The sequence below is a fragment of the Mesorhizobium sp. BR1-1-15 genome (genome assembly GCF_020165475.1).
Classification (GTDB): Bacteria; Pseudomonadota; Alphaproteobacteria; order Rhizobiales; family Rhizobiaceae; genus Mesorhizobium.
In genome coordinates this window covers 115,344-171,995 of sequence record NZ_JAIUIF010000011.1, presented here as the reverse complement: position 1 = coordinate 171,995, position 56,652 = coordinate 115,344, and the positions used below count along the sequence as shown (strand labels likewise).

Below are 56,652 nucleotides of genomic sequence, written 5' to 3'. Positions count from 1 at the left end.
GTTCGAATGCAAACAAGACAGCGATGGTGAGCGCCGACAGCAGTGGGGCGATCGGCCCCTTGATGAGGATGGCTGCCCCTTGCGCCAGCCAGAATATCCACCACAGATGGCCGGCGACGGGCTCGTTACGGCGCGATGCCAGGTAAATCTGCGCCAGTGCGCCCTGCGCCGCCACGCAGCAGGCCAGCAGCATCGCATCGGTCTTGGCGTCGCGGCCCTCGAAGGCGGTGGCGAAGATCGCCGCCATCACCAGGCCGGCGGCGATGCCGGCGCTCGCTCCGAAAAGCCGGGTGCCAGTCCAGGCGATGCCGAGAACGGCCAGGGCGATGCCCAGCATCGACACCAGGCGGTAGACCCATATTGGTGCGGCGGCGCCCTTGCCGCTCAGAGCCACGGCCGCGGATTGCAGCCAATAGATGCCGATCGGCTTCTGGTAGCGCGAAGCGTCCTGAAAGCGGATGTCGACATAATCGCCGCTCTCGACCATCTGCTTGGTGGCCTGGACGAAGCGCGGCTCGTCACGGTCCAGCGGCGGCATGGACGCAAGTCCCGACACCGTCATCACCAGGCTGAACAGGAAAAGAAGGATGTAGTTCCTGTTCAGCGCCATATTCCAGCCTCTCCGACCATTCTTCCCTGATGCGCAAAGCCGCTCAATCGACCTTCGTCATCGCCGCCTTGCGTTCATTGGCGATCAGCCAGAGATTTCTGATGTAGATGAACAAGCCCATGCCCTGGCCGGCGATGAACACCGGGTCCTGCCGCTTGATCGCATAAATCAGCAACAGACCTCCGCCGAACAGCGAGAAGAACCAGAAGGCGATCGGCACGACGCTTCGCTTGGCCTTTTCCGATGCGAGCCACTGCACGACGAAGCGCATAGTGAAAAAGAACTGGGCGACGAAGCCGAGCAGGATCCACGCGTTGAACTGTTCGATGAAGACCCGGTGGATCCAGGTCACCAGTTCCTGAAGCACGTTAACCATGCGTGATTTCCTCTACTTTTGGCATCCGGCGACGCCTGCGGCGCAGCCACCAGACGCCGCAGAGATCGAGCACGCCCTGCAGGCCACGGTCGAAAATTCCGTAGTTCGACTTGCCGTGGCGGCGGGAGCGGTCGACGACGTCGCAATGCACGACATGGTATCCTTCCTGGATGACCAGCGCCGGAACGAAACGATGGGTGCCGTCGAAGAACGGCAGCTTGCGCAGGATCTCGGTGTGGACCGCCTTCAGGCCGCAGCCTGTGTCGCGCGTCTCGTCATGCAGGATGGCGTTTCTCAGCCAGTTGGCGAACCGCGATGCCAGTTGCTTGACCTTGCTGTCGCGGCGCTTCAGGCGTTGCCCTTGCGCGGCGCCGTAGTCGGGCCCGGCCCGCCGCAAGGCGTCGACCAGCATGGGAATGTACTGAGGATCGTTCTGGCCATCGCCGTCGATCGTGGCGACGATGCTTCCGCGCGCCGCCCAGGCGCCGGAGCGTACCGAGAGGCTCTGGCCGGCGGATTTCTCGTGCCGCAATTCCCTGACTGGAAACGGGCGAAGTGCTGCCTGCCTGGCGAGAACGGCTGTGGTTTCGTCGGTCGAGCCGTCGTTGACGATGATCAGTTCGAAGTCGCGCCCGGTCATCGCCGCCTCGATCTCATCGATCAGCAGCGGCAGGTTTGCCGCCTCGTTCCTGCAAGGAATGACAATGGATATCAATGCGTCCGGCATGTCGCGTGGGGCTCTGTCGTCGGATATGGCATTGGGTGGATGCCGTGCGGTGCCGCTTGAGGTCGTGGGCTGCAAGGACCTTTTGGCGCGCGCCTCATTACGCCAGCACAAACAATGAAGCAAGCATCCGCGCCGAGAGGCGGCTTGCGGCGTTTCAACAACAAGTGATTGCCAAGCCCCTGGTCGAAGCGCGATCGGGCGCAAAACCGGAATCCACTTTTGCTGATCGCGCTTGGGTGCTAAACGCGCGCTTTCACATACGCCCGCGCCGGACGGGCGGACGCTTTCGGGAAAGAAAAGATGCCTGCCTTCAAATCCGATTTCCTGCGCACGATGAGCGAGCGCGGCTTCATCCACCAGACCTCGGATGATGCCGGGCTGGACGATCTCTTCGCCAAGGAGACGGTGACGGCCTATATCGGCTTCGACGCGACCGCCAAGAGCCTGCACGCCGGCTCGCTGATCCAGATCATGATGTTGCACTGGCTGCAGCAGACCGGCCATCGGCCGATCGCCCTGATGGGCGGCGGCACCTCGATGATCGGCGACCCTTCCTTCAAGGACGAGGCGCGCAAGCTTCTGACACCGCGCGACATCGATGACAATCTCGCCGGCATCCGCCGCAATTTCATGCCGTATCTCAAATTCGGCAGCGGCCCGAATGACGCGATCATGGTCAACAACGCCGACTGGCTGATGGAGATCAACTACGTCAATTTCCTGCGCGACGTCGGCCGTCACTTTTCGGTCAACCGCATGCTGGCGTTCGATTCCGTCAAGCTGCGGCTCGACCGCGAGCAGTCGTTGTCCTTCCTCGAATTCAACTACATGCTCCTGCAGGCCTACGACTTCGTCGAGCTCTACAAGCGCCTCGGCTGCCGTCTGCAGATGGGCGGCTCCGACCAGTGGGGCAACATCATCAACGGCATCGATCTCGGTCGCCGCATGGAGGACGCGCAGCTTTATGCGCTGACGACGCCGCTGCTCACCACCTCGTCGGGCGCCAAGATGGGCAAGTCCGCCACGGGCGCGGTCTGGCTCGATGCCGAGATGCTCTCGCCTTACGAATTCTGGCAGTATTGGCGCAACACCGAGGACGCCGATGTCGGCCGTTTCCTGAAGCTCTACACGACGCTGCCGTTGGACGAGGTGGCGCGCCTGGAGAAGCTCGGTGGGTCCGAGATCAACGAGGCGAAAAAGATCCTCGCCACGGAGATCACCGCGTTGCTCCATGGTCGCGGCGCCGCCGAACAGGCCAGCGAAACCGCACGCAAGACCTTCGAGGAAGGTGCCCTCGCCGAGACGCTGCCGAGCGTCGAGGTTGAAAACGCCAAGCTCGAAGCCGGCGTCGGCATCCTGGCGCTGCTGGTGACCGCCGGGCTGGCGGCGTCCAACGGCGAAGCGCGGCGGCATGTGCAAGGCGGTGCGGTGCGGCTCAACGACCAGCCGGTCAGCGATGACCGCCGCACGGTGACGCTTCAGGATTTGAGTCCGGAAAACGTCGTAAAGCTTTCACTCGGCAGGAAAAAACACATTCTGGTGCGGCCGGTTTGAGGCCCCTTCACCGGTACTCGAAGATCGACCTGAATATCCCCGGCGCGATCACCGAGAGCGGGTTGATGTCGAGCAGCGGCTTGTTGGCGTTGCCCTTGAGCCGGTAGGTCACGCCGATCAGGCCGCGGTCGCGGCCATTGCCCAAAAGCGCGCCGACGATGGGCAGTTCGCCGAAGATGCGGTTGAGGCCGTAGACCGGCATGAAGGTGCCGGTCATGTCCATGTTGTTGTTCTGGTCATAGAGCGTGCCCTGGAACGTCGTGCCGATGCGGGGACCGCGCAGCACGCCATTGGCCAGCCTGAGATAGCCGCTGCCCTTCTCTATCTCGGCGTAGCCGCGTTCGAACTGTACCCGCGAGGTATCGAGCTTGCCCTTGACCGCCTGATTGAGGCTGCGGCTATCGCCTGCCGGGGTGGTCGAGACGATGGACGCGAGCTTCGGTTCGTTGACGACGAAGAAGTTCGTCGTGTCCACCTTGCCCTTCATCGGCCCGTCGCCCGCTCCCGACAAGGCCAGGGCAATCGCCCCACCTTCCATGTGCTCGTAGATGTTGAGGAATCTCAGTATCGCACCGGCGTCCGCCGACTGTACGTTGAGCGAGCGTCGGCCGGCGCTGCTCGTGTTGCTGATGGCTATGGCGGCTCCCGAACTTGCAGTGGCGCTGACCTTCAGCCCGTTCACCTTCGAACCGGCCGCGCTGTAGTCGAGCTTGAGGTTGGACAGTTGCTCGTCGTGGAAACCGGTCAGCCGATCGACGTCGGCGCTGACGGAAATCGCGTCGGCGCCCGTCGTCTTGGTCGCGGTGTCGACGTCGGAGGTGAACTGCTTGATCAGCGAGCGGGCATCCAGGGCGTTGCCGCTGATGTTGACTGCATAGCCCCTGCCCGATCGCTTGACGGATACCGCCACGTCGTCGCCCCGGTTCAGCGCGACTTTGCTGAACTTTGCCGACGACAGGGCCCCGTTGACCAGCACGATGTTGCCGTCGACGGAAAATGTCTTGCCGCCGAGGTCGAAGTCGGACAGCGTCGTGGTATCGCCGGACGTGGTCATGACGAATGTAGCACTTGCGGGAATCCCTGCCCCCTTGCTCCATCCGGCCCAGGGGATGTCGAGCCTGGCATTGGTCAGGTCGGCCGAGACGTTCTGGTTGCCGTCGCCGCTTTTGTCGATCGCGACTTTCACGGTTCCGCCCAGCAACGGGGCCAGCCCCGGCATGGCGGCGGCGCGGATCTTGTCGTCGAGCACCAGGGCCACCTTGCGGCTGCGTGCCGGTCCGCCATTCTCCAGCGGCTCGATCAGGTCGAGTTCGGCCGGAATGCCGTTCAGGGATGCCTTGGCGGAAATCACAGCCTTTTCAGGGTCGACCGTGACGGAACCGTCGGCATCCGTGACGCTCTGGCCTTCGAACGGCTTGGCCAGTGAAAGCCCGCTGTAGTCGAGCGATACCAGCCAATCGAGCTTCGAGCTGTCGACGCCGGATTGCAGCGGAATATCGGCCCTGACATGGCCGGTGACGCTGCCGGACAGGTCTTCGGGCAGGAAGCCGACATGGCGCATGGCATTGATCGGCTCGTAGGAGGCAAGTTCAGCGACCGCGGACGCTTCGCCGGCAACGTCGATGTCGAGCGCGCCGACGACCGGCGGGCGGTTGGCCGCCTTGACCGTCAGCGTGCCGTTGCTGGCCGCCACCGTGCGGCCGCTGGGCATGAAGACAGTACCGGAAGACAGGGAGATATCGACGTCATTGCCGTGGAAGGCGACGACGCCGACGGCATCGCGTATCGGCGGGATGCGGCCAGCCGTGTCGAAACGCGATCCTTCGATCTGGAAGCGGCCGAACACCTCGTCGGCGGAAAGCGGCACGCCATTGCCGAGGCGATCAGGCACCACCTGGAATTGAAGATTGGCATCGACGACGCGGCCGCCGAACAGATTGTCCAATACCCAGAGCCGCGCGTTGCGCGCCGAAAACCATGGCCAAAGCTGCTTGACGTGCGAGACCGGCATGTCGTGCACGTTGAGCGCCAGATTGATGCCGGGAGCCTTGCCGTCAACGAACTCCACGGCCGCGGTTCCAAGGACCTCGCTGGAAGCGGCCGACCGGACTGCGATCTGATCGGCTACCAATTTATGGCTTTTTGTCTGGTAGACGCCGGCGATGCGGGCAAGGAAGGTGAGCGCTGGCTCCGGCGATTCCGAAGGCGCCAGCGTCGAGCCGTCACTGGTCAGATCGTATCGGTAGGCCGGCTCCTCTCCGGCGGCGCCGGTCGCGGGCCTGGGCCCGATCGAGCCGGCGAAATCGAAGGTCGAGCGGCCGGTCTTCAGCAACAGCCTGTCCACCTGGATCTTGTTGCTGCCGCGGACGAGCGTGGCGCCGAGATCGACATCGGCCGACAGCAGGCCACGCGTGCCGAGATCAAGCACCGATCCCCTGGACGACAGGGCAGCCGTCAGCCGCGACGCGGTGTCGTCGGCCCCCTGCGACCCTTTGAGCGTCATGCTGAGCGCCCCCAACTTGCCGCCGGACGCCATTGCGCCGCTTTCGCCGCCGTCTTCGGCGATGCCGACGGTGGCATCCAGCGACATCACGCGCCGGGTCTCGGCATCGCGGCTGGCGGATGCGGCGACGGTCACCGCCTTGCCGTCGACATTTGCCTGCGAGGAGAACTCCATGCCGCCTGTCCCCGACTGCAGGACGACCGCGTCGGCGACGGTGATCAACCTGACCGCCTCGGTGTCGGGCAAGACGAATGCCACATTGTGAAGATCGATACGGTGCAGCGATTCCTCGCGCACCGCATCGAGAGCGTGATTGATATTGGCAAAGAGCGCATCGGACAATTTTTCGGGATCGATCAGCCCGTCCCGATTGCGCAGCTCGGCCGTCCAGTCGCCGCCCGACGGCATCGCCGCGGTAACGATGCGCGCATCGGAAATCCTGGCGCTGGTCAGCCGCACCTCGCCTCGAAGCAGCGGCAGCAGGCGGATGCCGAAACGCACCCTGCCCGCATCGGCCATGGGTTTACCGTCGCTGGCCTTCAGGCTGACGTCGCTCACCTGGAGCGCGACGAAGCTCGAACTGTCGAGGGTGATGCGGGCCGGCCCGACCGCAACATCGACATCGACACCCGCTAGCTTCTCGATGGCGGCCTCCGCCTCGACGCGCAGCCGGTCGGCCCCTATTCCGGAGACACCGATGAGATAGACAGCCACCCCCGCCAGCAGCACCAGCGCAACGGCGCCGGCAAACAGCCGCGATAGGATACGAAAGCCGCGGCCGATCGCCGCCTGGCCGAGCGGCGGAACGCGGCAAGCCGATGGCAAGGCGCCCAGGTCGGTGATTTCATCCCGCCTGAACCTGATCTTCTCGTGCTGCGGTTGCTCCTGATCCACGCAATTTTCCGTTCTACGAACTCGCTCGTGGACGAATCCCCGCTCGACACTATATCGGTGTGGCTTCGCGCGTAACCTCAAACAAGGGCATGGATATGGCTGACCTCAATGTGGGCGATCCCGCGCCGCAATTCGAGTTGCCGCGGGACGGCGGTGGTTCGCTCAGCCTGGCCGGCTTTGCCGGCAGACCTGTCGTCCTCTACTTCTACCCACAGGACGACACCACCGGCTGCACCGCCGAAGCGATCAGCTTTTCGCAGCTGAAGCCGGAGTTCGAGAAGGCCGGCGCCGTCGTCATCGGCCTGTCGCCCGACAGCGCCAGGAAGCACGACAAGTTCAAGTCGAAATACGATCTTACCATCGACCTTGCCTCCGACGAGGAGCGCAAGGTGATCGAGGCCTACCACCTTTGGGTCGAAAAATCGATGTATGGCCGCAAATACATGGGTGTCGAGCGCGCGACGTTCCTGATCGGCCGCGACGGGCGCATCGCCAGGATCTGGCGCAAGGTGCGCGTCAAGGGCCATGCCGAGGAGGTGCTGGAAGCTGTGCGGGCGATTTGAGGGGCGCCTCCGCGCCCTTGTTTTCAGAAAGCGACGCGAAGCAACCCCATGCTCGCTTTGCGGGCAATTCTTGCCGGCGTCTTGCTTCGGCAAAGCTTTGTTAACCTTAATAATGTGTAGTCGGGCTGTCGTGGTGTCGTAAACGAAAGCTTGGTCCCGTGAACGCAACCGGTCAGTCCGCGATCTTTGGCAGGCGCAAGGAACCGCATACAGTCATCATCGCCCGCGGCAGCGAGATCAGGCACTTCACGATCCGGCCCTGGCTGGTTGTATTTCTCGGTTCGGCGCTGGCGGCGATCGCCATCGGTTACCTGCTGGCCACCTCCTATCTCGTGCTGCGCGACGACCTGATCGGCGCCACGACCGCGCGCCAGGCGCGCATGCAGCAGGCTTACGAAGACCGCATCTCGGCGCTTCGCGCCCAGGTCGACCGCATCACCAGCCGGCAGTTGCTTGACCAGCAATTGATGGAAACCAAGGTGAGCGAGCTTTTGGAGCGCCAGACGCAGCTCAGCCAGCGCCACGGCCGCCTCGGCCCGCTGCTCGATCGCGCCGAAAATGAAGTCGGCGCAGCGACGGCCGAAGATCCGGCGGTGCCGGCAAAGCCTGACAAACACGCCGAAGTGACCGGCAGCATCGCCCAGCCTGCTCAAAGCTACGCGCTGGCCAGCCTCGGCGCCGCCCCGGGCGCCGCCGACACCAGGCCGTTCTCCCTGTGGGCGACCCGCTCCGATCCGCTGCCGAACGATTCAGCAGCCGATCGTGCCGACAAGCTGTTCATTTCGATCAACAAGTCGTTGAAATCCATCGAGAACGAACAGCTCACGCGCATCAGCATACTTGCTGACAACGCCTACAAGAATGCCGACGCCATAACCCAGGCGCTCGAGGCGGCCGGGCTGCCGGTCGACAGCGACTTCGGCAAGAACGAAAGCGATGTCGGCGGACCGCTGATCCCGCTCGACAGCTCGATGTTTTTCGACAGCAAGGTCAAGGAACTGGACGAGGCGCTGGACACGCTCGACCAACTCAAGAAGGAAGCACGCCGACTGCCGCTCGCGAATCCCGCACCCGGTCATTCCGTCACCAGCCCGTTCGGGGTGCGCACCGACCCGATCCTCGGCACGGCCGCCCTGCATTCAGGAATGGACTTCAGGGCGCCGATCGGCATGGCGGCCAAGGTCACCGCGCCAGGCGTGGTCACCAAGGCCGGCTGGAATGGCGGCTATGGCCGCATGGTCGAAGTCGATCACGGCAATGGGTTTGCCACGCGCTATGGACATCTCAGCGAAATCGACGTGACCGTGGGCGAAAAAGTGGATGCCGGCGCTGTCATCGGCAAGACCGGCAGCAGCGGTCGCTCGACCGGCCCGCATCTGCATTACGAAGTCCGCCACAATGGCGAAGCGATCGATCCTTTGCGTTTCCTCACGGTCGGCAAGAAGGTCGCGCAGTATCTCTAACGAACGGGCCCAGGCCGCCGCCATCCCGCGCCGTCCTCATCGCTTTTTCGCATCCTTGTCGCCGTTCAGGGCTTTTCCCTTTCGGGGCGACCGCAAATTGTCGAAGCCCATATAGTGGTCGGTATCAGATGTGTTCCATCTGCCGCCCAGGCAGATGATGGCAATGGCCGCGGCAAAGATCAGCAAGACATAAATCTTATCCATGTCCCGCTATCTAGGGCGCGGTGATCAGCCGGACACCGGCCGGCTTTTCCGCCGTAGCGGGCGCGTCCCTCAAATGCGGTGCATTTTTGAATTCCATTTGACTGAATAAATATTTGGTGCCAACCTTGCCTCAACCGGGGACGCAAGGCATGGCATTGCGAGGGACCAATCAGGAGTTCGGGCGGCCGTACAACCGACGCATCGTGCTCGAATCGATCCGCCGGTACGGCCCCATCGCCAGGGGCGATATCGCCAGGCATGTCGGCCTCACCGTTCAAACCGTATCGACCATCGTTCGCGAACTGGAGGAGCAGGGTTACGTCCTGTCCGTACGCGAGGAGCCGAAGGGCCGTGGCCTGCCACCGGCGACGCTGCGCATCAATCCCGAGGGCGGCTATGCCGTCGGCATCCACCTGACGCCGCTGGGGATCGACGCGGCGCTGATCAATCTCAGCGGTGACGTGATCGACAGCTTGCACCGCGAGGCCCCCAACGCGACGCCCGATCATGCGTTCGACCAGGTCGGCGCCATGGTCCGCGACCTGACCGGAACGCGCGCCGCGGGCCGCGTCATCGGCATCGGCATGGCGCTTCCCGGCCCGTTCGGCGTGGACACGATGAGCTTCATCGGGCCGACCACAATGGCCGGCTGGAAGGACGTGGCGCTGCGCGAGCGGCTGACGGCGGCGACAGGATTGCCGGCCTTTTTCGACGGCGACATGGCTGCGGCCGCCATGGGCGAGCGCCTCTACGGCATCGGCGCCCAGCATTCCGAATATTACTATCTCTATTTCGGCGTCGGACTTGGCAGCGCCATGATGCATGACGGCAGCGTGCTGCGCGGCGCCTGGGGCAATGCCGGCGAGATCGGCCATATTCCCGTCGTTCCCAATGGCGAGCTTTGCCCGTGCGGCAATCGCGGTTGCCTCGAACGTTATGTCTCGCTCGAAGCGCGAGGGCGCTGGAAGGGCAGCGATGCCGATTGGGTCGCCGAGGTCGGCCCGATCTTCCGCAACGCCATTGCCATCATCGAGAACCTTTTCGACCCCGAGACGGTCGTGCTCGGCGGGCTGGCGGCGCCGGACCTGCTCGAACGCCTGGCGAGGTCGGCTGCGCCTCTGCACAATTCGGTTTCGGCCCGCAAGGACCGCAAGACGCCACGCATCGTCGTCGCCGGCGGCGGCCAGCAAGCCGTGCTGCGCGGCGCGGCCGCATTGGCCGTCTCTGGCGTGTTGTCGCCACGCTTCGGCCAGATGTTCACCGCCGAGCGCGAACGCGGCCGCGATATTCTGACAGCCAGGGAGGTTGCCTGATGAGCGAACCCCTGCTGGTGCTCGACAACGTCACCAAGAACTATGGCGCGATCCAGGCGCTGAAGGGCATCAGCTTCTCGATCGGCAAGGGCGAGGTGGTCGCGTTGCTGGGCGATAACGGCGCCGGGAAGTCGACGCTGGTCAAGATCATCGCCGGCGGCCTGGAGCCCACCTCCGGCCGCATGCTGTTCGAAGGCAAGGAGTTCCTTGCCAAATCCCCTGCCGAGGCCAAGGCGGCGGGAATCGAGACCGTCTATCAGGACCTGTCGCTGTGCACGAATGTCGACGTGGTGGCCAATTTCTTCATGGGCCGTGAGATCACGCGCAAGGTGCTCGGCATTCCAGTGCTCGACGAGCGGGCGATGGAGGCCGTGGTCGGCAAGGCGCTTGCCAGCGCCGGCACCCGCATTCCGTCTTTGCGCACCAATGTCGAGCATCTTTCGGGCGGCCAGCGGCAAGCCATCGAGCTCAACCGCTTCGTGCACTGGGGCGGCAAGCTGGTGCTGCTCGACGAGCCGTTTGCAGCGCTTGGCGTCGAACAGACGCGGCGCGGCCTCGACATGATCCGCCAGGTGGCGAACCAGGGCATCGGCGTCGTCATCATCACCCACATCATGCAGCAGGCCTTCCAGGTCGCAGACCGGATCGTAGTGATCCGGCAAGGCGTCGTGGCCGGCGATGTCGCACGCAACAAAACAAGTCCCGATGCGGTGATCAACATGATCACCGGGGAGACGCTTGCCGGTGCCGGACCGGCGGGCTGAGGGACAAAAGAGGGGTCCGGCACTAGAGGAGCCAACGACATGAAACGAATACTTCTTTCTGTCCTCGGTATCCTGGCACTGGCAGTTGCCACGCTCACGCCGGCATTCGCCCAGTCCAAGGGTACCGTCTACTACATGGTGCCGACCTTGCTCGATGAGTTCCAGACCGGCTCGGTGAGCGCGCTGGAACTGTTCCTGAAACAGGTCGGCTACGAGATGAAGACGCTGAACGCCGACAACAAGACCGACGCCCAGCAATCGCAGATGAACGACGTCATCGCGCTGAAACCGAAGGCGATCATCCTGGCCGCCGTCGACCTCAACGCGCTGAAGCCGTCGATCGAGGCCGCGCGCGCGGCCGGCATACCTGTCGTGGAATTCGATCGCCAGATCACCTCCACTCCGTCCGACTTCACCTCGGTAGCCGGCACTGTCGAGATCGGCCACGTCGCCGCCGAACAGGCCGAAGCGCTGCTGAAGGCCAAGAACGGCGCTGTGAAGGGCAAGATCCTGCAGGTGCTCGGCGACCCCGGCGATCCCTACACGCTGGACATCCAGAAAGGCTTTGAAGAGAAGATGAAGGCGTTCCCGGACGTCAAGATCATCTCGCTGCCGGCCATGCAATGGGAGGCCAGCAACGCCGGCACCATCGTCGCCGACCAGATGCTTGCCAACCCCGACATCGACTTGATCTTCAGCCACGCCGCGCATCTTTCGGTCGCCGCCGTCGCCTCGCTCGAGGCCGCCGGCAAGAAGCCGGGCGACGTCATGCTGATGAGTTCGAACGGCGCGCCGGTCGGCCTCGACCTGATCCGCAAGGGCTGGCTCAACGTCGAAGTCGAACAGCCGCTCTACGCGCAGGCCGCGGCGGTCGCCATGTTCATGGACAAGGTCGTCAACAAGCAGGAGATCAAGCCCGGCGACTATGACGTGCTTGGCCTGAAATCGGTGGTGACCAAGGAGGCCTGGGGCCCGAACATCAAGATCCCGGGTGCCGCGATCACCAAGGAGAACGTCGACAACCCGGCCTTCTGGGGCAACCAGAAGCCGCCGAAGGACACCGTGAAGTCCGTCGAATAAACCTTCCCCAGAACGGCTCCGGGCCACCCGCCCGGAGCCGCCCTGCCCGGCAGAATTGCCCGGCATAGAGCCGCCGCGGCATTCGAACCCAAACCGGATCAGCCCATGAGCCCCCGCACCCGTCAAATCCTCGAGTTCGTCCTCGATAATCTCGTCTGGTTCATGCTGGTCTTCGTGCTGGTGGTGTTCTCCCTTTTCATTCCCAACTATTTCCAGCTCGGTATTTTCGCCAACATCATCGAAGCCTCCAGCGTGCTAGGCGTGATGTCGATCGGCCTGGCGCTGGTCATCATCGCCGGGCACATGGACCTGTCGGTCGAATCGGTGGCTGCGCTCAGCGCCATGGTGGTCGGCATCCTGTTCTGCTCTTCGGGCATCGGCTTCGGCGTACAGTTGCATCCGGACTGGCTGATGGTGCCGGTCTCGCTGCTGCTGGCGCTTGCCGTCGGCGGCGTCATCGGCGCCTTCAACGGTGTCCTGGTCGTCAAGGTCAAGATGAGCGCCTTCATCATCACGCTGGCCTCCTACATCTGGGTGCGCGGCCTGGTGCTGGTCATTTCCGGCGGCCGTTCGGCGCAGGATCTGGCGCCTGCCATCCGCTGGTTCGGCATCCAGCGGCTGATCGGCCTGCCGCTCACCGCCTGGATCGCGATCGCCTGCTTCGTCGTCTTCTCGCTGATCATGGCCAAGACGCCTTTCGGCAGGCATCTGGTGATGATCGGCGGCAACGAGACGGCGACCTTCCGCGCCGGCATCCGCGTCAACCGCAACCTGATCATCGCCTTCGTGCTTGCCGGCGCCATAGCCGGCCTTGCCGGCTGGCTGCTCGCCATCCGCACATCGGGCGCCACCGCCAATCTCGGCGTTGGCCTGCTGTTCAACGCCTTCGCCGCCGTCGTCATCGGCGGCGTCAGCCTGAAAGGCGGCGTCGGCACCTTACCCGGCGTCTATGCCGGCGTGCTGCTTTTGTCGGCCATCAACACGGCGATCAATCTGATGGGCCTGCCCGCCAACTTCACCCAGGTCATTCACGGCTTGCTGGTGCTGGCGGCGGTCCTGCTCGACGCCTTCAAGCAAACCATTCGCCAGAGGCTCGCATGACCGTACGGCCAGAGACCGGAAGACTGTCGGGCAAAGTAGCGCTGATCGTCGGCGCCGCGCGCGGCATCGGCAAGGGCATCGCCCAACGTTTCGCCGAAGAAGGCGCCAGGCTTGTGCTTGCCGACACCGAGATCGAGGTGGGGCGAGCGACCGCCAGTGAACTTGACGCCGCCTTCATCGGCACGGACATCTCGCTTTTGGCCGATGTCGAGGCCGCCGTCGCGCTGGCGCTCGCGCACCATGGCCGCCTCGACATCATCGTCCAGAATGCCGGCATTTATCCCTGGCAATTGCTGGAGAACACCAGCCCGGACGACTGGGATCGCGTCATGGCGGTCAATCTGCGCGGCAGTTTCAATGCCGCCCGCGCCGCACTGGTGCCGATGAAGGCGCAGCGCCGCGGGCGCATGCTGTTCACCTCCTCGATCACCGGCCCGCACGTCACCAGTCCCGGCCACGGCCACTATTCTGCGACCAAGGCAGGCATAAACGGGCTGATCCGTTCGGCGGCGCTCGAATTCGCCGGCTACGGCATAACCGTCAACGGCGTCGAACCCGGCAACATTCTCACCGAGGGAATAGAGCTTCACCGGGGTGCTGCCTTCATCAAGAACATGGAAGACGCCATTCCGCTCGGCCGGCTGGGCAGCCCGCGCGACGTCGCCAATGCCTTCCTGTTCCTGGCCTCCGACGATGCCAGCTACATCACCGGCACCACGATTATCGTCGATGGCGGGCAATTGCTGCCAGAGGGGAGCGACTTCAGGCTGGCGCCGCCGTGAACAACGCGTGAGGGGAAACAAGAAGCCGGCGCACATCGTCACTGATGCCAAGCGCAGCCGCAGCGTTCCCGCTGGCGGTGATCGGCGGGGATTTGGCCCACCGGAACCTCATGGCGATACACCCGTTCTTCCATGTGTGATTCAGGAGATAGCCACAATGGATTGGAACCGCGTCGAAGGAAACTGGAAGCAGGTCAAGGGTAAAGTCAAGGAGCAGTGGGGGAAGCTCACTGATGATGATCTCGACCGCATCGCCGGCAAACGCGATCAGCTTGAGGGCATTATCCAGGAACGCTACGGCATCGAGAAGGATCGCGTACGCCGAGACGTCGACGACTGGTATAGTCGGCAGGGCTGGTAGATAGCAGAGCTGCCATAAAAGGCGTCTTCCCGAGAGCCGCTATGCCTACGGTCGACGGGCTCCCCGCCCCTCCCGGCCGTCCGCATGATGGCGCTCGGCGCGCAAAAAGGCACAACGTCTACACCTGCAAGATCTGCGGCCAGAAAGCCGATATGCGCTACCTACGCCGGTGGATGAGCAGCCGGATCATAGGCCCTTGAGATCGGCTGGAACTCGCTCATGTGGCGCAGATGTTCCGCTATCGCGGAATATCGAACCATAAGGTTTTCTGGCATCATACTTCCTGGCGGACCCCAACCCGCCTGGCCGGCGTCCTGCAAGTCGGGTTTACCCCACCCGCCCCCAAAAAAGGGCGCCGGCCACCTCCGCTCGGCACGGCGCCAAGTACATCGTTATTCAAGCAGCCCCACGCCATGATGTTGCAGGTCAAGGAGCGACGCAATCGACGCCCAAGCGGCAGCAACCGAGAAGCCGACCTCCCACTGATGCCAAACGTAATCGTGTTAACCCCCGGCGCCATCACTCATCGAACGGGCACGTGCCGGCGATATGGTAGAGCGGCAAATATGAGGACTATCGCCTTCACTTCGCCGACCCGCCGCGACGAAGGCGTTCGTTGACCATTTTGGCGGAGACATGTTCGATCGCAAAAATCCGAAATGTTTGGCGCCGCACAGCGACAGAGTGGCTCACTAGCGACACGCTGTCGCGGCCATTTCCGTCACCACAAGTTTCTCGAAGTGTGAAAGATTTGTGACAAATGTCTGGTCAAACGCGTTGGATCGCATTAAAGGCGCATTAAACAGCAACCGCGCGCAGAGCCGATGGGGAGTATGGGCCTTTGTACAAGATGAGACTGACAGCTTCACTTGGGATGCTATATTTATTGAGTCTGACGGTGTCGGCTCACGCATATCTCGACCCGGGCACCGGGAGCATGCTGCTGCAGGGCTTGATTGCAGGTGTCGCGGCGGGCACCACCGTGTTAACCATCTATTACAATCGCCTCAAACTGCTGTTGGCGCGCATTTTCGGTAAGAATCGTACAGACCGGAAATGAAAGGTTCAGGACTAGTTTTTGAGGATGGATCGTTCCGAGATCCTTCCGGGTCGGTCTTTGTTTCCGATGGCCGGGTTTTCCGCACAGTGACCGACCAGGGCAAAGCGAGCTATGAGGCCGCCCGGGATGCGGGCATCCTGCTACGTTACGCCGAGCTGGATAAAATAGTCCGGACCAGTGAGGTCGCCCCCGCAGATTGGCCCGAGGTCGTAGGAAAACCAGCTTACGTGTTGGAACACGGAGCGATACCATTCGTGAGCTATCCCTACGAATGGTCTTTCGGTGCGTTGAAGGCAGCAGCCCTGCATCATCTTGACCTGCAAATACAACTATTGACCGAGAATTTTGTCCTTTCTGACGCAAGCGCCTACAATGTGCAGTTCGTTGGCTCCAAGCCCATCTTCATCGATATCCTCTCTGTTAGGCCATATCGGGACGGGGAGTATTGGACGGGTCACAGACAATTCTGCGAGCAGTTTCTTAATCCGCTGCTTCTCCGAGCTGTGAAGGGAATCGCCCACAATTCATGGTTCAGGGGTGCGCTGGAGGGCATTTCCACCCGCGATTTTGCTCGCTTGCTGACATTTTCTGAGCGATTTTCGTGGAACATGTTGACCCACGTCACGCTGCAAAGTCGCCTTGAACAGAGCTCCGTGAATGATCCCAGCAACGCTGTCAAAAGGGTTAGCCGAAGCAGAAAGCTACCGCGGGCGGGGTATCACGGCATTTTATCCCAATTGCGCCGGTGGATCGCACGTCTAGAGCCGGCCGACACCGGCAAGACTGTGTGGGGCGCATACGCGAGTATGAACACCTACTCCAGTCAAGAGGCCTCGACAAAGCGGCAAATGATCCACGATTTCGCGGCATCCGGCCAAGTCGCCACCGCAATCGATCTGGGCTGCAATACTGGCGACTTTTCGGTCGCCGCTTTGGAGGGTGGCGCGAAAGCGGTAGTTGGCTTCGATTTCGATCAGACCGCAGTCGACATCGGATTTTTGCGGGCCGCGTCAGCTAAAATGAACTTTCTTCCGTTGTGGCTGGATGCTGCGAACCCCAGCCCTGATCAAGGATGGGCTCAGAAGGAACGAAAGGGTTTCTCGTCGAGATTCAGAGCTGATGCGGTTCTTGCTCTCGCTTTTGAGCACCATCTTGCCATTGGCAGAAACGTGCCTTTGCACCAGGCCGTCAAATGGATTGTTGACGTTGCTCCCACCGGCATAATCGAGTTCGTCCCCAAGGATGATCCAACAATTCGACAGATGCTTGCTCTTCGAGAGGATATCTTCCCCGATTATAGCCCTTCTTCGTTCGAATGCGCACTTACGTCCGTTTCCCGCATTGCGAAGAAACAAACAGTGTCGGCCACCGGCCGTACACTTTATCAATTCGATAGGCGATGAAATAAAAAGAGATGGTACTTTATCGGGTATTTTCGAATGAGTATTAACGCCAATCGCATTGTTAGAATTTCGACGGCATTTCTTGCCTTACTGTTTCCAATATTAGTCCTTTTCGTTTTTTTTCCGTTGGAGCTTTATGCGAAAAACGCCAAGGAATTGGGGTATGATATTTGGCTCCCCACTATTTTCTTTTATGGCGGCGCATTTATCTTGATATTTGTATGCGCTCTAACCTTGTTCGGAATTCGGGATTTCATAAAAAAGGCGTATTTGCTTCTAGGGGCCTTCGTATTACTCGCCGACGTTTTTGCCCCCGTTCAGCTGAGTCGCTTAGATGGCGCAGCATTCACAAGCCCGGAGCCCATCTCCATCACTGCGGTAGAAGTTGCTATCTTGGTCGCGCTGTTGGCGGTGGGTGCAGTTACGACTCTAGGCACGCTGGTTCGGGTTTTTGCCATCCTGTCGATCGCGTTAATTGCCGGATTGGCCACTGTCGCTGCGGGCCTGCCGGTGCCACCGGCTGAAACCGAAAACTCTCCTAAATCCGGCTTGTCTATAAATGGCCGCTCGGACCTTCCAAATATATATCACTTTCATCTCGATGAGATGCAGTCAGATTTTGCACTTGCCGCGATCGAAGAGATGAATGACCGGAGCATTTTTCGCGGGTTTACGTTTATGCGCCGGAATATTTCAAATTATCCTTATACGTTGTCGTCGGTTGCGAGCTATCTGACCGGCACCATATTTCGGAATGGAAGCTTTCCCGCCTGGAGGGCGGCCTTCGATCAAGGATTGCTGAAAGATCTTCGGACGGATGGTTACGCAGTTGATGTTGTGGGGCTTCCGGAGATATTGCAGACAAATGTTGCAGATGTATTTTTCACGCCAGAGCAGATCACCAAGTACCAATACTCGCTCAAACACCCGCAAATTGTCGAATTTTCTGGATTATTGTTTGCAAAATTGTTTCCAAATTTCTTGACAAATGAGGCCTTGGGGTGGGGACACTCGGCCGGCGAGCGGATTAGCGCAGTATTTGAGCGCAAAGCGGAAAGCTACATCCCGAAGACCGTAGAACAAGGCGTCCATCCATTTCAGGCTGTTGTGGGGATGAAATATCTGATCGCGAATGAACAGCGGTTTGCCGCACGCGGTAGATACACATTGTTCCAAGCGATCCTTCCTCATGGCCCCTACGTGCTCGATGCAAATTGCATGGTCGATCCCGAACGTGCGGCGGTCGGGGTCCAGGCTGCCTATAGGTCTCAGGCCAGTTGCGCCATGAAGCTTGTTGTGGAGTTCTTGCAAGAGCTCAAGCGACTGGACCGCTATGACGACGCCATTATCGTCATACAATCTGACCACGGGTCCGGGTGGGCAGGCTTTTTGAATGGACTCGGTGGCTCAGAGATGAGTCCGCCGTATCACTCCGGCATCACCGCATTTGGAGGCACCACCGCAGCATTTGAAAGCAGGTCGATGGCAACCCTCATGATTAAGCCCTCTCAATCGGACTCTGATTTTGCGGTATCTGACGGAGAATCGCAGTTGATCGACGTCTATCCCACAATAATGGACGCGATCGGGCACCAGCCTAACCGACCTCACGATGGTCTGAGTTTGTTGCCCTGCCTAACAGGATCCTGTGAAAGCATCCGCGTGCGCCCGCAAAAATTCTTTGTCTATCCGCACGATGGGGGCATTTCTCCGCTGCTAGCCAATACCGTAGTGTTCACGGCCGGACATGCAGTCTTCACACAAACCGAGACTATACCGGTGCCGTAGCGGTTGAACCGCTTGAATATCGCGATGCGTCCCCCCTCGGCCCGCCCGGTTCATGGACGTTGGGCGTTCCGGTGCGGTCGAGGCCAACGCCGCGCCAGCGGCGCTTCGATCGAGGCGATCTCGGCCAAGATGGCCAATTCAATCGACCAGAACAAGGCGCTCCAGAAGACGTACATGCCGGTCAATCTGGTAGCCGTCTGCGCAGCCCGACGTAGGGGCAGGAAACTGCTCGGCCAGGAACGGAATGAATACGAAAAGTTGAAACTCTCCGGAAAATGAGAGTTGAAACTTTTTCAAGGGGCGGTAGCTAACCCCTTGAAACTAATGGCGCGAGTGACGGGGCTCGAACCCGCGACCTCCGGCGTGACAGGCCGGCACTCTAACCAACTGAGCTACACCCGCGCATTGACGAGCACGTGTCAGCCGTGTTCGTCGTTGGGCGCTGGATAAGGGGTTCGCCACCGGGTGTCAAGCGCACGAAACCATCATAACATCAAACTGGAGAAGGTTTTTTGACAGCCGGCGTGTTGTTCGCAAATACGGCCCGCAACGACGGCGTCCCACGCTCATTTGGCCTTGCGAAGCTGGCCCCGACCGCTTAAAGGTCCGGCCCGGAGCGGGCGATTAGCTCAGTTGGTAGAGCGCTTCGTTTACACCGAAGATGTCGGCGGTTCGAGCCCGTCATCGCCCACCATTCAGGCGCCTTTCATTCAAACGCCTCAGCCCCTCGCCAGCAGCGCCTCGACCTCGTGCAAGTCCGGCATGGACGGCGCGGTGCCTGGCCTCGTCACCGAAATGCCCGCAACGGCGCAAGCAAAGCGCACGGCTTGCAGGGGCTCCATCCCACGCGACAGCGCGGCGGCCAGGCCGCCATTGAAGGCATCGCCGGCTCCCGTGGTCTCGACCACCGGGCCGGCGCTGACGGCGGCGACATGTTCGGACCGATCCCTCGTGTGCAGCAATGCGCCTTTCTCTCCCAACGTGACGATGACGGCGCCGGCGCCCTTTTCGAGCAGCTTGCCGGCGGCTGCGCGGGCGTCATCGACCGAGGCGACCTTCATGCCGGTCAACTCCTCCGTCTCGGTCTCGTTGGGCGTGAGGTAGTCGCAGAGCGAATAGATGCGGTCGGGGAGCCTGGCCGCCGGAGCCGGGTTGAGGATGGTCGTCACCCCTGCCCCGCGCGCGATCTCCAACGCCCGCAGCGCCGCCTCGATGGGCTGTTCGAGTTGCGTCACGAAGACGCCGGCACCACGAATCAGGGCGGCATTGGCCTCGATGTCGTCGGGCGAGATCAGCATCGCCGCGCCGGGGCTGACGATGATGGCGTTGTTGCCGGTGCCCTCCTCGACGAAAATATAGGCAGCGCCCGTATAGCTGTCGGGCGTGTCGATCACGGCATTCTTCACGCCGGCGTCCTTCCAGGTGCGCTTGGCCATGTCGGCGAAGGCATCGACGCCGAGGCGCGTGAGGAAGGTTGCATCGGCGCCGAGCTTACCGGCCGCAACCGCCTGGTTCGAACCCTTGCCGCCGGGACCGAGGGTGAAGGACGTTCCGAGGATCGTCTCGCCCATGCGCGGCTGCCGCGCGGCGCGATAGGCCGTGTCGGCGACAAAGACTCCGAGGATGACGATCGGCTTGCCGGCCAGCATGCCGCTACTCCGCATCCGGCGGGACCACGCCCTTGCGGAAGGCAAAACAGCCGTAGAAACGGCGCTCGCCGGTCTGGATGACGCAGTAAGCCTGCTTGGCGCGCTCGTAGAAAGCGTAGCGCTCGACCGGCAGCATCGGCCATGGCTTGCCCTCGGCGGCGTCGATCTCCTTTTGCACTTCCTGCTGGACGGGCGGGATCTCGTCCGGCTTGCCGACGATCTCCATGCGCGCGGCCGAATCGTCGACGAACGTATCCAGCGGGTAGAGCGACAGCACCGCCTTCACGACTTGCGCCGCCGGCGCGTCGATGCGCAGCAGCCGCCCGAGCGCCGTCTGGCGCGCCACCGAATCGGAGGGGAAGTTGGTGTCGGCGACAATCAGGTCGTCGCCGTGTCCCATCGCCCGCAATGCCTGGAGCACGTCGGCATTGAGGAGCGGATTGATCCCTTTGAGCATGATATTCCTCGTGAAATGAGTTTGAGATCAGAGACGCTTGCCGGTCTCGGCATCGAACAGATGGATGTGGTCGAGCCGCGGCCTGAGCTTGAGCGTATCGCCGGGCTTGAAGTCGTGGCGTTCGCGGAACAGCGCCACCATCTCGCCGTCCCCGAAACGCAGGAAGACCAGGGTTTCCGAGCCAGTCGGCTCGACCACCGAAATCTTGGCAGGCACGCCATCGGCATGAATCTCGAGATGCTCCGGCCGCACGCCATAGACGACGGCGCGCCCTTCCTCCGCAGCGCTGCCGGGCGCGACCGGGAACAGAGCGCCGGCGATGTCGACACCGCCCTTGCGCGCGACGCCCTTGAGCAGGTTCATCGACGGAGAGCCAATGAAGCCGGCGACAAACAAGTTGGCAGGCCGGTCGAACAGTTCCAGCGGTGCGCCGACCTGTTCAATGCGGCCGTCGCGCATCACCACGATCTTGTCGGCCATGGTCATGGCTTCGATCTGGTCATGCGTGACATAGATGGTGGTGGTCTTCAGCCGCTGGTGCAGTTCCTTGATCTCGGTGCGCATCTGCACGCGCAGCTTGGCGTCGAGATTTGAGAGCGGCTCGTCAAACAGGAACACCTGCGGGTTGCGCACGATGGCGCGGCCCATGGCGACGCGCTGGCGCTGGCCGCCGGAAAGCTGCCGGGGATAGCGTTTCAGATAAGGGTTGAGGTCGAGGATGTCGGCGGCGCGCTTGACCCGCTCGGCAACCACGGCCGGATCGGTTTTGCGCAGCTTGAGCGCAAAGGCCATGTTCTGCTCGACTGTCTTGTGCGGATAGAGCGCATAGTTCTGGAACACCATGGCGATGTCGCGCTTGGCCGGCGGCAAGTGGTTGACCACACGGTCGCCGATGGCGATCGTGCCGCCGGAGACGGTCTCCAGCCCCGCCACCATTCTCAGCAGCGTGGACTTGCCGCAACCCGAAGGACCGACCAGCACCACGAATTGGCCGTCAGATATATCGACGCTGACTTCGTGCAGAACCTTGACGGTTCCAAACGCCTTGGCCACTTTGCTGATCGCGACTTGAGCCATATCTCCCCCATCGGCTCCATTGCCGTATGCGCAGAAGCTAACCAACGCGACCTGCCAGGGCAAGCCGGTCTCTTCCCGACAAAACCCGGTCTCGTTGACACGGCGTTTGGTTGCGAGAATAGTGACGGGCGCTGGTCCGAATACCGGTTGCCCGAACCAAAAAAACGGAACCTCAATCGAGCAGGTGGGGTCCTGCATCGTTCGTTTCCGAACCGGGAGAATCGTTTGGCGCTCCAGCGCCTGAGAAATTTGGCCGCATTCACAACAGATATTCTGGGAGGAACATCGATGAAAACAGGTCTCTACGAAACGCTGGTCCGCGCGGGGGCAACCCGACGCGACATATTGAAGGGCGCGGCCTCGATGGCCGCGATCGCTGCCGCATCCGGCGCCGGGCTCGGCGCCCTCACGCGCCCGGCCTCCGCCGCCAGTGAGCTGCGCTCGAAAATCCTGCAGATCCCCGGCGTGGGCAAGGGTCAGCCGACCGACGCCGACTTCCAGAAGGTCGGCGAGCTCTGCCTCGAGGCGACCAAGGCCAATGTCAAGGAAGGCGAATTCGCCGGCGTCGAGCTTACCTTCATGGGTCTCAACAACCAGAACCTGCACAATGTGCTGTTCCGCGGCTTCCTGAAGCCTTGGGAAACCTATACCGGCGCCAAGATCAACTGGATCGATCTGGCGCAGGCCGACTACAATGCCCGTCTGCAGCAGTCGATCGCCACCGGCACGGTCGACTTCGACATCATCGAGATGGGCGCGCCGTTCGAGGGCGACGTCTGCGGCAAGGGCCTCACGTCCGAGATGCCCGACTGGGTCAAGACCCAGATCGATTTCGACGACCTCGTCAACTATCTGAAGCCGCCTGTCGGCACCTGGAACGGCAAGCAGTACCGCGTGACCGTCGACGGCGACGCTCATAATTTCAATTACCGCACCGATGTGTTTTCTGATGCCGACCTCGCCAAGGCCTGGAAGGACGGCGGCGGCGGCGGTGAATGGGGCGTGCCGAAGACCTGGCAGCAGGTCCAGGCGGTCACCAAGTTCCTCAAGGGCAAGCAGGTCAAGGGTCAGGACGTCTACGGCTATCTCGACGCGCCGAAACCCTGGGGCGGATTCGGCTTCTATTTCCTCGGCAGCCGCGCCACCGCCTACGCCAAGCACCCCGACGACAAGGCCTGGCTGTTCGACGCCGACACGATGAAGCCGCGCATCAACAATCCGGCCTGGGTGCGCGCCATACAGGACGTGATCGACGCGCTGCCTTCGGAGCCTGCCGACCAAATCAACGCCGATCCAAACACCACCGCCTTCCAGCAGTTCCTGGCCGGCACCGGCTCGATGGTCACCTGGTGGGGCGATGTCGGCTCGAACGTCAAGACCAACGACTCCTCCGTCGTGGGCGACGTCACCGGCTTCTCGATCCTGCCCGGCTCCGACGATGTCTACAACTCCAAGACCGGGCAGTGGGACAAACTCGCCAGCGGACCGAACTATGCGCCGAACTGCGCCTATCTCGGCTGGGGCGTATACGTCATGGCCCGCGTCGATAGCGACGAGAAGAAGAAGAAGGCGGCATGGTCCGCCGCCGCCCATCTCGGCGGCAAGGACCTGTCGATCTGGACGGCGATGTACCCGTCTGGCTTCCAGCCCTACCGCAACTCACATTTCGACATTCCGGAGTGGGTGGCGGCGGGCTATGACGAAGCCTTCATCACCTCCTATCTCAAGTCGGAATCGGACAGCTACAACCACCCGAACGCGGCGATCGAGCCACGCATTCCCGGCATCTTCCAATACTATTCAGCCGCCGAGGACATTCTGGCTAACACCTTCGCCGGCAAGATGAAGGCCCAGGAGGGCGCAGACGCCATTGCCGCGGCCTGGGAGAAGCTGACCGACCAGATCGGCCGTGACAACCAGATCAAGCTCTACAAGGCCTCGCTCGGTCTGTAGGCAGGCGTTATGGCCCGGCGGAACCTGTTCGCCGGGCCGTATCTCGGCCGGCTTCGGCCGGTCATTTGCGCAAAAGAGGCAAGAGGCGTGGCTGACCAGACTTCGACCACGAATGCGTGGCCGGCAAATTCCGTACCGACCGATCTGATCTCGCCCGGCCGCAAACGGCTTGGTTGGGCCCTGATGGCCGTCGCGACGCTCGGCCTTCTGGCAACGATCCTGGTGCAAATCCTCTACAAGAGCGAGGTCGACACGATCGGCTTCGAGACATGGCGGCCCGTGGTCTACGCCTATGTGCTGTGGGGCGTGGCGCTCGGCGTCGGCCAGGTGCTGACGCGCGGCGAAGACGGCCAGCGGGCGCTGTTCCTGCTGCCGGCGCTGCTGTTCACCATCGCCATGGTGATCTTCCCGACCCTGTTCGGCTTCTACATCGCGCTGACCGACTGGAACCTGAGTTCATTCTCGGGCCGCAAGTTCAACGGGCTCGACAATTTCTGGCAGATGCTCGGCGATCCCTATTATCGCAACGCGCTGTTCAACATGGTGCTCTATGTGCTGGCGGTGCTGGTCGAATATGTCATCGCCTTCGGCCTGGCGCTGCTGCTCAACGCGCAGATCCGGGCGCGCAAATTCTTTCGCGTCGTCTTCCTGATGCCGCTGATGCTGTCGCCGGTCGCGGTCTCGTGGATGATTGGCAAATCGCTGATGGAGTACCGGTTCGGGCCGGCGGCGACACTGGCCCGCCACCTCGGCTGGGACAACCCCGCCTTCTTCTCCAACCCGATCACCGCCCGTATCTCGATCATGATGCTCGACGCCTGGACCTTCATCCCCTTCATGATGATCATGCTGCTTGCCGGCTTGCAGGCGATGTCGCGCGAGGTGCTGGAGGCCGCGCGCGTCGACGGCGCCACGGCCTGGCAAACCTTCTGGCAGGTCACCTTCCCGCTGATGCTGCCGGTGTCGGTGACCGCCGTCGTGTTGCGCATCATCTTCAAGCTGAAACTGGCAGACATCATCATCACGGTCACCTCGGGTGGTCCGGGCGGCGCCACCGATTCCGTGTCGAGCTTTATTTATCGCGAGTACCGGGACCGTTCCAATGTCGGCTACGGCACGATGCTGGCGATGGCCTATCTCGTCATCATCGTGGTGTTCGTGACCTGGCTGCTGAAGGTCGCCAACCGCTTCGTGCGCAATGTGAACTAGTGCGGCAGGGATCATGAGCGTTCAGACCACCGACTATACCGTCTCCGAAATCCACTCGCCGGCGAGCTTCATCACCAGCCGCGTCTTCATCTATGGCGCGCTTGTGTTCTGGGCCTTCATCTGCCTCTTTCCGATCTACTGGACGATCACGACCTCGTTCAAGTCGGCGGTAGACGTGACCCAGGGGCATCTGATCCCCTTCGTCGACTTCCAGCCGGACTGGAAGGGCTGGCGATCGCTTGGCCTGTCGCCGGATTCGATCTTCCAGACGTCGACCGTCCGCGACGAATTCTTCAAGCGCTTCATGAATTCGGTCATCACTTCGGTCGGCGCGTCGAGCCTCGCCATCGTCATCGGCAGCCTCGCCGCCTACGGCCTCACGCGCTACCGCTATCACTTCGCCTGGTTCAAGAACGAGGACATTTCCTTCTTCTTCCTGTCGCAGCTCATCCTGCCGCCGGTCGTGCTCGCACTGCCGTTCCTGGTGCTTTACCGCGAAGTCGGACTGCTCGACACGCGCATCGGGCTGATCCTGCTCTACACGCTGATGGTGCTGCCGATCGTCATCTGGATCATGCGCGACCAGTTCAATTCCATCCCGGTCGAGCTCGAGGAAGCGGCCCTCGTCGACGGGTTGTCGATCTGGGGCGCGTTCTTTCGCATCGTCATGCCGATTGCCCTGCCCGGCATGGTCGCGGCTTTCATCCTGGCGATGGTGCTGTGCTGGAACGAGTATTTCTTCGCCGCCCTTTTGACCTCGACCGACGCCAAGACAATTCCGGTCATGGTGGCGAGCCAGACCGGTTCGCAAGGCATCAACTGGTGGTCGATGGCAGCGCTTGCCACGGCGGCAATCGCGCCCTTGGCCGTCATCGGCATCGCGCTGGAGCGCTACCTGATCATGGGCATGACCGCGGGAGCGGTGAAATAGGCGGCGCCGTTCTTACCTTCTCCACAAGGGAGAAGGAAGAACCGCGCTAGCCCCTCAGGATCGTGCGCAGGTGATCCATGATCATGGCAACGCCCTCTGTTCCGAGCGCAGCCGAGGCATCCGGAGCGCTGGCCGTATACCAGCTCGTATTGTCGGCGAAATGGCCGGCATCGACAGCCTCAGGGCATAGCGCCAGCATCAGCGAGGTCTCGCCGATGCCGGCATGGTCGAACGGGTACTTGCCGTTCATCTCGGCCGGCATCAGCGGATGCACCTGCACCCAGTTGAAAAAATTGCTGCCCTCGGCATGCTCGGCATAGTAGGCGGCCATCGCCTCGGAGCCCCACCAGCCTTCGCCTCGTTCCTTCTCAAGGAAGCGGAAGATCGCCTGACGTCCGGCGGCCTTGAAGGCGAGATCGGTCGGCATGCCGGCGGCGAAATTCTCGGTCTGGTGGTGGATTATGGCGTGGATGTTGCGAAAACCGATGCGCAGCAGGCTGTAGAACAGTTCCTCCGCGAAGGGCGCCAGTTGATTGCCGCCAACCTGCACCGAGCCTGTGCCCTCCGGCGGCGCCACGGCGTAGCTCGCTGCGCCGTAGTAGAAGGGCGGCAGGATGACGATCTCCCGCTCCTTCTCAAACAGCTCCAGCGTCTTGACGACCGCCAGCGTGTCCATGCCCACCGCCATGTGCTCGCCATGGTATTCGAGCACGCCGAGCGGCAGCGCGACCGGCCAGTTCTGGGCGATCGCCTTGCGGATCTGGTGCGGCAGCATCAGCTCATAGCGCATCGCACTACTCCATATTGGTGTGACGGGCCCGCATCGCTTCCGGCGAGGCCGCGGTCAACCCCCTGAGCTTCATCACCATGACCTCGAACAGCAGGAACAGCGCGCCTTCGAACACCGATCCCATCGGCAGGACCGATGTCTTTTGCGGACCCTGGTCGTCAGCCATGGTTTGCGCCGGCACGAGCAGCGTGAAGTCGGCCAAGCGCGCTGCACTGCCGCCCGGCTGGGCGGTCAGAAGCAGAACCGTCGCGCCGGCCTGGCGCGCCACCTGCATCAGGGTCAGCACGGTCGCGGTTTCTCCAGGCCCGGAACTGACCAGGAAGACATCGCCCTGCCCCACGGGCGGCGTGGTCATGTCGCCGACCACCGACACCGGGAGGCCCAGATGATGGAGGCGCATGGCGAAGCCCTTGACCTGCAAGGCCTCGCGGCCGCAGCCATAGACGACGATCTGGCGTGCTCCTGCAAGTATCTCGCAGGCGGCATCGATCCGGCCGTCGTCGACGCGCGCCAGCACAGTGCCGAGCTCGTCCAGAGCGGTCCTGAACATCTGCGAGCCCCCATCGCTCACGACGGTGCCGTCCAACGATCCGAGGTCGAAGAAGAGTGGAAATTCCCGGTCACGTCTCTCCCCGAACAGCTTGTTTTTATTCATGCTATCACCGCCAAAATCCGTGTCCAACGCCCCTGCGCGCTTTTGCTGTGCCACGAGCGTGATAGTGTCATGTCAGACAAATCAATGAGGCAAACGGCAGGATATGAAGACACGGCATTTCGACCGCATCGGCAATGGCGGCATCAGCTTCACCGAACTCGGCTTCGGCACGGCGCCGCTCGGCAACCTCTACCGCGCGGTCTCCGACGAGGACGCCAATGCGACGCTGGAGGCTGCATGGGCGACCGGCTGCCGCTATTACGACACCGCGCCGCTCTATGGGCTTGGCTTGTCGGAGACGCGGCTCAACCCCTTCCTGCGCGGCAAGAAGCGCGACGACTACGTGCTGTCGAGCAAGGTCGGCCGCATCATGCGCGCCTGTCCGCCGCAAGAGCGCACCGGCATCGGCAAGTTCTTCGACACGCCGTCGCGCAAGGAGGTCTACGACTACAGCTATGACGGCGTGATGCGCTCATTCGAAGCGTCCCTGGAACGGCTCGGCGTCGACCGCATCGACATTCTGTTCGTGCACGACGTCGACATCTTCACCCATGGCAGCAAGGAAGCGTCCGACCAGCGCATAGAGGAGTTTATGCGCTCCGGCTATTACGGGCTGCTTGCCTTGCGCGACCAGGGCGTCATCAAGGCCTTCGGTGGCGGCATCAACGAATGGCAGGTTGCCCAGACATTGGCCGAGCGCGGTGATTTCGATCTGTTCCTGCTCGCCGGCCGCTATACGCTGCTCGAGCAGGAGGCGCTGACATCCTTCCTGCCGCTCTGCCAGAAGCGCGGCATCGGCATCGTTTTGGGCGGCCCCTACAATTCCGGAATCCTGGCCACGGGGCCGAAGCCGGGTGCCTTCTACAACTACACCGAAGCGCCGCGGGACGTGCTCGACCGGGTGGCGCGCATCGAGGCGGTCTGCCGACGGCATGACGTGCGCTTGATCGAAGCAGCGCTGCAGTTCCCGTTGCTGCATCCGTCCGTCGTGTCGGTGATCCCCGGTGGCCAGCGGCCAAGCGAGGTCGAAAGCAATCGGTCACTGCTCGATGCGAGACTGCCGGCGGCACTCTGGGCCGACCTGAAGAAGGACGGCCTGATGCGGGCGGACGCGCCGACCGGGTAGCTCGCAATCGCGAACCTATCGACCAGTAGGAGCGCAAAAGAAAAGCCGGGGCTTGCCCGGCTTTTCTGATATTTTGAAATTTAAAAAAGGCGCTTAATTGACGGCGTCCTTGAGACCCTTGCCGGCCGAGAACTTCGGCACGGTGCGCGCCGGGATCTTTACTTCGGCGCCGGTCTGAGGGTTGCGGCCGGTCGAGGCTGCGCGCTTTGACACGGTGAAATTGCCAAAGCCGACAAGCCGGACATCGCCGCCCTTCTTCAGTTCGCCGGTGATGACGGAGAATACCGCATCGACAGCCGACTGCGCGTCACCCTTCGAAATGCTCGCGGCGTCGGCAACAGCGGACACCAGTTCGTTCTTGTTCATAAAAATTCCCTTCCATGAGAACACCGGAACTCACGACTCATCCGGCAGGAAACGGACTTTAGAAAGAAGCGCTCCCGCAACCAAGTCGAAAAGCCGGGAAAGGATGGAAAAAAGCCCGGAATTCCGGGGTTTTTCACATGAAAAAGCCGGGCGCGAGGCCCGGCTTTCTGTTTGTGCGCTGCAACTTTAGCAAGAACTAATGCGCAAGCGACTTTCCGGCGTCATCCGCAGTGTCCGTCGCGGCAGGAGGATTGACCGGTTCGACCCATTCGATTGGCTCCGGCATACGCACCAACGCGTGGCGCAACGCCTCGCCGACCCGCGAGACCGGGATGATTTCCATACCGTTCTTCACGTTGTCAGGAATATCCGCCAGATCCTTGGCGTTGTCTTCCGGGATCAGCACTTTCTTGATGCCGCCGCGCAGTGCGGCAAGCAACTTCTCCTTCAGACCGCCGATCGGCAGCACCCTGCCGCGCAGCGTGATCTCGCCGGTCATGGCGACATCGGCCCTGACCGGAATGCCGGTCAGCACGGAGACGATCGCGGTCGCCATCGCCACACCGGCCGACGGCCCATCCTTGGGCGTGGCACCCTCCGGCACGTGGACGTGGATGTCGCGCTTGTCGAACAGCGGCGGCTCGATGCCGAAATCGAGAGCGCGCGAGCGGACATAGGAGGCCGCCGCCGAAATCGATTCCTTCATCACGTCGCGCAGATTGCCGGTCACCGTCATGCGGCCCTTGCCGGGCATCATGACGCCTTCAACCGTCAGCAGCTCGCCGCCGACTTCCGTCCAGGCAAGTCCGGTGATGACGCCGACCTGGTCGTCTGCCTCGACCTGACCGAAGCGGAAGCGCGGAACACCGAGATAATCGGCGAGATTGTCCGCCGTGATGTTCACAGTCTTCTTCTTCGTCTTCAGGATCTCGGTCACCGCCTTGCGCCCGAGCTTCATCAGCTCGCGCTCCAGGCTCCTGACGCCCGCTTCACGGGTGTAGGTCTGGATGATGGCGCGGATCGCGTCCTCACTGACGGAGAACTCCTTCGGCTGCAGCGCGTGATCGCGCACCACCTTCGGCAGCAAATGCCGCTTGGCGATCTCGATCTTCTCGTCCTCGGTGTAGCCGGCGATACGGATGATTTCCATGCGGTCCATCAAGGGCGCAGGGATGTTCAGCGTGTTCGCCGTCGTCACGAACATCACACTCGACAGGTCGTACTCGACCTCCAGATAGTGGTCCATGAACGTCGAGTTCTGCTCGGGGTCGAGCACCTCCAGCAAAGCCGACGACGGATCGCCGCGGAAATCCTGGCCCATCTTGTCGATCTCGTCGAGCAGGAAGAGCGGATTGGATTTCTTCGCCTTCTTCATCGACTGGATGACCTTGCCGGGCATCGAGCCGATATAGGTGCGCCGGTGGCCGCGGATCTCGGCCTCGTCACGCACGCCGCCCAGCGCCATGCGGATGAACTCGCGGCCGGTCGCCTTGGCGATCGACTTGCCGAGCGAGGTCTTGCCGACGCCGGGAGGGCCGACGAGGCACAGGATGGGCCCCTTGAGCTTCTTCTGGCGGCTTTGCACGGCGAGATACTCGACGATACGGTCCTTGACCTTGTCGAGACCGAAATGGTCGGTGTCGAGCACGTTCTGCGCGAACGCCAGGTCCTGCTTGACCTTGGAGTTCTTGCCCCACGGAATCGACAGGATCCAGTCGAGATAATTACGCACCACGGTGGATTCCGCCGACATAGGCGACATCGTCCTCAGCTTCTTCAATTCGGCTTCCGCCTTTTCGCGGGCCTCCTTGGAGAGCTTGGTCTTCTTGATGCGGGCCTCGATCTCGGCGGCCTCGTCGCGGCCGTCCTCGCCTTCGCCGAGCTCCTTCTGGATCGCCTTCATCTGCTCGTTGAGGTAGTATTCGCGCTGCGTCTTCTCCATCTGGCGCTTGACGCGCGAGCGGATGCGCTTCTCCACCTGCAGGACGGATATCTCGGCTTCCATGAAGCCCATCGCCTTTTCCAGCCGCTCCTTGACCGAGAGCGTGGCCAGCATCTCCTGCTTCTCGGGGATCTTGATGGCGAGGTGCGAAGCGACCGTGTCGGCGAGCTTGGAATAGTCGTCGATCTGGCTGGCGGCACCAACCACCTCGGGCGAGATCTTCTTGTTGAGCTTGACGTAGTTCTCGAAGTCGGTGACGACCGAACGAGCCAGCGCCTCGACCTCAACCTCTTCCTCTTCCGGCTCGACCAGCGCGGTGGCGCGGGCCTCATGGAAGTCGGGACGGTCGGTGAACGCGGTGATTTTCGCGCGCGAGGCGCCTTCGACCAGTACCTTGACGGTGCCGTCGGGCAGCTTCAGCAATTGCAGCACGTTGGCGAGCGTGCCGATATCAAAGATGGCATCGGGCTCCGGATCGTCATCGGCGGCATTCATCTGGGTGGCGAGCAGGATCTGCTTTTCCTGACCCATCACCTCTTCCAGCGCCTTGATCGACTTTTCACGCCCGACAAAGAGCGGAACGATCATGTGCGGGAACACCACGATGTCGCGCAGTGGGAGGACTGCGAAGACGCCGTCGCTGGGAGCCTTGGTTATTTTGGCCATTGTCCAACCTTTCATGTCGCGGCCGCCAATCGGCCAACCGCGAATCTTATATTAACGACCGGGGATCGTTCCGCCTACCACCGTTGTGACGGGAGTTTTACAGCACAGAAATCGGGCACCTCGGCCTTCCCATGTTAGGTGGATGCAGGAGGGCCAAAGATCAAGAGTTAACATCGCCGGCTTTCCATTCCATCACGAAGGTCGCACGCCCCTCATGGCAAAACGGCGCCCCGAGGGCGCCGTTCCACAAAAATATGGGCTCAAGTGGCATGTCAGGCGCTGACATTGCCCTTCTTTTCCTTCTGTTCGGAATAGATGTAGAGCGGCCGGGCGCTGCCGGTCACCACTTCTTCCGAAATCACCACTTCGCGCACGCCTTCGAGCGCCGGCAGTTCGAACATGGTGTCGAGCAGGATCGCTTCCATGATGGAGCGCAGGCCACGCGCGCCGGTCTTGCGCTCGATGGCGCGCTTGGCGATCGCAGACAATGCGTTCTCGTGGAAGGTCAGGTCGACATTCTCCATCTCGAACAGCCGCTGGTATTGCTTGACCAGTGCGTTCTTCGGTTCGGTCAGGATCTGGATCAGCGCCGGCTCGTCGAGGTCTTCCAGCGTCGCCAGGACCGGCAGACGGCCGACAAACTCGGGAATGAGGCCGAACTTCAAGAGATCCTCTGGCTCCACAAGGCGGAAGACATCGCCGGTGCGGCGATCCTCGGGCGATGCCACGGTGGCGCCGAAGCCGATCGAGGTCTTGCGGCCACGATCCGATATGATCTTATCCAGCCCGGCGAAGGCGCCGCCGCAGATAAACAGGATGTTGGCGGTGTCGACCTGCAGGAACTCCTGCTGCGGATGTTTCCTGCCGCCCTGTGGCGGTACCGAGGCGACAGTGCCTTCCATGATCTTCAACAGCGCCTGCTGCACGCCCTCGCCCGACACGTCGCGGGTGATGGAGGGGTTATCGGACTTGCGCGAGATCTTGTCGATCTCGTCGATGTAGACGATGCCGCGCTGGGCGCGTTCGACATTGTAGTCGGCCGACTGCAACAGCTTCAGGATGATGTTCTCGACGTCCTCGCCGACATAGCCGGCCTCGGTCAGCGTCGTGGCATCGGCCATGGTGAAGGGCACGTCGATGATGCGGGCCAGCGTCTGCGCCAGCAGCGTCTTGCCGCAACCGGTCGGGCCGATCAACAGGATGTTGGACTTGGCCAGTTCGACATCGTTGTTCTTGCCGGCATGGGCGAGGCGCTTGTAGTGATTGTGGACGGCCACCGAAAGCACGCGCTTGGCGTACGGCTGGCCGATAACGTAGTCGTCGAGAACCTTGAGGATCTCCTGCGGGGTCGGCACACCCTCGCGCGACTTCACCATCGAGGTCTTGTTCTCCTCGCGGATGATGTCCATGCACAGCTCGACGCATTCGTCGCAGATGAAGACCGTCGGGCCGGCGATCAGCTTGCGCACCTCATGCTGGCTTTTGCCGCAAAACGAGCAATAAAGCGTGTTCTTGGAATCGCCGCTGTTGTTGCCGACTTTGCTCATTTTCATGTCCTTTCATGGCCGCCCGCCGATGGTCTGGCTGAAAGGGCGCATACTCTATTTATCGCGGGAATCCGCCGCCGCCAGTATCCCGGCTCCCGCAACGTATTCCGTACGAAACACAAATCAGAAAACGTGGCAATGATTCGCAGCAACCCCACACAAAGCTAAGCCGTCGAAAATCAACATAGCCTTAACGTAGGCAATCCCGATCGTCGAGGGAACAGCCAATTGTGGCCGAAATGCCGCAAGACGCGCCAAAAGCGCGTGATGCCGCCATCCAACTGCCAATATGCCGTTATGCCAGCGCCCCTTCGGCCGCTTCGCGCGACGAAATGACCTTGTCGATCAGGCCGAAGTCCTTGGCCTCGTCCGCGGTCATGAAATGGTCACGGTCGAGCGTCTTTTCAATCTCGTCGTAGCTCTTGCCGGTGTGCTTGACGTACACCTCGTTGAGGCGGCGCTTCAGTTTGATGATGTCCTGGGCATGACGCTCGATGTCGGACGCCTGGCCCTGGAAGCCGCCGGACGGCTGGTGAACCATGATGCGGGCGTTCGGCGTGGCGAAGCGCATGTCCTTGTGGCCGGCGGTCAGGAGCAGCGAGCCCATGGAGGCCGCCTGGCCGATGCACAGCGTCGACACGGCCGGCTTGATGAATTGCATGGTGTCGTAGATGGCCATGCCCGAGGTGACGACGCCACCGGGCGAATTGATGTAGAGGTTGATTTCCTTCTTCGGATTCTCGGCTTCCAGGAACAGAAGCTGCGCGCAGACCAGCGTCGCCATGCCGTCCTCGACCGGACCGGTGATGAAAATGATGCGCTCCTTGAGGAGGCGCGAGAAAATGTCGTAGGCCCGCTCGCCGCGATTGGTCTGTTCGACCACCATCGGAACGAGGTTCATGTAGGTTTCGACGGGGTTCTTCATTCGTTATCTCTTGTCTCGCGGTGGGATTCCGGCGCCGGACATGCTGGCAACTCGGGCAGAATCGGTTCTGGATCGTTATTGTGTAAATAGGATGCCGGCTCATCCTTGTGCAAGGCCGACCCCTCCTAGCCATCTGGGTAAGTCGAATCAAGCTTTCCAGGCGAGATTCGCAGCGGCGGGCGCTTCCGCAGGCTCGCGACGGCACCTGCGGCTGAAGACAGGTAGCAGTTTCTTAACCGCATCACTTAACGAAATGCGCCGAAACTGCTTTTCTCGCGGACCGCTTCCCCTACAATTCAACGTTGAACTTGTGTCCACGGTTCAACAGGGGGAATGTGATGTCCAGGAAAACCGCATGCTTCGCCATGGCCGGGCTGACCATGCTTGGCTCGATTTCGCAGACGGCCGCGGGCGGCCGCGCCGTCGAATGCTATGAGCCGGTCCGCACGCCTGATGTCTATGATACCGTGTATGAGGACGTGATGATCAGTCCGCCCAGCCAGCAGGTCGATTATGAAGCGCCGATCTACGGCACGCGCGAGCGCGTGGTGATGACGGTTCCGGCACAGGTGACCTATGAGGTGGTGCCCGCAATCACCCGCACCGTCTACCACACAGTCAAGGTCGACGATGGCGGCTATTCCTGGGAATGGCGCGTCATCCACGGCCGCAAGGTGCTGTGCAAGGTCCGGCACGGGGCGCGCTATGAACGCGTCGCCGAAACGGTGGTGATCCGGCCGGAGCGCACGAGGCGCACCGTCATCCCGGCGCAATATGACAGGATCGCCGAGGAGGTGCTGGTGCGACCGGAGCAAAGGCGCGTCGTCGACATTCCCGCCGCCTACCAGACCGTCGCGCGGCGCGTGCTGGTGCGCGAAGGCTCATCCGGCTGGCGGCGCGTGCATATTCCCAGGCATTGCCAGGACTGAATTCAGGCGATTTCGGCTCGCAACCAACGTTTCAGGCCGGCAATATCGCCATCATCGACAGCCGCCGCCACGCGCCGGCCGACCGCCGCGCCGAACTTGTAGCCATGGCCCGAGCAGGCCGAGACGATCAGGCATTTGCCCGTCTCATGCGCCAGGAATTTCTCATCGTCCGTGAATGTATAGGCGCAGGTGACCACTTCGGTCACCTCATACTCCTCGATGCGGGCGATCGGCGGCGAAAACAGGTTGCGAATCGCCTCGCCCTCGCCCGGCACCGGCTCCCGGTTCCAGTCGGCGTCGCTGGTCGGCACCCTGTGCAGGCCTGAACCGAATTTCATGCCGGCACCTCGGGTCAGCGGGATCATGTAACCGTCGGTCTTGCCACCTACATCGAGGACTACGGGCGCAACTTCCCAGACGGCCTTGAGGTCCGCCGGCGGTTCGACATAGGCGAGCGCGGTTCGGTACGTCTTCAGTTCGCCGCCGAGTTCGGGGAACAGTTTCAGCACCCAGGCGCCCGCAGCGACGACGATGCGGTCGGCCTGCATCGTCTCGCCGGACGCGAGCACGATATGCCCTGCCTCGGAGTCGACCGCCGTCACCTTGCTGTTCTCGTAGACGTTGGCGCCGTTGGCGCGCAGCCACTTGGCCAGGCCGGACGCGATCTTGCGGCAATGCAGCGCGCCGCCTTCCGGCGAAAAATAGGCGTAGCGGAACGAGCCCGGCTCCAGGAAAGGCCAGCGTTCGACCGCGGCATCAGGTTCCAGCAGGTCGAACGGATAGTTTCCCTCCTCCAGCCCTTCCCGGTATTCCTCGGCTTCGTCGCCCGGCTCGCGCGAGACGCAGAGGAAGCCCCTGGAATCGAGATGGTTCTCGCCGAGGTCGGCCCACATCTCGTCCCAGGCTTCATAGGCCTCGCCGATCAGCCGGCCGTAGCCGGTCCCGGCCCGGTAGGCACGGCGAATGATGCGGTGATGGTCGCCGGATGCCGCCAACGGATTGGGGATCGGCCCCTGCTCGACGATGGAAGCGCTATGGCCGGCCTTGACCAGCGACCATGCGGTGGAGAGACCGGCGATGCCCGCGCCGACAACGATCACATTCATCAAATCAGACTTTCCGCAGCCGTTGCGGCTGGCTCAACGCATTGGATTGCGGGCGCCAACATACGGTCTGGAACCAGGCTGGCAAGCCGCGCTATTGGTCTGGCATGACCAAATCGACGCCATCCTACCTAGCCTTTGATCCAGCGACCCGTCGCCTGAGGCTTGACCCGCACGAGTGGGCTTTCTTCCAGGATCCGTACGAGGCCTACACGTTCCTGCACGATGCATCGAACGTCTTTTTCTGGGAAGAATTCGGATTCTGGTGCTTTGGCGGCTTCGACGACGTCAACAAGCTGTTGCGCGACCGCCGCTTCGGCCGCCAGAACCCGGCGGGCATTCCCGACAGTCGTGGCATCGGCCGGGATAGAACACATCTCAAGGCATTCGACGGCATCGAAGCCAATTCCATGCTGGAACTGGAGCCGCCGGTACACACGCGGCTTCGAACACTGGTCAACCGCGCCTTCGTGTCGCGCCAGGTCGAGCGGCTGCGGCCGCGCGTGGAGGCACTCGCCAACGAACTGATCGATCGTTTCGAGCCGGGCAAGCAAGTCGACCTGCTGCCCGCCTTCGCTTCTCCCCTGCCCATCACCATCATTGCCGAGATGCTCGGCGTGCCGGTCGAAATGGGACCGCAACTGCTCGACTGGTCACATCGAATGGTCGCCATGTACGTGCATGGCCGCACTCGCGAGATCGAGGAGACGGCCAATCGCGCGACTCAGGATTTCGCCGATTTCCTGCGCGGCACCATCGCCGAACGGCGCAAAAATCCCGGCGACGACCTGCTGTCGCTGCTGATCTCGGCGCAGGAGGGCGGCCAAAAATTGTCGGAAGACGAAATGGTGTCCTCGGCGATCCTGCTGCTCAATGCCGGCCACGAAGCGACCGTGCACCAGACCGGCAATGCGGTGCGCTCGATCTTGGCGCAAGGCGGCGACCCGCGCCGTTTCTTCACCTCAGCCGAGGCAACGGCGGCCGCTGTCGAGGAATGCCTGCGTTTCGACGCGCCGCTGCACATGTTCACCCGCTACGCCTACCAGGAGATCGAAATCGCTCCCGGGATCGTCGTGCAGCCCGGCCAGACGATCGGCCTGCTGCTTGGCATGGCCAACCATGACCCTCATGCCTTTGCCGAGCCGCGAGCCTTCCGGCCGGATCGTGCCGACCAGAAGAACGTGTCGTTCGGCGCCGGCATCCATTTCTGCATCGGCGCGCCCCTGGCCAGGCTCGAATTGCAGGTGTCGCTGAAAACATTGTTCGAGCGGCACCCAAAGCTTCGTCTTGCCGAAAGCCCAAGCTTCCGCGACACGTATCACTTCCACGGGCTGGAAGCGCTCACCGTCGGCTTCTGAAGGAGCGCAGGCCTGAGCTGTGAGTTGCGCGCAGCAAAGTGATCACAGCCTGATCACATACTCCTTGCGGGTGGTTTCAAGCACTTCCCAGCTTCCCTTAAAGCCAGGCCGCAGCACGAAGCTGTCGCCGGCCCTGACGGTGCGCGCTTCGCCACCCTCCTCTTCGATCACCGAAACGCCGGAAAGGATGTGACAGAATTCCCATTCGTCGTAGACGATGCGCCACTTGCCCGGAGTCGATTCCCAGATACCGGCATAAAGACCGCCTTCGCGCTCCTCGACGTTCCAGGTGCGGAATTTCGGATCGCCCGAGATCAGGCGATCGGGCGCCGGCGCGCCTTCTTCGGCGTCGACAGAGTCCGTCGATATCGTCAGGTAATGCGCGGACAGGATTTGCCTCCATGAAAGAACCGGCCTCGGGCCGGCTCGCCCTACCCCGGCGCTTTGCGCCGACCCTCCAACGAGGGAGAGAATAGATCAAACTTTGGCGAGTGCCTGTTCGAGGTCGGCGACGATGTCGGTGACGTCCTCGATGCCGATGGACAGCCGCACCGTGTCCGGTCCCGCACCCGCCTTGACCTTCTGCTCGTCGGACAGCTGTCGGTGCGTGGTCGACGCCGGATGGATGACCAACGACTTGGTGTCGCCGACATTGGCCAAGTGCGAGAACAACTCCAACGCTTCGACGAATTTGACGCCGGCCTCGTAACCGCCCTTGAGGCCGAAGGTGAAGACCGCGCCGGCGCCTTGCGGCGAGTATTTCTTTTGCAGGGCGTTGTTCTTGTCGCTGGGAAGGCCGGGATAGTTGACCCAGGCCACCTTGGGATGGTTGGACAGCCAGCCCGCGACGGTGATCGCATTGTCGCAATGGCGCTGCATGCGCAGCGGCAAGGTTTCGAGGCCTGTCAGAATGAGAAAGGCGTTGAACGGCGAGATCGCCGGGCCAAGATCGCGCAGGCCAAGCACGCGCGCGGCGATGGCGAAGGCGAAATTGCCGAAGGTTTCGTGCAGCACCAGGCCGCCATATTCGGGGCGCGGTTCCGACAGCATCGGGTACTTCCCTGATTTCGACCAGTCGAACGTGCCGCCATCAACGATGGCGCCGCCGATCGAGTTGCCGTGACCGCCAATGAACTTGGTCAGCGAATGGACTACAATGTCGGCGCCGTGCTCGATCGGCCGGATCAGGTAGGGCGAGGCCAGGGTGTTGTCGACGATCAGCGGCAGGCCATGCTTGCGCGCGATGTCGCCGATCTTCTCTATGTCGACGAAGGTGCCGCCGGGATTGGCCAGACTCTCGATGAAGATCGCCTTGGTCTTGTCATCGATCTGGCTCTCGAAGGTTGACGGATCGTTCGCTTCGGCCCAGCGCACCTCCCAGCCAAAGTTCTTGAAGGCATGGCCGAACTGGTTGATCGAACCGCCATAGAGCTTGTTGGCGGCGACGAAATTGTCGCCCGGCTGCAACAGATTGTGGAACACGATTACCTGGGCGGCGTGGCCGGACGCGACCGCCAGGGCGGCCGTGCCGCCCTCGAGCGCCGCTATGCGTTCTTCGAGCACCGCCTGCGTCGGGTTCATGATGCGGGTGTAGATGTTGCCGAAGGCCTTTAGCCCGAACAGCGAGGCGGCATGATCGGCGTCGTCGAAAACAAAGGAGGTCGTCTGGTAGATCGGCGTGGCGCGTGCGCCGGTGGCCGGATCGGGTTTGGCGCCGGCATGGACGGCGAGCGTGTTGAAACCGGGCGTGCGGGTCACTGAAACCTCCCTCGAACAAAACTTCTGAAATTCGCCGGCCATTCTTGGCCAAGCTCGACCACGAATGCAAAGAAGAAAATACCCTTCGGCGTGTCATCTTCGACCAAATAGCAGGAAAATACGGCTCCTGCCGGAATAATTTTGCGCCTTCCCCTTGTCTATTTTTGCCGCACGCCGAAACTCTGGAACCCCGACCGCATCAGCGGCTTCTTCGACGACAGCACACCGGAATTGACCCCGGTCCAGCCGATCTCGCCGGACAGCTTGCCGTATTCGATCTTGGGGCAGCGGTTCATCACCACCTTGATGCCGGCGGCTTCGGCGCGCGCGGCGGCTTCGTCGTGGCGCACGCCGAGTTGCATCCAGATCACTTTCGGCAGGGGATCGAGCTTCAGTACCTGGTCGACAACGCCGGCCACCGCCGCCGAGGCGCGAAAGATGTCGACCATGTCGATGGGCTGGGCAATCTCGGCAAGGCTGCCATAGACCGTACGGCCGAGTATCTCCTTGCCAGCATGGCCCGGATTGATGGGGAACACCTCAAACCCCTTGGCCAGCAGGTATTTCAACACGAAATAGCTTGGACGAACGTCGTTGGCGGACGCGCCGACCATGGCGATGGTCTTCACCGAATTGAGGATGCCGGCGATGTAGGCGTTGTCATAGCTATCGTGATTCATGGCTCGTCCTCATACAACGCCTCGGCGAGAAAGCCATCAGGATCACTGCTGAAATCGCGCATCATGCGGAAGTGGTCCGTATCACGAAAATCGGTCGAATCTAGCCCGAACCGGCTGATGCGGAACAGCCGCGCGCCTGGACAGGCCATCAGCAGCGGCGAATGCGTCGCCATGATCACTTGCGCAGTGCCCGACCGATCCATGCGCCGCAGCATCTTGAGAAGTTCGATCTGGCGCGATGGAGACAGCGCACTTTCGGGCTCGTCGAGGATGTAGATGCCTTGCCTGCGGCAACGTTCCTCGAAGAAGCGGATGAACCCTTCGCCATGCGACCAGGACAGAAAGTCGGGCGGAGGTGGCTTGAACGGATCTTCCAGGGCCACCTGGTCAAGATAGCGAGCCACCGAGTAGAAGGATTCGGCGCGAAAGAACCAGCCGGCGGTGACTTTTGGCAACCAATGGCCACGGAAGGTATCTGCCAGCGCGGCACCACTCCTGTCGATGGCGCCGGAATGGTCGACAGGCCGGTAGCCCTTGCCGCCTCCGGCTTCGTCGTAACCGGCGAGCGCGCCGATCGCCTCGAGCAATGTCGATTTGCCGGTGCCGTTCTCACCGACGATGATGGTAATTGGTGTGGTGAATTCGAGTTCGAAGGCGTGACCGCGAAACAGCGGCAGGTTCCACGGGTATTTTTCCCAATCGGTCACCCGCTCGGAATCGAGCAGAATGCGCTTGAGATAGGGCGCCTTGAGCCGCGTCAACTGCCTGCGGTGAGCCATCAATCGGGCAGCGAGATCGTACCGTCTTCCGCGATCGGAAAGGCCGGGTTGTGCGCCACTTCCCAGACATGTCCGTCGGCATCGGCGAAATAGCCGTACCAGCCGCCCCAGAAGGCACGGCCTGCCGGCTTGACGATGCGGCCGCCGGCCTCTTCAGCCATCGCTAGCACCGCGTCGACTTCGGCATCGGAGCGGGTGTTGTAGGCGAGATAGACGGCGGAAGGCGCCTTGGCGAAGGTGATGCCGGAATCCTCCTCGGCGCTGACGCGCGGGAACAGGCCGAGTATAACACCACCCATCTGGAAGAAGGCGACGCCATCGGTGATGCCGGCATGACGCTTCAGGCCCATCGTCTCGTAGAAGCGCACCGCACGATCGAGATCGTCGGTGGCGATGGTGATGATGGAGATGCGCGGCTCCATGACTTTCGTCCCTATTCGTCGATCCATTCCGGCTTGCGTTTGCCGATGAAGGCGCCGATGCCCTCCTGGGCGTCACGCGCCAGCATGTTCTCGACCATGACCCGGCCGGTATAGGCATAGGCATCCGCCAGCCCCATCTCGGCCTGCGCATAAAACGCTTCCTTGCCGGTCTTCAGCACCGAAGGCGATTTTGAAGCAATGGTTTGCGCGTATTTGTTGACAATCTGATTCAGGTACTCGCGCGGCACTATGCGGTTGACCAGGCCGAACTCCTTGGCGGTCGCGGCATCGATGGTTTCGCCGGTCAGGAGCATTTCCATGGCGTGCTTGCGCGAGACGTTGCGAGACAGCGCCACCATCGGCGTCGAGCAGAACAGGCCGATATTGACGCCCGGCGTGCAGAACGTCGCCTCATGCGAGGCGATGGCGAGGTCACAACTGGCGACAAGCTGCAGGCCGGCGGCGGTGGCCAGGCCATCGACCTCGGCGATCACCGGCTTGGGGTGGCGCACGATCGCCTGCATCAGCGTGGCGCAGGCGGCAAACGTCTCTTCGAAGAAGGCCTTGCCGCGATCGGTGTCGGCGCGGCGCGCTGTCATCTCCTTCAGATCGTGGCCGGCGCAGAATACCTTTCCGGCCGCCGACAGCACTATGACGCGAACGGCCTTGTCGGCCCTGGCACGGTCCAGTTCCTCCGTCAGCGCCGCCATCACCGCCAGGGAAAGCGCGTTCGCGGGGGGATTGGCAAGCGTCAGGCGCAGCACGCCCTCGTCGCGGCTAGCCGCAACCGGCCCTTCAACTGCGACAGGCTTGATGGCAAGGATTTCGGCCATGGCTAAGGTCTCCGCGATTCCATTCCGCTGGCAGCGTATCTAATATCGGCTGGGGTTTCATCAACACCGTATCGCTTGCGCCAGTAGGATGAAGGTGTTGCCAGAAACGCGCCGCTTCGCCCATACAGGCTTGGCGCAGAATGAGGACCGAGATGCCCGCCCAGACCAAGCTCGAGCCGGTGCTGACAGCAGCCCAGGTCAATGCGCTGATGGAAACCGTGTTTCCGCAGCTCAACGAAAAGGGCGCGGCCTTTGAGGCAACCGACGTGTTCCCCGGCGGCTGCACCGTGCGGCTCAATGCCGGCGAACGGCATTTGCGTCCCGGCGGTACGGTGTCCGGCCCTGCCTTGTTCACGCTGGCCGACATTGGCGGGTATGTTTGCGTGCTCAGCCATGCCGGGCCGGATGCGCTCTCGGTCACCACCAATCTCAACATCAATTTCGTCCGCAAGGCCGAGGCAGGACCGATCGATGGCCATTGCCGCATCCTGAAGCTCGGAAAGAACCTGATGGTCTTCGACATCGACATCGTCGCTGGCCCGGACGGGCAGACAGTGGCGCACGCCACTGGAACCTATTCGATCCCGCCGAAACGCTGACACGGAGAAGGCCGATCCGGCATCCTGGCCGGAACTCCCGATCGACACGTCCGTTTTGCGGCATGCCCGATCTGAGCACATACCTTGCCTTTCTCGGCGCCGTGCTTGCCTACCAGCTTTCCGGCGTCGGGCCCGATATGATGCTTGTGATCAGTCGCGGCGTCGGACAGGGCTGGCGCCACGCGCTGGCGGCCGCGACGGGCTGCGTATCGGCCGGCGTCGTGCAAATTCCATTACTTGCGATGGGACTTGCCACGCTGATCACATCCTCGCCGCCTCTTTACAGCTTTCTCCAAATCGTCGGCGCCATCTATCTGATCGCCATCGGGGTCAAATTCCTGTTGGCGCGCCGGCAGGATGAAAGTCGTACCTTTGCCTTTGCCAACACCGGTGGCACTACAGCCGCTTTCCGGCAGGGCATGATCTGCAATCTCACCAATCCGACGACGCTTGCCTTCATGTTAGCGGTGCTGCCGCAATTCGTTCACCCTTGGGCCGGTCCAGCGGCGTTGCAGTTCGTCATTCTCGGCACGACTATGAAGATGATGGGAATGTTTGTCCTCGGCGCTGTCGCGCTGACCTCCGGCGCGGTCGGCGGCTGGCTGTCGCGCCGAAGCAGCTTCGTCGTGTGGCAGGGAAGGCTGGCCGGAGCCATTATGGTCGGCGTTGGCATCAGACTCCTGCTTGCAGTGACGAGTGGCCGGCGGTGAGCGAAATACCAGCCGTTTTGGCGGTAGGCCGTGTTGTAAAATAATACCACATCGTTTAACGCTTGAAATTTAACGGCTTTTCGTTTTCGTTGACTCCCAATGATGCTTGACGAGGGCTACTCTCTCCCCTATAAGCCCTCACGAAGCAGCGGCCCGCAAAGGCCGCCGTTTTGTTATTGGCGGCGGGCAAGCGCTTTTCGCCAATCCAAGCAACAAGAAACGCCTTCCTTATCGTTTGTGGATTGGGGAAGGTCCGAACCGAAAGCAGAAAACATGACAACCTTTTCGCAGAAGCCTGCGGATGTGGTGAAAAAGTGGATCCTGATCGACGCCGAAGGTCTCGTCGTCGGCCGTCTCGCCACCGTTATCGCCAATCATCTTCGCGGCAAGCACAAGCCGACCTTCACCCCGCATGTCGACGACGGCGACAATGTCATCGTCATCAATGCCGACAAGGTGGTGTTCACCGGCAAGAAGTTCACCGACAAGGTCTATTACTGGCACACCGGGCACCCCGGCGGCATCAAGGAGCGCACCGCGCGCCAACTGCTTGAAGGCCGTTTCCCCGAGCGTGTCGTCGAGAAGGCCGTCGAGCGCATGGTGCCGCGTGGCCCGCTCGGCCGTCGCCAGATGAAGAACCTGCGCGTCTATGCAGGTGCCGAGCATCCGCATGTCGCCCAGCAGCCAGAAGTGCTCGACGTGGCCAAGCTGAATTCCAAGAACAAGAAGGTCGCATAAGATGGCTGAGCTTTCCTCGCTCGCAGAACTGGGCGCCGCTACCGGCAACACCAATACGCAGGCCGCGGCACCCGTCCATGTCCAGAAGCTCGACAAGTCGGGCCGCGCCTATGCCACCGGCAAGCGCAAGAACGCCATCGCGCGTGTTTGGGTGAAGCCAGGTTCGGGCAAGATCGTCGTCAACGACAAGGAATTCGCGACCTATTTCGCGCGTCCGGTCCTGCAGATGATCCTCAACCAGCCGATCATCGCCGCCAACCGCTCGGGCCAGTACGACATCGTCGCCACCGTCATCGGCGGCGGCCTTTCGGGCCAGGCCGGCGCTGTGCGTCACGGCATCTCCAAGGCGCTGACCTATTATGAGCCGGCGCTGCGTGCCGTGCTCAAAAAGGGCGGCTTCCTGACCCGCGACAGCCGCGTCGTCGAGCGCAAGAAGTACGGCAAGGCGAAGGCCCGTCGTTCGTTCCAGTTCTCGAAGCGCTAGGCGCAGGCAGCTTCACAATCGAAAGGCCGCCTCCGGGCGGCCTTTTTGCGTTGCGCATCACTATTGAGCGGAATGGTCGGCGTCGCGGATGAACAGGAACGCGCAAAGTGCCGAGCCGGCCACCGCGAGCGCCGAGGCCAGGAATGCCAGTTGCATGCCATCGATCGTGCCCAGCGCCAAGGCGGACCCGAACAGCGCCACCCCGATCGCGCCACCCGACTGGCGCACGGTGTTGAGTACGCCCGATGCCGTTCCCGACATCTCCGCCGGAACGGAAGACAAGAGCGCGGTGGTCATGGCCGGTACGGCAAGGCCGATGCCGACCGGCAGGAACAGCAGGCGCCACAGCAGCGACAGGTAGGATGTTTCGGCCTGGATCAGCGCCATCAGTCCGAAACCGGCTGCTCCGACGAACAGGCCAACCGCCATGGGCAATCGTGGGCCATGGTTTGCGGCAATGCGCCCGGCGGCAATGTTCGACAGGGTGACCGCCGCCATGAACGGCAGGAAGGCGAGCCCTGTCATCTCGGGAGAAAAATGCCTTTCCTGCTGGAAATACAGGCTGAGCATGAAGATCGTGCCATAGAGCGTCAGGTTGACGGCCAGTCCGACAAGGCTCGTCACAGCCGGCACGCGGCTGGCAAAGAGACCGAGCGGAAACATCGGCGCCCTCGTCCGGCTCTCGACCAGCAGGAACAGGCTTGCGGCCACCGCCGCCAATACCAGTCCGCCGATGACCGGCATCGAGGTCCAGCCCGATGAACCGGTTTCGATAAAGGCGCCGGTCAGCGAAAACAGCGCCAGCACGACAAGTCCCTGCCCCACCCAGTCGATCGGCGGCCGCTCGGCCTTGAGCGGCGTTTCCTGCAGAAACCGATAAGCCATCCAGATGGCGAGAGCGCCAATGGGCAGGTTGACCAGAAAGATGCTGGCCCAGCCAAGCGACGCGACCATGAAGCCGCCGAGCACCGGCCCTGCCGACAGCGCGATGCCGCCCGCCGCCGTCCACAGCCCAACGGCGCGTGCCCGGCGCGCCTTGTCGGACGCGTAGGCGCGATTGAGGAGTGCCAGCGAACACGGCATCAGCAAGGCGGCACCCGCGCCTTGTGCAGCGCGCGCCGCAATCAGCAACCAGGCACTCTGAGCCAGGCCGCAAGCCAGCGAAGCAATGCTGAACAGCGCCATGCCGCCAACGAAAACGCGGCGAGCGCCGACCCTGTCGCCGAGGGCGCCGCCGGCGAGCAGCAGCGAGGCGAAGGCAAGCGTGTAGGCGTCGACGACCCATTGCAGGCCGCCGACCCCCATCGACAGCCCAGTACCGATCCTGTTCAGCGCGATGTTGACGATGGAGACATCAAGCTGCACGACGACGAAGCCGAGGCTGGTCGCAGCAACGGTGGCGGCATAGGCGGCAGGGCGCTTGAGAACGATGGTATCGGGCATGCCCATGGATAACGGGTTTCCCCTGACACCGTTGCGTCAGCAGGCGCCGGCCTGCGACAACAAGGCCGGAACTTCAGCCGCGGCAAATCAATTGATGCTGGCGGTCGCGGCAGGTTCGACGCGTTCGCCCGTCTCCGCATAAGGCACGCGAAACCCATTTGCCGCCAGCCAGCCTATCGCCGCCTTTGGCTCATCGGTCTGGATGATGGTGGCGCCGCGATCGGCCCAGAAGCCCCAGGCTTCACGCGGCAGGCTGGCCTGAACCGCCAGTTCATCGCCCCGGCCGCCGGCAAGGAAGCCGCCCGGCTTGTTGACGATGGCGTAGGTGTCGGCCCAGATGTGCCAGTCGCCCCTCACCGCGGCCGCGCGCATGCGCGTGCTGAACAGCGGCCCGCCAGTCTCGGTCAACGTCTCCGCGTCGGCGCGCCAGTTGATCAGCTCGATCGCGCGCGGCGCAAAAGCATGGTCGACCGTCGCGGCGAAACCGGCGTCATGCACTGCGTCGTCGGCGATGATCGGCATGAACTGGAAGCCGCCGCCGACCGCTTCCATGGCAGCCTTCACCGTAGCGATCCTGGTCTGGTTCCACAGGTTTTCCTTGACGATGACCTGGTCGGCCATGCCGAGATCTCGCGCCACCGCGACCATACCCGACAGGTCCCCAACCTCGAGCTTGTTGTCGAGATTGATGAGGATCTGGTCCCGGGTCGCCAGCAGCATCTCGCGCAGCGTCGAGACTGTCTCGTCGGTTACGGCGCCCGTGCCTTCGATCACCAGCCGGCAACTCTTCAGTTCGGCCAGCGTGTACTTAACCACCTCACCCTTGCAGGTCGTGGTGCGATCAAGCCAGCTGTCATGCATGACTACAAACTCGCCGTCCTTCGAGCGCCGGATGTCGACCTCGACGATCTCGGCGCCGATCGCGATCGAGCCTTCGACGGCGGCGAGCGAATTTTCCGCATAGAGCGTCTTGCCGGCCTGCATGCTGCCGGCGCGATGCGCGACCACCATGACGTGGTCGCGCCACTGATTGGCATGTTCGAAGCGGTCGAGGATCTGCCTCGCACGGGTTTCGCCCGCCATTGACTGGCTGGCGGAAGCCGCCAGCGTGACGGAAAACAGAAGGCTCGGCCAGAAGGTCCGCATCGAGAATCGCTCCATTCCGGATCGAACCGGGAATAGGCGATGCCCGTGACGTCTAGGTGAACGAAGCCGGCTAGCGGTTGCCAGCGATATGTCGCCTCAGATGCGTTTCGACAGTCGGCGGAACCAGGCCATCGCAGGCATCTCGACGAAACGCCAGGTAATCCAGGAGACACCTATCGTGGCAAGGAGCATGACGAGGATCGCAACGTCCCCCGCCCAGCCGGCGCCGAAGCCGGTCGCCGGCTCTCCGCGCAAGACGATGTCGCCGACAAGACCGAGGCCGAGCTTGCGCTCGACCAGGCCGGCGACATTGATCATGCGCGCCTGGACGAAGATGTGGACCATGTAGATCGAGTAGGACAGCGCGCCGAGCGTCAGAATGAGTGGGGTTCTCAGAAAGACACTGATCCAGCCCCCCTCATGAGCAAAGAGAAACAATGCCAGTGCAAACACCAGCGGTGCTGCGATCCCGGCATCATTGTCGCCCGCCAGTGCGACGAAAAGCACAATGACAGCCGCCATGACGATTTCGGCAAGGGTCCAGCTCAGCAACGGGCCGGTCCGGGCAAGCGCCTGTCGCGCGCCTGCAATGGAATCATGCTGGAACGAGGCAAGCAAGGCGCCGAGCGAGAAGCCGTACAGGCAGCGTATGAAGCCGAAATCGAAGGACACATCCATATGGTGGGTCGAGAAGCCAAGCAGAAACAGAGGCGCGGTGATGGCGGCGGCGACGAACCACACCCAGGCGCGTGCCCCGGCGGTGAAGACCACTCCCGCGAACAACAGGTAGGCGAAGAACTCCGCCGAAATGCTCCAGCTTGGCGCATTCCAAGTCAATTGGTCATCGAAGCCGACCCCCTGGAGCAGCAGCAGATTGCTAAGCAGGCTCTCGAGGCTGAAGCCGCCGGTGAAGGGAGCGGCACCGGCGCCATGCACCTGAGGCAGCATCAGCCGCAGCAGCTCGAATCCGGCAAAAGCGGCGAGCATGAGAAAGTGCAGCGGATAGATGCGGCCGAAGCGCACCAGCGCAAAGCGTGCGACCTCCCGCGGCTGGTTCAGCCGCCAGCCATAGGAGCTGGCGATGACGAAACCGGAGAGAACGAAGAAGAAGTCGACAAACAGATAGGACGAACCGACAAAGGCGCTTTGCGAGATCGTCGAAGCGGTCGGGAAGTGGAACAGCGCCACCAGCAGGGCGCAGATGCCGCGCCACGAATCGAGAACCAGGAACCGCTCACCCGCCACCGTGCCGGACTGGATCGACGCCGCGCCATGGGGAGAATCAAGAAACGCGGTCTGCGTCATGATGATACAATCCTGTCTCGCGGCGGCACCGCGCCCGCGCCGTTTCGTTTCCCCAAGCTGTGACTGGCATGTTGCGTGCCGGTTCTGTAGTTGTTGCACCCCGATGAAAACCAAGGATCCGTAATGGCGAACAAGAACATCGACCATGCCTTCACAGCCCGCTCAAAGACGGGCGCTTCGCTGGAGCCGACCTATGCCGGCGCGCTGTCGTTCATGCGACGCAGATACACGAAGGATGTGAAAGGCGCGGACGCTGTGGTTTGGGGCATCCCTTTCGATGCCGCCGTCACCAATCGGCCCGGCGCGCGTTTCGGGCCGCAGGCGATCCGCCGCGCCTCGGCAATCCTCGACAACGATCCGCAATATCCCTTTTCGCGCGATCTGTTCGAGCACCTCGCGGTGGTCGACTATGGCGATTGTCTGCTTGATACCGGCAACCACCAGAAGACGCCGGGGACGATCGAACGCGAGGCGACCAAGATCCTGAAGACAGGTGCTTTCCTGCTGTCGCTGGGCGGCGACCATTTCGTCACCTGGCCCCTGCTCAAGGCACATGCCGCAATCCATGGCCCGCTCGCTCTGGTGCAGTTCGATGCGCACCAGGATACCTGGGAGGATGACGGCAAACGCATCGACCACGGATCCTTCGTCGGCCGCGCGGTCAAGGAAGGCATTATCGATCCCGACCGCTCGATCCAGATCGGCATCCGCACCCACGCGCCCGACACGTTCGGCATCAAGATCCTCTACGGTCACGAGATCGAGGAGATGCGTGCATCCGACATCGCCTACGCCATCGTCGACAGGACGGGCGGCAAGAAGACCTATCTCACCTTTGATATCGACTGCCTTGATCCTGCCTATGCACCCGGCACTGGCACGCCGGTCGCCGGCGGGCCGTCCTCTGCAAAGATCCTGTCGACGCTGCGCCAGCTCAATCAGATCGATATTGTCGGGGCCGATGTCGTGGAGGTTGCGCCGGCCTACGATCACGCCGATATAACGGCGATTGCCGGCTCGATGATCGCCATGCAGTATCTTGGCCTGCTGGCCGAGCGGAAAGCACGGCTCGAAGAGCTGAACAACGGCAGCCACAACGGCGCCGCGGTGAATCAAGGCAACGGCATATAGTTTTCGATATCAGGGAATTTGATCAGCCAATGAAACCGAGAATCTTCATCGACGGCGAGCACGGCACCACCGGCCTCCAGATCCGGGCGCTGCTTGCCGAGCGCGGCGACCTGGAGATCATTTCAATTCCCGCCGAGCGCCGCAAGGAAACGGCGGCGCGAGCCGAATTCCTCAATGCCGCCGACGTTGCGATCCTGTGTCTCCCGGACGATGCGGCGAAGGAAAGCGTGTCGCTGATCTCCAACGAGACCACCAGGGTCATCGATGCTTCGACCGCGCATCGCGTAGCGCAAGGCTGGGAATATGGCTTTGCCGAGATGGACAAGGAGCAGGCGAAGAAGATCGGGGCGGCGAAACGCGTCGCCAATCCCGGCTGCTGGCCGCAGGGACCGATCGCGACGCTGCGGCCGCTGGTCGCCGCCGGCCTGCTGCCTGCGGATTTCCCGGTCACAGTCAACGGCATCTCGGGTTATTCGGGCGGCGGCCGCCCGATGATCGAGGACTATGTCGCCAAGGGCGGGGACGCCTCTGAATTCCTGCCCTACGGGCTCACCCTCCAGCACAAGCACGTGCCGGAGCTCAGGGCCTATGCGAAACTGTCGCACGATCCGATCATGCAGCCAGCGGTGGGTAATTTCGCGCAAGGCATGATCACGGTGGTGCCGCTGCAGCTCGGTGGCCTCGACCATGTGCCGACCGGTGCGGAACTCCATGCAGCCATCGCCGACCATTTCGCCGCCATCAAGGGCGGCGTGGTCGAAGTGGCGCCCTATGCGCATCTGGAGCGCATTCCGGAGATCGATCCGGAAATCTACAATGGCACCAACCGCATGAAGCTCTACGTCTTTGCCAATGACAAGCGCGCGCAGGCCCTGCTGCTCGCCGTTTACGACAATCTCGGCAAAGGGGCATCGGGGGCTGCCGTACAGAACATGGACCTGATGCTCGGCCTCTGATGGCGGCACCGGCATTTCCGGACCGCTGGAAGATCAGCGCGCCCGAGCTCATCGCCGAGACCTTTTCGAGCCGCATCTGGAAGGTGCGGCGCGAGGATGGCTCGCCGGCGATCGTCAAGGCGCTGAAGCCATTCGATGACGTCGCAGACGAGTTGCGCGGCGAGCATTTCCTTGCCTGGCGGCGCGGCAAAGGCGCCGTGCGGCTGCTGGGCCGCGACGGGCACTCCATGCTGCTCGAATATGCCGGGGAGACCATGCTGTCGCATGTTCTTGCCGAGCAGGGAGATTTGGCCGCCACGGAAATCGCGGCGGAGGTGATGGCAAAGCTGTTTTCGCCATCGGATCACCCCGCTCCGCCCGACCTGCAGCCGCTTCGGGAACGATTTTCCAGCCTGTTCAAGAAAGCGGAGGCCGACCGTGTCGTTGGCCGGAACAGCCTTTATGTCGAAGCGGCGGAAATCGCCGACCGGCTGCTGGGTGGTCCGCATGATGTCAGGCCGCTGCATGGCGACCTCCATCACGACAACATCATGCACGGAGCACGCGGCTGGCTGGCGATAGATCCGAAGGGCGTTCTCGGCGACCCGGGATTCGATGCCGCGAACATGTTCTACAATCCTCTTGATCGCGACGACCTTTGTCTCGATCCCCCACGGATTGCCGGGATGGCTGAAGTCTTTGCGCGAACGCTGAGCCAGACGCCGGCGGCAATACTGGATCACGCCATCGCCTATGGCTGCCTGTCGGCTTCCTGGCACCATGAGGACGACAACGCGATCGAGGAGAACCGCGAACTGTCGGTCGCAGCAGCGATCCGAACGGTACGGCTCGGCTTCTGATCCGTGCCGCCTTGCGTCAGGCGGAATTCGACGGCGACAAGACGATGGCGCAGTCGAACGTTCTGGATGTGACCGGAGAGACTCAGCGTCCGAGGGCGATCTCGTGGGGCAAGGGATATGCGCCCTTGGTGCCGCGCCAATGCGCGGCGGCGAACCCCAGCACGATCAACGCGAATCCCTGGTGGATCAGCGCCATGTGCAGCGGCACATGCATCAACAGCGTGCCGATGCCGATGGAGGCCTGCACCAGCACCAGGGCAAACAACAGCGTCGCGCGACGAGCATGCGTTGAACCGGGCAGACGGCGACGCGTGGCGATCATGTGCCACAGGGCGACGACGAACACCGTGTAGGCGCCGATCCGGTGCACGAACTGCACCGTCTTGGGGCTTTCGAAGAAATTGCGCCATGCCGGCTCCAGGATCAGCAGATCGCCGGGAATGATCTTGCCGTCCATCAGCGGCCAGGTGTTGTAGCTCAGGCCAGCGTGGAGCCCGGCGACCAGACCGCCGAGATAGATCTGGATCAGCGCCAGAAGCACTACGAGACCAGCCAGTTTCTGGGTCGAACGATCGGCCGCAGGTTCCGAATGCGGCGCCAAGCCGCGCGCGACGACCATGGTCGCCGTGAAGATCAGCGCGGCAAGCGTCAAATGGGTGGCGAGCCGGTACTGGCTGACCGAGACGCGGTCGACCAGACCGGAGGCAACCATCCACCAGCCGATGGCGCCCTGCAGACCGCCGAGAAGCAGGATGCCGACCAGCTTCGGCCCCAGTCCGCGCTCGATGCGGCGCGCCGCCCAGAAGAACAGCAGCGGCAAGGCAAAAACCAGACCGACGCTGCGCGCCAGGAGACGATGCGCCCACTCCCACCAGAAGATCGACTTGAATGCCTCGATGCTCATGCCCTTGTTGAGCTCGGCATATTGCGGGATCTGCTGATAGCGCTGGAATTCCTCTTGCCATTCGGCGTCGTTGAGCGGCGGGATGACGCCGTGGATCGGCTGCCACTCGGTGATCGACAGGCCGGACTCGGTGAGCCTTGTGGCGCCGCCGACCAGCACCAGCGCGAACAGCACCAGAAGCACGACGTAGAGCCAGCCGCGCACCAGCGCGCGGTTGTGCAGATCGCGGTCACGCGCCTCGTAAGGCGCGGCAGTAATGGCGGCCATGGATTTATCCCGGCAGGTTGAAGTCGCGGATTGGTGGACCATCGCATTCCCGCATGCAAGACCGGGCGGCGCGGCACGCCGTCGCGCCGCGTCTGTCGGGTTGCACAGCTTCGCGTCAAGGCCTATGGCGAAGCCGACACATTGAGCTGGGCCGCACTTTACCCCGGCTCCTGGAGGCCAACCATGCCCGTGCGCCTGAAAAAGCTGATCGGAATGTTCCTGCTGGTGGCGCTTGTCATCATCTATGCGCTGGTCGCATCGATCTTCGCGGTCGCCCGGCTGTCCGAGGCGGGCCCGTGGACGCATTTCCTGTTCTTCCTGCTAAGCGGCCTGCTCTGGGTGCTGCCGGCGATGGGCATCATCAAATGGCTGATGCTGGAGCCTCGGCCCAAGCGCTGAACCGTTGCCGGCCGGCCTCAGATGGTGACCACCATCTTTCCGGCATTGGCGAGCGGCGTCGTCACGCCAGACAGCATGGTGCGGATGTGGGCGAGGTTCTGATAACGGCCGTTGACCGAGATGCGCGGCAATGCGTGCAGGAAGCCGGCGTGTTCGGCGCGCAGCACGCCATGACGGGTGGTCACGGCCGAGGTGTAGCCGGCATCGCGGACAAAGCCCACTTCGCGGCAGCCGACGGCGCTGGCATAGCCGTAGGGATAGGCGAAATGGCGCGGCTCCTCGCCCAGCTCGGCTCGCAGGATGGACTTCACCCCGACGATTTCGTGCCGCGCGTCGGCTTCTGAAAGCCGCTTCAGATTGCTGTGGTTGATCGTATGAGCACCGATCGTTACGAGCGGATGCGCTGCGATCGCGCGGATCTCCGACCAAGTCATCAGCGTGTCGACGCGCGGCCGGCCGGCGGCGACGCCGTTCGCATGCGCCAGTTCGCGCAGCACGGCGCGCAGGTCCTCTTCGCGAACCTCGCTGGTGAGATAGGTGTGCAGCCGTGCGATGGCCTGGAGCTTTTTGGCCGGGCTGGTGCAGTCGATCGTCGTTTGCCCGTCGGACGTCGTCAGGGTCAGGCGATCGCCCGCGTTGACGAGATCCTCGACCACGTCCCACCACAGATCCGCAGTGCCGTTGATCAGCCCCGGAGCCACATAGATGGTGATCGGCGCGCCGTGCTTTTCCAGCACCGGCAAGGCTTCGGTCATGTTGTCGCGATAGGCGTCGTCGGCGGTGATGGCGGCGAACTGGCCGCCCTTGCGGCGCGCCGCGATACGCTCCACCGCCTCGTCCATCGAGACGAAGGCGTAGCCATCCGCCTTCAGGCCGGCAATCATGGCGTCGAGGAAGCCGGGCGCAATGTTGAGATGACGGTTGACGCTGTCGGGCTTTTCGGGCTTTGCCGTAACGCGGTGCAGCATGAGGATGGCGCCAATACCGCCGACCAGCGGTTTGGCCAGCGGTGCGAGGCCGGTATAGCGGGCGACGTTGAGCGCCAGCTTTCGGATTGCCTCCCCGCCGTCGATCATTCCTTCACCTTTTGCGCCTAGGCTGAACCAAGCACGGATACGCCTGAGCGCCCCCAAATCGGCAGCAATACGCCCTAAGGATTGAGGTATGGTTGACGCGGCCGCGTCATTTGACGGCAATCGCCTGGCGGCAATCGAAGCCCCGCCCAGTGTGCCGCCAATAGAGCCGGCTGGGCTGTCGGTTTCCACCGCTTCCGCCGATGGGCTCGCGGCCTATGCCGCGTTCTGCCGCTCCGCCGTGTTCGCGCCGGCGCAGAGCGCGGTTTGGATCCGCAACTGGGCCGCGCAGGTCGAGCCGGACCCGGTCGTGGCGATGCTGAATTGCGAAGGCAGACCGGTTTTCGCACTGGCGCTGGAGGTCGTCGGCCATGGGCCATTCCGTGTTGCGCGCTTCATGGGCGGCCGCCACGCCAATGGCAATTTCGTCGCCGCCGACCCGCAATGGCTTGCCAGGGCGGACAGTGCGGCTATTCGTTCGACCCTGGCGGCCATAGCCGAGGCTCGCCCCGACATCGATCTCGTCGCCTTCGAACGCCTGCTGCCCGACCTCGATGGCGTAGCCAACCCACTCGCCTCGTTCGATTATTTCGACAGCCCGAACCTGTCGCTCGCCGTCGACCTGGTCGGCGGTTTCGATGCACTGCTCTCTCGCGCAAACGGAAAGCGCAAACGCAAGAAGCACCGCTCGCAGACGCGCAAGTTCGAGGCCGTCGGCAGCCATCGGCGCATCGAGGCGCGGACCGTGGACGAGGTCGGCCGGCTGCTCGACGGCTTTTTCGAGATGAAGGAATCCCGCTTCCGCAGGATGGGCATCGCCAACGTCTTCGGCGACAATCAAGTGCGGGCGTTCTTCCGTGCTCTGTTCACCGAGGCGCTTGCCGAGGATAAGCCCTCCTTCGTGCTGCACGGGCTCGAGGTCGCCGGCAAGCTTCGCGCCGTGACCGGATCGAGCCGCTCGGGCAAACGGCTGATCTGCGAGTTCGGCGCGATCGCCGAGGATGACCTCGCCCACACCAGCCCCGGCGACTTCCTGTTCTTCGACAATATCCAGGAAGCCTGCGAGGCGGGTTTCGACGTCTATGATTTCTCGGTCGGCGACGAGCCGTACAAGCGTTTATGGTGCGATATCGAAACGCAGCACTTCGAGGTGCTGGTTCCGCTGACGTCGAAAGGCCGCGCACTGGCGCTGGGGCTGCGGCAAAGTGCCAGACTGAAAGCCGTCGTCAAGAACAGTCCGACGATCTGGAAGCTGACCAAGCTGCTGCGTCGCAAGGCCGCTGGCCAGGCGCCGGCGCCCGCCGAGGACGGTAGCTAACCCGCCCACCTTCCAACGTGATGACCACAAGCGCCGTTCATCGGACTCAAGCCGCCGAGCGCCTTCCCGGCACCGGAGTGCCCGGCGGTTCGTGGCCGAGCGGGGTCACCAGCGTCAACTCCGGATAGCCATTCTCGATAAGCTTGACGGCGGCCTGCGTCACCTCATCATCCGGCTCCAGCATGGAGAGGAACACTTCGGTCGCATCGCCACCCAGACGGCTGATGCCTTGGGCGTCGGCGGGACCGCATTCGACTACCACCAGGTCATAGGCGGTGGTCAGCGATTGCATGATGATCGGCAGCCGGTCGGCGGCGCGCATGGCGCGAACCGGATCGGCGGTGCCGACAGGAATGACATGGCAGTCGGAATAGAGGTCGGGGTGGATGACTTCGCTGAACTGCGCCTGCGACGCGAGCAGATTGGTGATGCCCGGGAACAGTCCGCTGTCGAGCATCGGTCGCGAGGCGGCGCCGGAAGCCGTGAGGTCGAGCAGCAGCACGCGCAGGCCGGCGTCGGAGACCTCACGCGCCACCAGGATCGCGGAGGCGGCCGCCTCGTCACCTTCGGGCGACACGAAGATGGCGCGCGCGGCGCCGCTTGCGATCAGCTTTTCCGCCGCTTTTTCAACGTCGATCTCGCCCAGCACCGAACGCGGCCTGGTTTTGGCGACCGGGACGGCCTCGGCAACAGGGACGGTTTCGGCGACCGGTGCGCCGGCGGCGGGTTCGACCTCTATGGCAGATTCCGCCGGCGAGAGCAGATCCGGTTCCACCATCATCTCCGGTTCCACCGCTTTCTCAGCGTGGTGCTCAGGCCCGGACTCTGGAATGATCGTCGTTTCCCTGGCCGCGACCGGCATCGCCACCTCGTCGATCGGCTCGAAGCGAGCGCCGCTGGCCGGGCGCATGGCGCGGCCGGAAAAGAGTTCGCGCAGCAGCGTGAACACCGACATGAGCAAAAGCGAGGCGGCAAAAGCAGCACCGACGATCGGCCCGATCTTGGGGAAGTAGGCCTCGGAAGGCACTACGGCCTTCGAGATGACACGCGCGTCGACCGGCACGTAATTGCGATCCTGGCGCGAAGCCGCCTCGCGGTAGTTGGTCAGGTAAAGTTCGAGCTGCTGGCGCTTGGCGGCAGCGTCACGCTGCAGCGCATCGAGACCGACCTGCTGTTCGCCTGCCTCCGCGGAAGCCGCCTTCAGCGTGTTGACGTCGGCGACGAGCTGGCTCTCACGTGACTTGGCGGCATCGGCCTGCATCGCCAGGCCCTTCATCACCTTTTGAGCTTCACTGCGGATCTGCGCGTCGAGATCGGCTAGCTGCGATTTTGCCGCGCGGATGCGCGGATGATTGTCGAGCAGCGTCGTCGACAGGTCGGCGATGTTGGCGCGCAGTTCGACCTGCCGTTCGCGCAAGCGCTGGATCAGATCGGATGACAGCACCTCGGGCAGCGAATCCAGCGAGCCGCCATTCTGCAGCGCCTTGCGCACGCTGTCGGCGGTGCCTTCGGCGGCGGCGCGGTTGGCCCGCACCCGCGACAATTCGGTCGACAGTTCGGCCAGTTGTTGGGTGGCGAGCACAGAATTGTTGCCGCCCACCAGAAGGTCCGACTGGGCGCGATAGGCGGCGACCTTGGC

At 62.4% G+C, this 56,652-nt stretch carries 54 protein-coding genes and 2 tRNA genes (2 of these 56 running past the window's edge); 28 read left to right on the top strand and 28 right to left on the bottom strand.

Annotated elements, in window-relative coordinates:
* The 3 genes in view from LB541_RS19705 to LB541_RS19695 are tightly spaced (at most 43 nt apart) and all read right to left on the bottom strand, a layout consistent with a single transcriptional unit that may run on beyond the window.
* Positions 1-610 carry the start of an ArnT family glycosyltransferase gene (locus LB541_RS19705; protein ID WP_224619382.1) on the bottom strand. The gene continues 1,040 nt to the left of window position 1, outside the view, so 610 of the gene's 1,650 nt are visible here — the first part of the coding sequence; it begins with the start codon at positions 608-610; the stop codon falls past the left edge of the window.
* 43 nt (positions 611-653) lie between these two features.
* Positions 654-986, bottom strand: coding sequence for a lipid-A-disaccharide synthase N-terminal domain-containing protein (locus tag LB541_RS19700; protein ID WP_140493889.1), 333 nt, complete (start codon positions 984-986; stop codon positions 654-656).
* Entirely contained in the window at positions 979-1,713 is a 735-nt protein-coding gene (locus LB541_RS19695; RefSeq protein ID WP_224619379.1) for a glycosyltransferase family 2 protein, read from the bottom strand. Before LB541_RS19695 ends, LB541_RS19700 begins: the two co-directional genes overlap by 8 nt.
* A 300-nt stretch (positions 1,714-2,013) precedes the next feature.
* On the opposite strand from LB541_RS19695, the gene tyrS reads away from it, so the two are divergent.
* Complete coding sequence (gene tyrS, locus LB541_RS19690) at positions 2,014-3,267, top strand: tyrosine--tRNA ligase (RefSeq protein WP_224619377.1); 1,254 nt, start codon at positions 2,014-2,016, stop codon at positions 3,265-3,267.
* Between the two features lie 7 nt (positions 3,268-3,274).
* Here the strand turns inward: tyrS and LB541_RS19685 are convergent, their stop codons facing one another.
* On the bottom strand, positions 3,275-6,664 hold the full coding sequence (locus LB541_RS19685; RefSeq protein WP_140656079.1) for a DUF3971 domain-containing protein: 3,390 nt from the start codon (positions 6,662-6,664) through the stop codon (positions 3,275-3,277).
* Between the two features lie 95 nt (positions 6,665-6,759).
* On the opposite strand from LB541_RS19685, the gene LB541_RS19680 reads away from it, so the two are divergent.
* Together LB541_RS19680 and LB541_RS19675 are read left to right on the top strand one after the other, a co-directional pair.
* Positions 6,760-7,227: a peroxiredoxin gene (locus LB541_RS19680; RefSeq protein WP_140493897.1), complete on the top strand. Its 468-nt coding sequence runs from the start codon at positions 6,760-6,762 to the stop codon at positions 7,225-7,227.
* 158 nt (positions 7,228-7,385) lie between these two features.
* The gene (locus tag LB541_RS19675) at positions 7,386-8,690 is read left to right on the top strand and encodes a M23 family metallopeptidase (RefSeq protein ID WP_140817217.1); all 1,305 of its coding nucleotides are present in this window, start codon (positions 7,386-7,388) and stop codon (positions 8,688-8,690) included.
* 36 nt (positions 8,691-8,726) lie between these two features.
* Here the strand turns inward: LB541_RS19675 and LB541_RS19670 are convergent, their stop codons facing one another.
* Positions 8,727-8,876 (bottom strand): hypothetical protein, encoded by a 150-nt coding sequence (locus tag LB541_RS19670; protein ID WP_181171747.1) that lies wholly within the window; start codon positions 8,874-8,876, stop codon positions 8,727-8,729.
* 167 nt (positions 8,877-9,043) lie between these two features.
* Between LB541_RS19670 and LB541_RS19665 the strand changes: the two genes are divergently transcribed.
* The 9 genes from LB541_RS19665 to LB541_RS19625 all read left to right on the top strand — a co-directional run bounded on the left by LB541_RS19665 (position 9,044) and on the right by LB541_RS19625 (position 18,546).
* Positions 9,044-10,207: an ROK family transcriptional regulator gene (locus tag LB541_RS19665; RefSeq protein ID WP_224619375.1), complete on the top strand. Its 1,164-nt coding sequence runs from the start codon at positions 9,044-9,046 to the stop codon at positions 10,205-10,207.
* On the top strand, positions 10,207-10,971 hold the full coding sequence (locus tag LB541_RS19660; protein ID WP_140493903.1) for an ATP-binding cassette domain-containing protein: 765 nt from the start codon (positions 10,207-10,209) through the stop codon (positions 10,969-10,971). The genes LB541_RS19665 and LB541_RS19660 overlap by 1 nt, the downstream gene beginning before the upstream one ends.
* 39 nt (positions 10,972-11,010) lie before the next feature.
* Positions 11,011-12,051 carry a sugar ABC transporter substrate-binding protein gene (locus LB541_RS19655; protein ID WP_224619374.1) on the top strand — a complete coding sequence of 347 codons (1,041 nt, stop codon included), beginning with the start codon at positions 11,011-11,013 and terminating at the stop codon, positions 12,049-12,051.
* Positions 12,052-12,156: 105 nt separating this feature from the next.
* Positions 12,157-13,152 carry an ABC transporter permease gene (locus LB541_RS19650; RefSeq protein ID WP_140568190.1) on the top strand — a complete coding sequence of 332 codons (996 nt, stop codon included), beginning with the start codon at positions 12,157-12,159 and terminating at the stop codon, positions 13,150-13,152.
* Positions 13,149-13,934, top strand: coding sequence for an SDR family NAD(P)-dependent oxidoreductase (locus LB541_RS19645; RefSeq protein WP_140568189.1), 786 nt, complete (start codon positions 13,149-13,151; stop codon positions 13,932-13,934). The genes LB541_RS19650 and LB541_RS19645 overlap by 4 nt, the downstream gene beginning before the upstream one ends.
* 157 nt (positions 13,935-14,091) lie before the next feature.
* Entirely contained in the window at positions 14,092-14,295 is a 204-nt protein-coding gene (locus LB541_RS19640; RefSeq protein ID WP_140493912.1) for a CsbD family protein, read from the top strand.
* Positions 14,296-15,136: 841 nt separating this feature from the next.
* A complete protein-coding gene (locus tag LB541_RS19635; RefSeq protein WP_404927179.1) occupies positions 15,137-15,355 on the top strand; it encodes a hypothetical protein in 219 nt (72 codons plus the stop codon).
* Positions 15,352-16,758, top strand: coding sequence for a 50S ribosomal protein L11 methyltransferase (locus LB541_RS19630; protein WP_140522018.1), 1,407 nt, complete (start codon positions 15,352-15,354; stop codon positions 16,756-16,758). The genes LB541_RS19635 and LB541_RS19630 overlap by 4 nt, the downstream gene beginning before the upstream one ends.
* A gap of 36 nt (positions 16,759-16,794) precedes the next feature.
* Positions 16,795-18,546, top strand: a complete 1,752-nt coding sequence (locus LB541_RS19625; RefSeq protein ID WP_140522016.1) for a sulfatase-like hydrolase/transferase — start codon at positions 16,795-16,797, stop codon at positions 18,544-18,546.
* A gap of 325 nt (positions 18,547-18,871) precedes the next feature.
* On the opposite strand, the gene LB541_RS19620 is transcribed toward LB541_RS19625, so the two are convergent.
* A tRNA-Asp gene (locus LB541_RS19620) sits at positions 18,872-18,948 on the bottom strand.
* A gap of 216 nt (positions 18,949-19,164) precedes the next feature.
* Between LB541_RS19620 and LB541_RS19615 the strand changes: the two genes are divergently transcribed.
* Positions 19,165-19,240: transfer RNA gene (locus tag LB541_RS19615), tRNA-Val, on the top strand.
* Positions 19,241-19,265: 25 nt separating this feature from the next.
* Here the strand turns inward: LB541_RS19615 and rbsK are convergent.
* Genes rbsK through LB541_RS19600 form a run of 3 tightly spaced genes read right to left on the bottom strand, consistent with a single transcriptional unit; the run spans position 19,266 to position 21,729 of the window.
* Complete coding sequence (gene rbsK / locus LB541_RS19610) at positions 19,266-20,195, bottom strand: ribokinase (protein WP_140493918.1); 930 nt, start codon at positions 20,193-20,195, stop codon at positions 19,266-19,268.
* 4 nt (positions 20,196-20,199) lie between these two features.
* Positions 20,200-20,652 (bottom strand): RbsD/FucU family protein, encoded by a 453-nt coding sequence (locus LB541_RS19605; RefSeq protein WP_140493920.1) that lies wholly within the window; start codon positions 20,650-20,652, stop codon positions 20,200-20,202.
* A 27-nt stretch (positions 20,653-20,679) separates the two neighbouring features.
* Entirely contained in the window at positions 20,680-21,729 is a 1,050-nt protein-coding gene (locus LB541_RS19600) for an ABC transporter ATP-binding protein (protein ID WP_140515762.1), read from the bottom strand.
* Between the two features lie 288 nt (positions 21,730-22,017).
* Between LB541_RS19600 and LB541_RS19595 the strand changes: the two genes are divergently transcribed.
* From LB541_RS19595 to LB541_RS19585, 3 genes are all read left to right on the top strand, one after another.
* On the top strand, positions 22,018-23,682 hold the full coding sequence (locus tag LB541_RS19595) for an ABC transporter substrate-binding protein (RefSeq protein WP_140493924.1): 1,665 nt from the start codon (positions 22,018-22,020) through the stop codon (positions 23,680-23,682).
* Between the two features lie 87 nt (positions 23,683-23,769).
* Positions 23,770-24,891, top strand: a complete 1,122-nt coding sequence (locus tag LB541_RS19590; protein WP_140493926.1) for a carbohydrate ABC transporter permease — start codon at positions 23,770-23,772, stop codon at positions 24,889-24,891.
* A gap of 13 nt (positions 24,892-24,904) precedes the next feature.
* Positions 24,905-25,822, top strand: a complete 918-nt coding sequence (locus LB541_RS19585; RefSeq protein WP_140493928.1) for a carbohydrate ABC transporter permease — start codon at positions 24,905-24,907, stop codon at positions 25,820-25,822.
* Between the two features lie 46 nt (positions 25,823-25,868).
* On the opposite strand, the gene LB541_RS19580 is transcribed toward LB541_RS19585, so the two are convergent.
* The gene (locus LB541_RS19580) at positions 25,869-26,612 is read right to left on the bottom strand and encodes a creatininase family protein (RefSeq protein ID WP_224619371.1); all 744 of its coding nucleotides are present in this window, start codon (positions 26,610-26,612) and stop codon (positions 25,869-25,871) included.
* 4 nt (positions 26,613-26,616) lie between these two features.
* Complete coding sequence (locus LB541_RS19575) at positions 26,617-27,162, bottom strand: SIS domain-containing protein (RefSeq protein WP_224619400.1); 546 nt, start codon at positions 27,160-27,162, stop codon at positions 26,617-26,619.
* Between the two features lie 208 nt (positions 27,163-27,370).
* Between LB541_RS19575 and LB541_RS19570 the strand changes: the two genes are divergently transcribed.
* Complete coding sequence (locus tag LB541_RS19570) at positions 27,371-28,393, top strand: aldo/keto reductase (protein WP_140515754.1); 1,023 nt, start codon at positions 27,371-27,373, stop codon at positions 28,391-28,393.
* A gap of 93 nt (positions 28,394-28,486) precedes the next feature.
* Here the strand turns inward: LB541_RS19570 and LB541_RS19565 are convergent, their stop codons facing one another.
* The 4 genes from LB541_RS19565 to clpP all read right to left on the bottom strand — a co-directional run bounded on the left by LB541_RS19565 (position 28,487) and on the right by clpP (position 33,839).
* Positions 28,487-28,759 carry an HU family DNA-binding protein gene (locus tag LB541_RS19565; protein WP_006201846.1) on the bottom strand — a complete coding sequence of 91 codons (273 nt, stop codon included), beginning with the start codon at positions 28,757-28,759 and terminating at the stop codon, positions 28,487-28,489.
* A 196-nt stretch (positions 28,760-28,955) separates the two neighbouring features.
* Complete coding sequence (lon, locus tag LB541_RS19560) at positions 28,956-31,367, bottom strand: endopeptidase La (protein ID WP_140493937.1); 2,412 nt, start codon at positions 31,365-31,367, stop codon at positions 28,956-28,958.
* A 272-nt stretch (positions 31,368-31,639) separates the two neighbouring features.
* The gene (gene clpX / locus LB541_RS19555) at positions 31,640-32,914 is read right to left on the bottom strand and encodes an ATP-dependent Clp protease ATP-binding subunit ClpX (protein ID WP_140493939.1); all 1,275 of its coding nucleotides are present in this window, start codon (positions 32,912-32,914) and stop codon (positions 31,640-31,642) included.
* A gap of 295 nt (positions 32,915-33,209) precedes the next feature.
* Positions 33,210-33,839, bottom strand: a complete 630-nt coding sequence (clpP, locus tag LB541_RS19550; RefSeq protein WP_027028064.1) for an ATP-dependent Clp endopeptidase proteolytic subunit ClpP — start codon at positions 33,837-33,839, stop codon at positions 33,210-33,212.
* A 338-nt stretch (positions 33,840-34,177) separates the two neighbouring features.
* Between clpP and LB541_RS19545 the strand changes: the two genes are divergently transcribed.
* Positions 34,178-34,768, top strand: a complete 591-nt coding sequence (locus LB541_RS19545) for a hypothetical protein (protein WP_140521843.1) — start codon at positions 34,178-34,180, stop codon at positions 34,766-34,768.
* Between the two features lie 2 nt (positions 34,769-34,770).
* Here LB541_RS19545 and LB541_RS19540 read toward each other — a convergent pair whose 3' ends face one another.
* Positions 34,771-35,874, bottom strand: a complete 1,104-nt coding sequence (locus LB541_RS19540) for an NAD(P)/FAD-dependent oxidoreductase (protein ID WP_140656093.1) — start codon at positions 35,872-35,874, stop codon at positions 34,771-34,773.
* A 104-nt stretch (positions 35,875-35,978) separates the two neighbouring features.
* On the opposite strand from LB541_RS19540, the gene LB541_RS19535 reads away from it, so the two are divergent.
* Positions 35,979-37,229: a cytochrome P450 gene (locus tag LB541_RS19535; RefSeq protein ID WP_140583434.1), complete on the top strand. Its 1,251-nt coding sequence runs from the start codon at positions 35,979-35,981 to the stop codon at positions 37,227-37,229.
* A 42-nt stretch (positions 37,230-37,271) separates the two neighbouring features.
* Here the strand turns inward: LB541_RS19535 and LB541_RS19530 are convergent, their stop codons facing one another.
* The 6 genes from LB541_RS19530 to LB541_RS19505 form a co-directional block, all read right to left on the bottom strand.
* Positions 37,272-37,619: a cupin domain-containing protein gene (locus LB541_RS19530; RefSeq protein ID WP_263488154.1), complete on the bottom strand. Its 348-nt coding sequence runs from the start codon at positions 37,617-37,619 to the stop codon at positions 37,272-37,274.
* Positions 37,620-37,706: 87 nt separating this feature from the next.
* Positions 37,707-38,987, bottom strand: coding sequence for an O-acetylhomoserine aminocarboxypropyltransferase (locus tag LB541_RS19525; RefSeq protein WP_140493947.1), 1,281 nt, complete (start codon positions 38,985-38,987; stop codon positions 37,707-37,709).
* Between the two features lie 158 nt (positions 38,988-39,145).
* On the bottom strand, positions 39,146-39,667 hold the full coding sequence (locus LB541_RS19520; RefSeq protein ID WP_140493949.1) for a CoA-binding protein: 522 nt from the start codon (positions 39,665-39,667) through the stop codon (positions 39,146-39,148).
* A complete protein-coding gene (locus LB541_RS19515) occupies positions 39,664-40,446 on the bottom strand; it encodes an AAA family ATPase (RefSeq protein ID WP_140521833.1) in 783 nt (260 codons plus the stop codon). The genes LB541_RS19520 and LB541_RS19515 overlap by 4 nt, the downstream gene beginning before the upstream one ends.
* Positions 40,446-40,868 (bottom strand): VOC family protein, encoded by a 423-nt coding sequence (locus LB541_RS19510; protein ID WP_140521831.1) that lies wholly within the window; start codon positions 40,866-40,868, stop codon positions 40,446-40,448. Before LB541_RS19510 ends, LB541_RS19515 begins: the two co-directional genes overlap by 1 nt.
* A gap of 11 nt (positions 40,869-40,879) precedes the next feature.
* On the bottom strand, positions 40,880-41,701 hold the full coding sequence (locus LB541_RS19505) for an enoyl-CoA hydratase (protein ID WP_140670017.1): 822 nt from the start codon (positions 41,699-41,701) through the stop codon (positions 40,880-40,882).
* A 152-nt stretch (positions 41,702-41,853) separates the two neighbouring features.
* Between LB541_RS19505 and LB541_RS19500 the strand changes: the two genes are divergently transcribed.
* The 4 genes from LB541_RS19500 to rpsI all read left to right on the top strand — a co-directional run bounded on the left by LB541_RS19500 (position 41,854) and on the right by rpsI (position 44,232).
* Entirely contained in the window at positions 41,854-42,300 is a 447-nt protein-coding gene (locus tag LB541_RS19500; protein WP_140670019.1) for a PaaI family thioesterase, read from the top strand.
* Positions 42,301-42,362: 62 nt separating this feature from the next.
* Complete coding sequence (locus LB541_RS19495; protein ID WP_140670020.1) at positions 42,363-43,010, top strand: LysE family translocator; 648 nt, start codon at positions 42,363-42,365, stop codon at positions 43,008-43,010.
* 273 nt (positions 43,011-43,283) lie between these two features.
* Positions 43,284-43,748: a 50S ribosomal protein L13 gene (gene rplM, locus LB541_RS19490; RefSeq protein WP_010915638.1), complete on the top strand. Its 465-nt coding sequence runs from the start codon at positions 43,284-43,286 to the stop codon at positions 43,746-43,748.
* A 1-nt stretch (position 43,749) separates the two neighbouring features.
* Positions 43,750-44,232 carry a 30S ribosomal protein S9 gene (rpsI, locus tag LB541_RS19485; RefSeq protein ID WP_140493960.1) on the top strand — a complete coding sequence of 161 codons (483 nt, stop codon included), beginning with the start codon at positions 43,750-43,752 and terminating at the stop codon, positions 44,230-44,232.
* A gap of 60 nt (positions 44,233-44,292) precedes the next feature.
* Here rpsI and LB541_RS19480 read toward each other — a convergent pair whose 3' ends face one another.
* The 3 genes from LB541_RS19480 to LB541_RS19470 form a co-directional block, all read right to left on the bottom strand.
* Positions 44,293-45,681: an MFS transporter gene (locus LB541_RS19480; RefSeq protein WP_224619368.1), complete on the bottom strand. Its 1,389-nt coding sequence runs from the start codon at positions 45,679-45,681 to the stop codon at positions 44,293-44,295.
* 81 nt (positions 45,682-45,762) lie between these two features.
* A complete protein-coding gene (locus LB541_RS19475) occupies positions 45,763-46,821 on the bottom strand; it encodes a glycerophosphodiester phosphodiesterase family protein (RefSeq protein WP_224619366.1) in 1,059 nt (352 codons plus the stop codon).
* Positions 46,822-46,917: 96 nt separating this feature from the next.
* Positions 46,918-48,126 (bottom strand): acyltransferase family protein, encoded by a 1,209-nt coding sequence (locus tag LB541_RS19470; RefSeq protein WP_140493964.1) that lies wholly within the window; start codon positions 48,124-48,126, stop codon positions 46,918-46,920.
* Positions 48,127-48,249: 123 nt separating this feature from the next.
* Here LB541_RS19470 and speB point away from each other — a divergent pair, with 123 nt between their 5' ends.
* Genes speB through LB541_RS19455 form a run of 3 tightly spaced genes read left to right on the top strand, consistent with a single transcriptional unit; the run spans position 48,250 to position 51,052 of the window.
* Positions 48,250-49,257 (top strand): agmatinase, encoded by a 1,008-nt coding sequence (speB, locus tag LB541_RS19465; protein ID WP_140521821.1) that lies wholly within the window; start codon positions 48,250-48,252, stop codon positions 49,255-49,257.
* A gap of 29 nt (positions 49,258-49,286) precedes the next feature.
* Complete coding sequence (gene argC, locus LB541_RS19460) at positions 49,287-50,213, top strand: N-acetyl-gamma-glutamyl-phosphate reductase (protein WP_224619364.1); 927 nt, start codon at positions 49,287-49,289, stop codon at positions 50,211-50,213.
* Positions 50,210-51,052, top strand: a complete 843-nt coding sequence (locus tag LB541_RS19455) for an aminoglycoside phosphotransferase family protein (RefSeq protein WP_224619398.1) — start codon at positions 50,210-50,212, stop codon at positions 51,050-51,052. The genes argC and LB541_RS19455 overlap by 4 nt, the downstream gene beginning before the upstream one ends.
* An 82-nt stretch (positions 51,053-51,134) precedes the next feature.
* On the opposite strand, the gene LB541_RS19450 is transcribed toward LB541_RS19455, so the two are convergent.
* Positions 51,135-52,223, bottom strand: coding sequence for a COX15/CtaA family protein (locus tag LB541_RS19450; protein ID WP_224619362.1), 1,089 nt, complete (start codon positions 52,221-52,223; stop codon positions 51,135-51,137).
* Positions 52,224-52,406: 183 nt separating this feature from the next.
* Between LB541_RS19450 and LB541_RS19445 the strand changes: the two genes are divergently transcribed.
* Entirely contained in the window at positions 52,407-52,622 is a 216-nt protein-coding gene (locus LB541_RS19445; RefSeq protein ID WP_140522178.1) for a DUF2842 domain-containing protein, read from the top strand.
* Positions 52,623-52,639: 17 nt separating this feature from the next.
* Here LB541_RS19445 and LB541_RS19440 read toward each other — a convergent pair whose 3' ends face one another.
* On the bottom strand, positions 52,640-53,698 hold the full coding sequence (locus LB541_RS19440) for a polysaccharide deacetylase family protein (protein WP_224619360.1): 1,059 nt from the start codon (positions 53,696-53,698) through the stop codon (positions 52,640-52,642).
* Between the two features lie 88 nt (positions 53,699-53,786).
* Here LB541_RS19440 and LB541_RS19435 point away from each other — a divergent pair, with 88 nt between their 5' ends.
* Positions 53,787-55,013 (top strand): GNAT family N-acetyltransferase, encoded by a 1,227-nt coding sequence (locus LB541_RS19435; RefSeq protein WP_140515724.1) that lies wholly within the window; start codon positions 53,787-53,789, stop codon positions 55,011-55,013.
* Positions 55,014-55,059: 46 nt separating this feature from the next.
* Here LB541_RS19435 and LB541_RS19430 read toward each other — a convergent pair whose 3' ends face one another.
* Positions 55,060-56,652 carry the 3' portion of a GumC family protein gene (locus LB541_RS19430; protein ID WP_224619358.1) on the bottom strand. It continues 657 nt past the right edge of the window, so 1,593 of the gene's 2,250 nt are visible here — the last part of the coding sequence; its start codon lies off the right edge, out of view; the stop codon is at positions 55,060-55,062.

Bases quoted from the DNA above. Each gene is read 5' to 3' on its own strand.
- LB541_RS19700 (WP_140493889.1), bottom strand. From the start codon at position 986: ATGGTTAACGTGCTTCAGGAACTGGTGACCTGGATCCACCGGGTCTTC.
- LB541_RS19695 (WP_224619379.1), bottom strand. From the start codon at position 1,713: ATGCCGGACGCATTGATATCCATTGTCATTCCTTGCAGGAACGAGGCG.
- tyrS (WP_224619377.1), top strand. From the start codon at position 2,014: ATGCCTGCCTTCAAATCCGATTTCCTGCGCACGATGAGCGAGCGCGGC.
- LB541_RS19680 (WP_140493897.1), top strand. From the start codon at position 6,760: ATGGCTGACCTCAATGTGGGCGATCCCGCGCCGCAATTCGAGTTGCCG.
- LB541_RS19665 (WP_224619375.1), top strand. From the start codon at position 9,044: ATGGCATTGCGAGGGACCAATCAGGAGTTCGGGCGGCCGTACAACCGA.
- LB541_RS19660 (WP_140493903.1), top strand. From the start codon at position 10,207: ATGAGCGAACCCCTGCTGGTGCTCGACAACGTCACCAAGAACTATGGC.
- LB541_RS19655 (WP_224619374.1), top strand. From the start codon at position 11,011: ATGAAACGAATACTTCTTTCTGTCCTCGGTATCCTGGCACTGGCAGTT.
- LB541_RS19650 (WP_140568190.1), top strand. From the start codon at position 12,157: ATGAGCCCCCGCACCCGTCAAATCCTCGAGTTCGTCCTCGATAATCTC.
- LB541_RS19645 (WP_140568189.1), top strand. From the start codon at position 13,149: ATGACCGTACGGCCAGAGACCGGAAGACTGTCGGGCAAAGTAGCGCTG.
- LB541_RS19640 (WP_140493912.1), top strand. From the start codon at position 14,092: ATGGATTGGAACCGCGTCGAAGGAAACTGGAAGCAGGTCAAGGGTAAA.
- LB541_RS19630 (WP_140522018.1), top strand. From the start codon at position 15,352: ATGAAAGGTTCAGGACTAGTTTTTGAGGATGGATCGTTCCGAGATCCT.
- LB541_RS19625 (WP_140522016.1), top strand. From the start codon at position 16,795: ATGAGTATTAACGCCAATCGCATTGTTAGAATTTCGACGGCATTTCTT.
- rbsK (WP_140493918.1), bottom strand. From the start codon at position 20,195: ATGCTGGCCGGCAAGCCGATCGTCATCCTCGGAGTCTTTGTCGCCGAC.
- LB541_RS19605 (WP_140493920.1), bottom strand. From the start codon at position 20,652: ATGCTCAAAGGGATCAATCCGCTCCTCAATGCCGACGTGCTCCAGGCA.
- LB541_RS19600 (WP_140515762.1), bottom strand. From the start codon at position 21,729: ATGGCTCAAGTCGCGATCAGCAAAGTGGCCAAGGCGTTTGGAACCGTC.
- LB541_RS19595 (WP_140493924.1), top strand. From the start codon at position 22,018: ATGAAAACAGGTCTCTACGAAACGCTGGTCCGCGCGGGGGCAACCCGA.
- LB541_RS19585 (WP_140493928.1), top strand. From the start codon at position 24,905: ATGAGCGTTCAGACCACCGACTATACCGTCTCCGAAATCCACTCGCCG.
- LB541_RS19580 (WP_224619371.1), bottom strand. From the start codon at position 26,612: ATGCGCTATGAGCTGATGCTGCCGCACCAGATCCGCAAGGCGATCGCC.
- LB541_RS19575 (WP_224619400.1), bottom strand. From the start codon at position 27,162: ATGTTCAGGACCGCTCTGGACGAGCTCGGCACTGTGCTGGCGCGCGTC.
- LB541_RS19570 (WP_140515754.1), top strand. From the start codon at position 27,371: ATGAAGACACGGCATTTCGACCGCATCGGCAATGGCGGCATCAGCTTC.
- LB541_RS19565 (WP_006201846.1), bottom strand. From the start codon at position 28,759: ATGAACAAGAACGAACTGGTGTCCGCTGTTGCCGACGCCGCGAGCATT.
- lon (WP_140493937.1), bottom strand. From the start codon at position 31,367: ATGGCCAAAATAACCAAGGCTCCCAGCGACGGCGTCTTCGCAGTCCTC.
- clpX (WP_140493939.1), bottom strand. From the start codon at position 32,914: ATGAGCAAAGTCGGCAACAACAGCGGCGATTCCAAGAACACGCTTTAT.
- clpP (WP_027028064.1), bottom strand. From the start codon at position 33,839: ATGAAGAACCCCGTCGAAACCTACATGAACCTCGTTCCGATGGTGGTC.
- LB541_RS19545 (WP_140521843.1), top strand. From the start codon at position 34,178: ATGTCCAGGAAAACCGCATGCTTCGCCATGGCCGGGCTGACCATGCTT.
- LB541_RS19540 (WP_140656093.1), bottom strand. From the start codon at position 35,874: ATGAATGTGATCGTTGTCGGCGCGGGCATCGCCGGTCTCTCCACCGCA.
- LB541_RS19535 (WP_140583434.1), top strand. From the start codon at position 35,979: ATGACCAAATCGACGCCATCCTACCTAGCCTTTGATCCAGCGACCCGT.
- LB541_RS19520 (WP_140493949.1), bottom strand. From the start codon at position 39,667: ATGAATCACGATAGCTATGACAACGCCTACATCGCCGGCATCCTCAAT.
- LB541_RS19515 (WP_140521833.1), bottom strand. From the start codon at position 40,446: ATGGCTCACCGCAGGCAGTTGACGCGGCTCAAGGCGCCCTATCTCAAG.
- LB541_RS19510 (WP_140521831.1), bottom strand. From the start codon at position 40,868: ATGGAGCCGCGCATCTCCATCATCACCATCGCCACCGACGATCTCGAT.
- LB541_RS19505 (WP_140670017.1), bottom strand. From the start codon at position 41,701: ATGGCCGAAATCCTTGCCATCAAGCCTGTCGCAGTTGAAGGGCCGGTT.
- LB541_RS19500 (WP_140670019.1), top strand. From the start codon at position 41,854: ATGCCCGCCCAGACCAAGCTCGAGCCGGTGCTGACAGCAGCCCAGGTC.
- LB541_RS19495 (WP_140670020.1), top strand. From the start codon at position 42,363: ATGCCCGATCTGAGCACATACCTTGCCTTTCTCGGCGCCGTGCTTGCC.
- rplM (WP_010915638.1), top strand. From the start codon at position 43,284: ATGACAACCTTTTCGCAGAAGCCTGCGGATGTGGTGAAAAAGTGGATC.
- rpsI (WP_140493960.1), top strand. From the start codon at position 43,750: ATGGCTGAGCTTTCCTCGCTCGCAGAACTGGGCGCCGCTACCGGCAAC.
- LB541_RS19480 (WP_224619368.1), bottom strand. From the start codon at position 45,681: ATGGGCATGCCCGATACCATCGTTCTCAAGCGCCCTGCCGCCTATGCC.
- LB541_RS19475 (WP_224619366.1), bottom strand. From the start codon at position 46,821: ATGCGGACCTTCTGGCCGAGCCTTCTGTTTTCCGTCACGCTGGCGGCT.
- LB541_RS19470 (WP_140493964.1), bottom strand. From the start codon at position 48,126: ATGACGCAGACCGCGTTTCTTGATTCTCCCCATGGCGCGGCGTCGATC.
- speB (WP_140521821.1), top strand. From the start codon at position 48,250: ATGGCGAACAAGAACATCGACCATGCCTTCACAGCCCGCTCAAAGACG.
- argC (WP_224619364.1), top strand. From the start codon at position 49,287: ATGAAACCGAGAATCTTCATCGACGGCGAGCACGGCACCACCGGCCTC.
- LB541_RS19450 (WP_224619362.1), bottom strand. From the start codon at position 52,223: ATGGCCGCCATTACTGCCGCGCCTTACGAGGCGCGTGACCGCGATCTG.
- LB541_RS19445 (WP_140522178.1), top strand. From the start codon at position 52,407: ATGCCCGTGCGCCTGAAAAAGCTGATCGGAATGTTCCTGCTGGTGGCG.
- LB541_RS19440 (WP_224619360.1), bottom strand. From the start codon at position 53,698: ATGATCGACGGCGGGGAGGCAATCCGAAAGCTGGCGCTCAACGTCGCC.
- LB541_RS19435 (WP_140515724.1), top strand. From the start codon at position 53,787: ATGGTTGACGCGGCCGCGTCATTTGACGGCAATCGCCTGGCGGCAATC.